This window comes from Polaromonas sp. YR568 (assembly GCF_900116715.1).
Classification (GTDB): Bacteria; Pseudomonadota; Gammaproteobacteria; order Burkholderiales; family Burkholderiaceae_C; genus Polaromonas.
Window position 1 is genome coordinate 739,242 of record NZ_FPBM01000001.1, and the last position, 54,335, is coordinate 793,576.

General features: G+C 63.2%; 58 protein-coding genes (1 of these 58 only partly in view). 34 read left to right on the forward strand and 24 right to left on the reverse strand.

The window, feature by feature from the left end; all coding sequences use genetic code 11:
* Positions 1-30: 30 nt before the first annotated feature.
* Positions 31-429 carry a hypothetical protein gene (locus tag BM408_RS03505; RefSeq protein ID WP_092126876.1) on the reverse strand — a complete coding sequence of 133 codons (399 nt, stop codon included), beginning with the start codon at positions 427-429 and terminating at the stop codon, positions 31-33.
* Positions 430-548: 119 nt separating this feature from the next.
* On the opposite strand from BM408_RS03505, the gene BM408_RS03510 reads away from it, so the two are divergent.
* From BM408_RS03510 to BM408_RS03530, 5 genes are all read left to right on the forward strand, one after another.
* Complete coding sequence (locus tag BM408_RS03510; protein ID WP_092126878.1) at positions 549-2,396, forward strand: glutamine--tRNA ligase/YqeY domain fusion protein; 1,848 nt, start codon at positions 549-551, stop codon at positions 2,394-2,396.
* 80 nt (positions 2,397-2,476) lie between these two features.
* Positions 2,477-3,073 (forward strand): hypothetical protein, encoded by a 597-nt coding sequence (locus BM408_RS03515; RefSeq protein ID WP_139237293.1) that lies wholly within the window; start codon positions 2,477-2,479, stop codon positions 3,071-3,073.
* 40 nt (positions 3,074-3,113) lie between these two features.
* The gene (locus BM408_RS03520; protein ID WP_092126882.1) at positions 3,114-4,100 is read left to right on the forward strand and encodes an alpha/beta hydrolase family protein; all 987 of its coding nucleotides are present in this window, start codon (positions 3,114-3,116) and stop codon (positions 4,098-4,100) included.
* Positions 4,097-4,618, forward strand: coding sequence for a DUF3592 domain-containing protein (locus tag BM408_RS03525; RefSeq protein WP_092126884.1), 522 nt, complete (start codon positions 4,097-4,099; stop codon positions 4,616-4,618). The genes BM408_RS03520 and BM408_RS03525 overlap by 4 nt, the downstream gene beginning before the upstream one ends.
* Before the next feature lie 18 nt (positions 4,619-4,636).
* A complete protein-coding gene (locus BM408_RS03530) occupies positions 4,637-5,242 on the forward strand; it encodes a DUF938 domain-containing protein (RefSeq protein WP_092126886.1) in 606 nt (201 codons plus the stop codon).
* Between the two features lie 12 nt (positions 5,243-5,254).
* On the opposite strand, the gene BM408_RS03535 is transcribed toward BM408_RS03530, so the two are convergent.
* The 3 genes from BM408_RS03535 to BM408_RS03545 are packed head-to-tail and all read right to left on the reverse strand — an operon-like array spanning position 5,255 to position 6,455.
* Complete coding sequence (locus tag BM408_RS03535) at positions 5,255-5,602, reverse strand: DUF2200 domain-containing protein (protein WP_092126888.1); 348 nt, start codon at positions 5,600-5,602, stop codon at positions 5,255-5,257.
* 30 nt (positions 5,603-5,632) lie between these two features.
* The gene (locus tag BM408_RS03540; protein ID WP_092126890.1) at positions 5,633-5,992 is read right to left on the reverse strand and encodes an ArsR/SmtB family transcription factor; all 360 of its coding nucleotides are present in this window, start codon (positions 5,990-5,992) and stop codon (positions 5,633-5,635) included.
* A complete protein-coding gene (locus BM408_RS03545) occupies positions 5,967-6,455 on the reverse strand; it encodes an SRPBCC family protein (protein ID WP_092126892.1) in 489 nt (162 codons plus the stop codon). The genes BM408_RS03540 and BM408_RS03545 overlap by 26 nt, the downstream gene beginning before the upstream one ends.
* Before the next feature lie 286 nt (positions 6,456-6,741).
* Between BM408_RS03545 and BM408_RS03550 the strand changes: the two genes are divergently transcribed.
* The 3 genes from BM408_RS03550 (at position 6,742) to BM408_RS03560 (ending at position 8,464) form a co-directional block, all read left to right on the forward strand.
* Complete coding sequence (locus tag BM408_RS03550; protein ID WP_092126894.1) at positions 6,742-6,963, forward strand: hypothetical protein; 222 nt, start codon at positions 6,742-6,744, stop codon at positions 6,961-6,963.
* A gap of 8 nt (positions 6,964-6,971) precedes the next feature.
* A complete protein-coding gene (locus BM408_RS03555) occupies positions 6,972-7,856 on the forward strand; it encodes a peptidoglycan DD-metalloendopeptidase family protein (RefSeq protein ID WP_092127355.1) in 885 nt (294 codons plus the stop codon).
* Between the two features lie 92 nt (positions 7,857-7,948).
* The gene (locus BM408_RS03560; RefSeq protein WP_092126896.1) at positions 7,949-8,464 is read left to right on the forward strand and encodes a hypothetical protein; all 516 of its coding nucleotides are present in this window, start codon (positions 7,949-7,951) and stop codon (positions 8,462-8,464) included.
* Between the two features lie 106 nt (positions 8,465-8,570).
* On the opposite strand, the gene BM408_RS03565 is transcribed toward BM408_RS03560, so the two are convergent.
* Together BM408_RS03565 and BM408_RS03570 are read right to left on the reverse strand one after the other, a co-directional pair.
* The gene (locus tag BM408_RS03565) at positions 8,571-9,197 is read right to left on the reverse strand and encodes a hypothetical protein (protein ID WP_092126898.1); all 627 of its coding nucleotides are present in this window, start codon (positions 9,195-9,197) and stop codon (positions 8,571-8,573) included.
* Between the two features lie 251 nt (positions 9,198-9,448).
* On the reverse strand, positions 9,449-9,967 hold the full coding sequence (locus tag BM408_RS03570; RefSeq protein WP_175541687.1) for a DUF2242 domain-containing protein: 519 nt from the start codon (positions 9,965-9,967) through the stop codon (positions 9,449-9,451).
* 241 nt (positions 9,968-10,208) lie between these two features.
* Between BM408_RS03570 and trxC the strand changes: the two genes are divergently transcribed.
* Entirely contained in the window at positions 10,209-10,646 is a 438-nt protein-coding gene (gene trxC / locus BM408_RS03575; RefSeq protein ID WP_092126902.1) for a thioredoxin TrxC, read from the forward strand.
* A 140-nt stretch (positions 10,647-10,786) separates the two neighbouring features.
* Here the strand turns inward: trxC and BM408_RS03580 are convergent, their stop codons facing one another.
* Positions 10,787-11,650, reverse strand: coding sequence for a hypothetical protein (locus BM408_RS03580; protein WP_139237294.1), 864 nt, complete (start codon positions 11,648-11,650; stop codon positions 10,787-10,789).
* Positions 11,651-11,693: 43 nt separating this feature from the next.
* Between BM408_RS03580 and BM408_RS03585 the strand changes: the two genes are divergently transcribed.
* Together BM408_RS03585 and BM408_RS03590 are read left to right on the forward strand one after the other, a co-directional pair.
* A complete protein-coding gene (locus BM408_RS03585; RefSeq protein ID WP_092126906.1) occupies positions 11,694-13,046 on the forward strand; it encodes a TAXI family TRAP transporter solute-binding subunit in 1,353 nt (450 codons plus the stop codon).
* Between the two features lie 58 nt (positions 13,047-13,104).
* Entirely contained in the window at positions 13,105-13,761 is a 657-nt protein-coding gene (locus BM408_RS03590) for a GDSL-type esterase/lipase family protein (RefSeq protein WP_092126908.1), read from the forward strand.
* 670 nt (positions 13,762-14,431) lie between these two features.
* Here the strand turns inward: BM408_RS03590 and ylqF are convergent.
* On the reverse strand, positions 14,432-15,400 hold the full coding sequence (gene ylqF / locus BM408_RS03600; RefSeq protein ID WP_092126910.1) for a ribosome biogenesis GTPase YlqF: 969 nt from the start codon (positions 15,398-15,400) through the stop codon (positions 14,432-14,434).
* 223 nt (positions 15,401-15,623) lie between these two features.
* Here ylqF and BM408_RS03605 point away from each other — a divergent pair, with 223 nt between their 5' ends.
* Entirely contained in the window at positions 15,624-16,289 is a 666-nt protein-coding gene (locus tag BM408_RS03605; protein ID WP_092126912.1) for a response regulator transcription factor, read from the forward strand.
* Positions 16,286-17,731 (forward strand): ATP-binding protein, encoded by a 1,446-nt coding sequence (locus tag BM408_RS03610; protein WP_092126914.1) that lies wholly within the window; start codon positions 16,286-16,288, stop codon positions 17,729-17,731. Before BM408_RS03605 ends, BM408_RS03610 begins: the two co-directional genes overlap by 4 nt.
* Before the next feature lie 169 nt (positions 17,732-17,900).
* On the opposite strand, the gene BM408_RS03615 is transcribed toward BM408_RS03610, so the two are convergent.
* Together BM408_RS03615 and BM408_RS03620 are read right to left on the reverse strand one after the other, a co-directional pair.
* Positions 17,901-18,773 carry a MipA/OmpV family protein gene (locus BM408_RS03615; protein WP_254774690.1) on the reverse strand — a complete coding sequence of 291 codons (873 nt, stop codon included), beginning with the start codon at positions 18,771-18,773 and terminating at the stop codon, positions 17,901-17,903.
* An 82-nt stretch (positions 18,774-18,855) separates the two neighbouring features.
* Positions 18,856-19,809: a CE1 family esterase gene (locus BM408_RS03620; RefSeq protein ID WP_175541666.1), complete on the reverse strand. Its 954-nt coding sequence runs from the start codon at positions 19,807-19,809 to the stop codon at positions 18,856-18,858.
* Between the two features lie 329 nt (positions 19,810-20,138).
* On the opposite strand from BM408_RS03620, the gene BM408_RS03625 reads away from it, so the two are divergent.
* Entirely contained in the window at positions 20,139-20,414 is a 276-nt protein-coding gene (locus BM408_RS03625) for a hypothetical protein (RefSeq protein WP_175541667.1), read from the forward strand.
* A 24-nt stretch (positions 20,415-20,438) separates the two neighbouring features.
* Positions 20,439-20,648 (forward strand): oxidoreductase-like domain-containing protein, encoded by a 210-nt coding sequence (locus BM408_RS03630; protein ID WP_092126918.1) that lies wholly within the window; start codon positions 20,439-20,441, stop codon positions 20,646-20,648.
* On the opposite strand, the gene BM408_RS03635 is transcribed toward BM408_RS03630, so the two are convergent.
* Positions 20,645-21,892, reverse strand: coding sequence for a diaminopropionate ammonia-lyase (locus tag BM408_RS03635; RefSeq protein ID WP_092126920.1), 1,248 nt, complete (start codon positions 21,890-21,892; stop codon positions 20,645-20,647). The two genes, BM408_RS03630 and BM408_RS03635, sit on opposite strands and share 4 nt — an antisense overlap.
* 22 nt (positions 21,893-21,914) lie before the next feature.
* Positions 21,915-23,078 carry a M20 aminoacylase family protein gene (locus BM408_RS03640; RefSeq protein WP_092126922.1) on the reverse strand — a complete coding sequence of 388 codons (1,164 nt, stop codon included), beginning with the start codon at positions 23,076-23,078 and terminating at the stop codon, positions 21,915-21,917.
* A 198-nt stretch (positions 23,079-23,276) separates the two neighbouring features.
* On the opposite strand from BM408_RS03640, the gene BM408_RS03645 reads away from it, so the two are divergent.
* Complete coding sequence (locus tag BM408_RS03645; protein ID WP_092126924.1) at positions 23,277-23,750, forward strand: Lrp/AsnC family transcriptional regulator; 474 nt, start codon at positions 23,277-23,279, stop codon at positions 23,748-23,750.
* 23 nt (positions 23,751-23,773) lie between these two features.
* Here BM408_RS03645 and BM408_RS03650 read toward each other — a convergent pair whose 3' ends face one another.
* Positions 23,774-24,373: a chalcone isomerase family protein gene (locus BM408_RS03650; protein ID WP_092126926.1), complete on the reverse strand. Its 600-nt coding sequence runs from the start codon at positions 24,371-24,373 to the stop codon at positions 23,774-23,776.
* A gap of 247 nt (positions 24,374-24,620) precedes the next feature.
* Positions 24,621-26,192: a glutamate--cysteine ligase gene (gshA, locus tag BM408_RS03655; RefSeq protein WP_092126928.1), complete on the reverse strand. Its 1,572-nt coding sequence runs from the start codon at positions 26,190-26,192 to the stop codon at positions 24,621-24,623.
* Positions 26,193-26,548: 356 nt separating this feature from the next.
* Between gshA and BM408_RS03660 the strand changes: the two genes are divergently transcribed.
* Positions 26,549-27,319, forward strand: coding sequence for a hypothetical protein (locus tag BM408_RS03660; protein WP_092126930.1), 771 nt, complete (start codon positions 26,549-26,551; stop codon positions 27,317-27,319).
* Positions 27,320-27,380: 61 nt separating this feature from the next.
* Positions 27,381-28,670: an MFS transporter gene (locus BM408_RS03665; protein WP_092126932.1), complete on the forward strand. Its 1,290-nt coding sequence runs from the start codon at positions 27,381-27,383 to the stop codon at positions 28,668-28,670.
* A 101-nt stretch (positions 28,671-28,771) separates the two neighbouring features.
* On the opposite strand, the gene BM408_RS03670 is transcribed toward BM408_RS03665, so the two are convergent.
* Complete coding sequence (locus BM408_RS03670; protein ID WP_092126934.1) at positions 28,772-29,434, reverse strand: alpha/beta hydrolase; 663 nt, start codon at positions 29,432-29,434, stop codon at positions 28,772-28,774.
* A gap of 168 nt (positions 29,435-29,602) precedes the next feature.
* Here BM408_RS03670 and BM408_RS03675 point away from each other — a divergent pair, with 168 nt between their 5' ends.
* A complete protein-coding gene (locus BM408_RS03675) occupies positions 29,603-29,839 on the forward strand; it encodes a hypothetical protein (protein WP_092126936.1) in 237 nt (78 codons plus the stop codon).
* Between the two features lie 23 nt (positions 29,840-29,862).
* Here the strand turns inward: BM408_RS03675 and BM408_RS03680 are convergent, their stop codons facing one another.
* Positions 29,863-30,636, reverse strand: a complete 774-nt coding sequence (locus tag BM408_RS03680; protein WP_254774691.1) for an SGNH/GDSL hydrolase family protein — start codon at positions 30,634-30,636, stop codon at positions 29,863-29,865.
* A gap of 27 nt (positions 30,637-30,663) precedes the next feature.
* Positions 30,664-31,119: a TspO/MBR family protein gene (locus BM408_RS03685; RefSeq protein WP_092126940.1), complete on the reverse strand. Its 456-nt coding sequence runs from the start codon at positions 31,117-31,119 to the stop codon at positions 30,664-30,666.
* A 79-nt stretch (positions 31,120-31,198) separates the two neighbouring features.
* Here BM408_RS03685 and BM408_RS03690 point away from each other — a divergent pair, with 79 nt between their 5' ends.
* The 3 genes from BM408_RS03690 to BM408_RS03700 all read left to right on the forward strand — a co-directional run bounded on the left by BM408_RS03690 (position 31,199) and on the right by BM408_RS03700 (position 33,523).
* Positions 31,199-32,080, forward strand: a complete 882-nt coding sequence (locus tag BM408_RS03690; RefSeq protein WP_092126942.1) for a PhzF family phenazine biosynthesis protein — start codon at positions 31,199-31,201, stop codon at positions 32,078-32,080.
* A gap of 72 nt (positions 32,081-32,152) precedes the next feature.
* Positions 32,153-32,620 carry a DUF4864 domain-containing protein gene (locus tag BM408_RS03695; protein WP_092126944.1) on the forward strand — a complete coding sequence of 156 codons (468 nt, stop codon included), beginning with the start codon at positions 32,153-32,155 and terminating at the stop codon, positions 32,618-32,620.
* 306 nt (positions 32,621-32,926) lie between these two features.
* Entirely contained in the window at positions 32,927-33,523 is a 597-nt protein-coding gene (locus BM408_RS03700) for a hypothetical protein (RefSeq protein WP_092126946.1), read from the forward strand.
* Between the two features lie 51 nt (positions 33,524-33,574).
* Here BM408_RS03700 and BM408_RS03705 read toward each other — a convergent pair whose 3' ends face one another.
* The gene (locus BM408_RS03705) at positions 33,575-34,084 is read right to left on the reverse strand and encodes a DUF1993 domain-containing protein (RefSeq protein ID WP_092126948.1); all 510 of its coding nucleotides are present in this window, start codon (positions 34,082-34,084) and stop codon (positions 33,575-33,577) included.
* Positions 34,085-34,259: 175 nt separating this feature from the next.
* Here BM408_RS03705 and argE point away from each other — a divergent pair, with 175 nt between their 5' ends.
* Entirely contained in the window at positions 34,260-35,480 is a 1,221-nt protein-coding gene (argE, locus tag BM408_RS03710) for an acetylornithine deacetylase (RefSeq protein WP_092126950.1), read from the forward strand.
* A 46-nt stretch (positions 35,481-35,526) separates the two neighbouring features.
* Positions 35,527-36,486, forward strand: a complete 960-nt coding sequence (locus BM408_RS03715) for a tripartite tricarboxylate transporter substrate binding protein (RefSeq protein WP_092126952.1) — start codon at positions 35,527-35,529, stop codon at positions 36,484-36,486.
* Between the two features lie 8 nt (positions 36,487-36,494).
* Here BM408_RS03715 and BM408_RS03720 read toward each other — a convergent pair whose 3' ends face one another.
* Entirely contained in the window at positions 36,495-37,415 is a 921-nt protein-coding gene (locus BM408_RS03720; protein WP_092126954.1) for a LysR family transcriptional regulator, read from the reverse strand.
* 193 nt (positions 37,416-37,608) lie between these two features.
* On the opposite strand from BM408_RS03720, the gene BM408_RS03725 reads away from it, so the two are divergent.
* The 9 genes from BM408_RS03725 to BM408_RS03765 all read left to right on the forward strand — a co-directional run bounded on the left by BM408_RS03725 (position 37,609) and on the right by BM408_RS03765 (position 46,715).
* A complete protein-coding gene (locus BM408_RS03725) occupies positions 37,609-38,352 on the forward strand; it encodes an SDR family NAD(P)-dependent oxidoreductase (protein ID WP_092126956.1) in 744 nt (247 codons plus the stop codon).
* A 53-nt stretch (positions 38,353-38,405) separates the two neighbouring features.
* A complete protein-coding gene (locus BM408_RS03730; protein WP_092126958.1) occupies positions 38,406-38,630 on the forward strand; it encodes a 2-hydroxymuconate tautomerase family protein in 225 nt (74 codons plus the stop codon).
* Positions 38,631-38,844: 214 nt separating this feature from the next.
* Complete coding sequence (locus BM408_RS03735) at positions 38,845-39,564, forward strand: DUF1028 domain-containing protein (protein WP_092126961.1); 720 nt, start codon at positions 38,845-38,847, stop codon at positions 39,562-39,564.
* The gene (locus BM408_RS03740) at positions 39,561-40,592 is read left to right on the forward strand and encodes an ABC transporter ATP-binding protein (protein ID WP_092126963.1); all 1,032 of its coding nucleotides are present in this window, start codon (positions 39,561-39,563) and stop codon (positions 40,590-40,592) included. Before BM408_RS03735 ends, BM408_RS03740 begins: the two co-directional genes overlap by 4 nt.
* A complete protein-coding gene (locus BM408_RS03745; protein WP_092126965.1) occupies positions 40,589-41,638 on the forward strand; it encodes an ABC transporter ATP-binding protein in 1,050 nt (349 codons plus the stop codon). The genes BM408_RS03740 and BM408_RS03745 overlap by 4 nt, the downstream gene beginning before the upstream one ends.
* 89 nt (positions 41,639-41,727) lie before the next feature.
* Entirely contained in the window at positions 41,728-43,227 is a 1,500-nt protein-coding gene (locus BM408_RS03750; protein WP_092127361.1) for an ABC transporter substrate-binding protein, read from the forward strand.
* A 29-nt stretch (positions 43,228-43,256) separates the two neighbouring features.
* A complete protein-coding gene (locus BM408_RS03755) occupies positions 43,257-44,198 on the forward strand; it encodes an ABC transporter permease (RefSeq protein WP_092126967.1) in 942 nt (313 codons plus the stop codon).
* 3 nt (positions 44,199-44,201) lie between these two features.
* The gene (locus tag BM408_RS03760) at positions 44,202-45,074 is read left to right on the forward strand and encodes an ABC transporter permease (RefSeq protein ID WP_092126969.1); all 873 of its coding nucleotides are present in this window, start codon (positions 44,202-44,204) and stop codon (positions 45,072-45,074) included.
* Positions 45,075-45,107: 33 nt separating this feature from the next.
* A complete protein-coding gene (locus BM408_RS03765; protein WP_092127363.1) occupies positions 45,108-46,715 on the forward strand; it encodes a gamma-glutamyltransferase family protein in 1,608 nt (535 codons plus the stop codon).
* 12 nt (positions 46,716-46,727) lie between these two features.
* Here BM408_RS03765 and BM408_RS03770 read toward each other — a convergent pair whose 3' ends face one another.
* On the reverse strand, positions 46,728-49,142 hold the full coding sequence (locus BM408_RS03770) for a glycoside hydrolase family 5 protein (RefSeq protein WP_092126971.1): 2,415 nt from the start codon (positions 49,140-49,142) through the stop codon (positions 46,728-46,730).
* Positions 49,143-49,460: 318 nt separating this feature from the next.
* Between BM408_RS03770 and BM408_RS03775 the strand changes: the two genes are divergently transcribed.
* The gene (locus BM408_RS03775; RefSeq protein ID WP_092126973.1) at positions 49,461-50,663 is read left to right on the forward strand and encodes a multidrug effflux MFS transporter; all 1,203 of its coding nucleotides are present in this window, start codon (positions 49,461-49,463) and stop codon (positions 50,661-50,663) included.
* Here the strand turns inward: BM408_RS03775 and BM408_RS03780 are convergent.
* The 4 genes from BM408_RS03780 to BM408_RS03795 form a co-directional block, all read right to left on the reverse strand.
* A complete protein-coding gene (locus tag BM408_RS03780) occupies positions 50,660-51,514 on the reverse strand; it encodes a PA4780 family RIO1-like protein kinase (RefSeq protein WP_092126975.1) in 855 nt (284 codons plus the stop codon). The genes BM408_RS03775 and BM408_RS03780 overlap by 4 nt on opposite strands.
* Positions 51,515-51,596: 82 nt before the next feature.
* The gene (locus BM408_RS03785) at positions 51,597-52,019 is read right to left on the reverse strand and encodes an RcnB family protein (protein WP_092126977.1); all 423 of its coding nucleotides are present in this window, start codon (positions 52,017-52,019) and stop codon (positions 51,597-51,599) included.
* A 114-nt stretch (positions 52,020-52,133) separates the two neighbouring features.
* Positions 52,134-53,144, reverse strand: a complete 1,011-nt coding sequence (locus tag BM408_RS03790; protein ID WP_092126979.1) for a tRNA dihydrouridine synthase — start codon at positions 53,142-53,144, stop codon at positions 52,134-52,136.
* A 20-nt stretch (positions 53,145-53,164) separates the two neighbouring features.
* Positions 53,165-54,335, reverse strand: partial view of a methyltransferase gene (locus BM408_RS03795; RefSeq protein WP_092127365.1) — the 3' portion only. 77 nt of this gene lie beyond the right edge of the window; only the last 1,171 of its 1,248 coding nucleotides appear in the window; the start codon falls outside the window, past its right edge; it ends in the stop codon at positions 53,165-53,167.

Consider the following 54,335-nt stretch of genomic DNA (forward strand, 5'->3'; position numbering starts at 1 on the left):
AGCGGGCTTTTTTGATGGGGGCGGAGCACCTTAACGGTGGCCGTGTGCATGGCCGCGGTGACCGCCGGGCCGCTGGTAATACACCGGTGCGTAGCCGTAGCGCGGGCCGTGGTAGTAGCCATGACGCGGGCCGTAATACACCGGTGGCGGTGCGTAGTACACGGGCGCGGGCCTCACATACACAGGGCGGGGGTAGTACACCGGCGCGGGCTGGTAGTACACAGGGGCGGGCTGCACATACACGGGTTGCTGGTACACCGGGTAGGCGTTGGTTACGCCCACCGCCACACCGGGAGCGGCCACGCCCACGGAAAAGGTCACGTTGTCGCGGGCCTGGGCAGCACCGGCAAAGCCAAAAGCGGCCAGTGCCAGCGCGGCTGCGGCGCCAAACGCGGCGACGGAGCGGTTTGCCTTGATTGCTGTCTTCATAGTGTTCTCCTTGGTAGGGCAGGAAATGCCCATGTGTTTATTAAACGCAGCACTCGGGTAACGGCATACCGTATGTACCGTGAAGAGCGTAGCCAAACGTAACCCCCTAAAATCCCCTGATGACCACCCCTGTTCCCTCCAAAGCTGCCCCCGCCGACAAAGAAACCCACAAGCCCAGCAACTTCCTGCGCCAGATCATCGAAAAAGACCTGGCAGAAGGCACTTATGCCAGCCGCCGCTGGGGCGGCAGCCCCGGGGACGCCGCCCACCACGCTGAAGGCCAGGCCGACCCGGCCAAGGTGCGCCTGCGCTTTCCGCCCGAACCCAACGGTTACTTACATGTGGGCCATGCCAAAAGCATTTGCCTGAACTTCGGCCTGGCGCGCGACTACGAAGGCGTGTGCCACCTGCGCTTTGACGACACCAACCCCGAAAAAGAAGACACCGAATACGTCGACTCCATCAAGGACGCCGTGCAATGGCTGGGCTTTGACTGGCACAACAAGGGCGCCGCCGGCCCGGAGAACAACCTCTACCAGGCTAGCGACTACTTCGACTTCATGTACCGCGCGGCTGAGTATTTGATTGAAAGCGGCAACGCCTACGTCGACGAGCAAAGCGCCGAAGAAATGCGTCAGAACCGCGGCGACTTCGGCCACCCCGGCACCGACAGCCCCTTCCGCGGCCGCACGCCCGCCGAAAACCTGGCGCGCTTTCGCGAAATGCGTGACGGCAAGCTGGCCGACGGCGCCGCCGTGCTGCGCGCCAAGATCGACATGGCCTCGCCCAACATCAATATGCGCGACCCGGCCATCTACCGCATACGCCGCGCCCACCACCACAACACCGGCGACAAATGGTGCATCTACCCGATGTACACCTTTGCCCATCCGGTGGAAGACGCGCTGGAACAAATCACCCACAGCATCTGCACGCTGGAGTTTGAAGACCAGCGCCCCTTCTACGACTGGCTGCTGGACCGCCTGGCCGAAGGCAAGCTGATTGCCACGCCGCACCCGCGCCAGTACGAATTTGCGCGCCTGAACCTCACCTACGTGCTCACCAGCAAACGCAAGCTCGCGCAGCTGGTGAATGAAAAGCGCGTCAGCGGCTGGGACGACCCACGCATGCCCACCATCGTCGGCCTGCGCCGCCGCGGCTACACACCCGAGGCGATTCAACTCTTTGCCGAACGCATCGGCGTGACCAAAAGCGACAGCTGGATCGACTACAGCACTCTCGAAGGCTCGCTGCGCGACACGCTGGACCCGATCGCCCCGCGCGCCATGGCCGTGCTGGACCCCGTCAAGCTGGTGCTCACCAACTGGGACGAAGTGATGGGCGCGGGCAAACTAGACGATTGCGGCGCACCCGTGCACCCGCACCATGAAGAAATGGGCAAACGCCAGTTCAAGATCGGCAAGGAAGTCTGGATTGAACGCACCGACTACGAAGAAGTGCCACCCAAAGGCTTCTTCCGCCTCTTCCCGCCCCACATCAACGCCAGCAAGCAAGCCATTGCCGGCAGCAAGGTGCGCCTCAAATACGGCCACGTCATCGAATGCACAGGCGCGGTGAAAGACGCCAACGGCAAAGTCACCGAAGTGCACGCCACCCTGATCCCCGACACCAAGAGCGGCACCCCCGGCTCCGACGCCATCAAGGTCAAGGGCGTGATCACCTGGGTAGGCGTGAACGACGCGCTGCAAGCCGAAGTGCGCCTTTATGACCGCCTGTTCAGCGTTGAGCACCCCGGCACCGGCGACAAGGACTTCCTCGATGAGCTGAATGCCGACAGCCTGAAGACGGTGACGGCATACGTCGAGCCGTCATTGACGAATGTGCCCGCCGGTACGCGCTTTCAGTTTGAGCGGCATGGGTACTTTGTGACGGACCTGATGGATCATTCTCCGGGTAAAGCCGTATTCAATCGGGTCACGGGGATGAAAGACAGTTGGGCCAAGTGAAGCCGGGTCATTCTTAAGAGCCCGAGGCAATAAAGCGCTACGGCATGCCAAGTAAAAACGATATCAAGGGAGGCAGAAGCATGAAAACCATCATCAAGACGCTGTTCATTGCGCTGGCAGTGGCCGGACTGAGTGCGTGTGCAACCATCAAGGATCCGACAGTATTCTCAGAAAAGAAAGAGGCTTTTTCTCCTGAGCGTGTGAAGAAGGTACTAGTCGTCATCGATATCGGCCTGGAGGCCGATAAATTGCCCAGCGGCTTTGCGGCCTCAAAAACAGAGAATGCAAAAAGGATGTATGACCCCCTGGGTCAGGCCATGACCGCCGAGGTCAAAAAAACGGGGGCCGACGCTGACTATCAGTTGCACATGACACAAGCGACGCTTGCCATCCCCGCAGGCTATTCGCACGTCTGGATTCAGAAGCTAGACAGATTTGTCCACACGACGGGTAGCGCCGGCTCCTACGTCTCGAACCGCATCTGGAAAGCCACCATCATCCAATGGCGGCCAGAAGCACCTACAGCGGAAAAATTCAAGGTGGTCTTCAGATCAGAATATGAAGCAGATGGGCCGCGGTGTTTCATGCCCAATACATTCCCCAACAAGGACGAATGCCAAAAGAATTACCTTGGCACTGTAGTGAGTCAGTGGCAAAAGACGGGCTTGAAGCCATAGGAAACAAGGTAGCAGTCAAGCCCAGCAACAGGCCCCAGACATGCATCAGATCCTTCACCCCAAGGGTTTCAACAAAATACTGGTGATGTGGGCCATGTGGGGTGTGGCGGGCGCATTACTCGCACCGACCGCCAGTCATGCGCAGTTTGGCCGCGCCGAATTCAGCGACGCCGGCGACTTTTCAGAATCAACCATCATGCGCGGCGTCAGGGCCACGCAGGCGCAATGCGAAGCAGCCGCCAACACCGTCTGGGCCGCCACCGCCAGCTCCGGCACCGAATGCATCAAATACTGGAAGGCCGGCTTTAGCGACCAGCCCGTCAAACGCGCCATCGTGTTCTTTCACGGCGACATCTTTGTAGGCGTGGGCAAGACCAGCCGGACCTACCTGGACTTAGACAATGCCCGGCTGCAAAAGAATGCCGAAGACTGGGCCCGATGGCTGGGCATGCCCTATATCTTCATCGGCCGCCCCGGCACGCACGGTTCATCAGGCGACCACATGCAGCGCAGGCGCATTGACGAGTCCGTCATCATCTCCGCCGCACTCGACGAAATCAAAAAACGCCACGGCATTGAAGAATGGGTCATCACCGGCCAAAGCGGCGGCGGCCACGTCACCTCATCATTGATCACCGAACGCGCAGACATCGTCTGCGCCATCCCCACTTCAGCGCCCTCCTCACCCCGCATCCGCTGGGAAATGATGGGCCGCAGCAAAGACACCACCAACTACGCCGACTCCTACGAGCCCTGGAAGTTTGTCGCCAAAGAAAAGGTCAACCCCAAGCTGCGCGTCTTTGTGCTGGGCAATCCCAATGACAAAAACGTTTTCTGGCCCTCCCAAACCGTGATGGCCGATGCACTGCAGAAAGCGCAGATTCCGGTTCAGGTGCTGCAAGGCGAAGGCGTTGGGCCGGACGCACATAGCCTGCAGAACTCGGCGCGCATTCTGGCGGGGTGGTGTGCGAAGGATGTGGGGACGGAGGAGATGGTGGCTCGGGCGGGGAAGGGGCTTAAGGGATGATCGATAAAAATGTCATTGCTGGACTCACGCCCTCAGCCCGCAGGGCATATGCCGCATTTATGGCGGCAGGAGGATGCGTAATCCTGTCCATTGCCTACATCTTCGCAAGCATCCTTTTTGAGGAGTACCAACTGGACAAGAGGTACGAACGTGAAGGTATCCATGTTGGAGGTGTGATCAGCAGTTTTCGGTACGTTGAGGTAACAGGGAAAGGCGCGGATCGATTTACCGGGTATTACCCCGACGTTTCATTCACGACACCTGACGGACCAGTGACGCTGAAGGCCAGTGCAGGTACGCCTTTTTCGGAGCATCAGCGGGAAGAGTTGGTCGGCAGTCAAGTTGGAGTGGTCTATTTGCCGGATCAGCCGCAAAGGGCTCGGGTAATCCAGTGGACCGAGCACTTTTCCACAAGCTCGTGGGTCGTGTTCTTGTTGTGTACCGCCGTTTCCTTGTTTTCGTTTTACTGTGCCAGCGTGATCTGGCCGCGTGCAGCCGCATCGCCTGTCAGCGATTGAATTTGTCTGCAAATCCCTATGCCGAAAACCAGCTTCAGCCCCGCAGCAGATCGCAACAAGCAGCCCATCCTCGATGTCCTGCGCGATGTCTTACCTGAACATGGCAATGCGCTAGAGATCGCCTCAGGCACAGGCCAGCACGTCGCCTGGTTTGCCGCAGCCCTTCCGCAATGGGCATGGCAGCCCACTGACGCGATGCCCGTTGCGATGGAGTCGATCTCTGAGCACGTAGCCGAGCGGGGCCTTGGCAATGTGCGCCCTCCCCTGGTACTCGATGTTATGGCGCCCGTGTGGCTGCCGGGTGATTCGAAGTTCGACCTGATCTACTGCGCCAACATGCTGCATATCTCGCCGTGGGCGACTTGCGCTGCGCTGATGCAGGGCGCCGCGCGCCATCTGGCGCCGGGCGGCGTGCTGGTGACTTATGGGCCTTACCTGGAAGACGGCGTACCTACGTCGGAAGGCAACCTCAGCTTTGACCAAAGCCTGCGCACGCAAGATCCGGCCTGGGGTATCCGGCGTAAGGAAGATGTGGCGCAAGAGGCGGCGCGGGCCGGCTTGCGGCTGCAGGCGCGGCATGCGATGCCGGCTAACAACTTGCTGCTGGTGTGGGGCAAGGCTTAGCGGCCGAGCGGACTACCGCAGAATCTTCTCCATCGCCTTTCCTTTGGCAAGCTCGTCAACCAGCTTGTCCAGGTAGCGGATTTTTTGCATCAGCGAGTCTTCGACTTCTTCTACGCGAATACCGCAGACAACGCCTTTGATCAGTGCGGCATTCGGGTGAATGCCGGGAGCTTTGGCAAAGAAAGTTTCGAAATCGTTTTGCTTTTCGATTTGCTGGCTCAGGCCCTTTTCGTCATACCCCGTTAGCCAGCAGATGACTTGGTCGACTTCTTCTTTGCTGCGGCCTTTTCGTTCGGCTTTTTGCACGTACATCGGGTACACCTTGGCAAATGCCGTCGTAAAAATCTTGTGCTTTTCCATCGTCACTCCTCGTCATCCGCTTTCAGCGCGCTAAACTGCCTCTGACTCCAGCGAAGCTTTCAGGCGGCCCAGGGCCTGGTCCCATTGCTGGGCGATCAAATCCAGTGAGCGGCGGGCTTCGTCTAGTTGCTGCGGGTCAAACTGCCACAGGCGCTCTCGTCCTACCTTCACGTGGTGCACCAGCCCCGCGTCGGCCAGCACATGCAGGTGTTTGGTTACGGCCTGACGGGTGATGTCGGTGGTGGCGGTGAGCTGGGCGATGGACACGGCGCCGCCCACGCACAGCACGGCCACCAGGCGCAGGCGCGTCTCGTCGCCCAGGGCGGCGAAGACGCCTGCGGGGCCGGGCTGGGGGTTTGTGGCTTCAGTGTTTTTGCTGCGAGGTGACATATGTCTGGATATTTTCCATCTGCCCTTCCCAGCCGCCGGTGTTCATCCGTATGGCTTCTGCGCGGCGGGCCACGGGAATCTTGTCAAAGCCTGATTCCACCACAGTGAGCAGCGTGCCTTTGCCAGTGTCTTTGAGGGTGAACTCGACCAGCGTGGTCGGCTCTTTGGAATAGTCGATGGCGGGGTCTACCGCATAGGGGTGCCAGCGGTATGAGAACAGTTTCTCGGGCTCCAGGCGCTCGACCAGCGCCTCAAACACCACATGTTCAAAACCCGGGATGGTGATTTGACCCTGCACCGAGTGGCCGGCGACAAAATTTTTGCCCTTGAGCGCCACGCCAAACCAGCCGCCGAACTCTTCGGCATTGGTCAGCGCGCGCCAGACCCGTGAGACGGGGGCGTTGATCAAGGTGCTGCGTTCAATGCGGTCTGTGGATGAAGTTGAAACCTTTGATGAAGTCATATGCAATCTCCTGGTTGCATGAATTATGCACAGCCCTGCCTCATCATGCAACAAAATGGTTGCATGAATTTGCATCTATTTGAAACTCAAAAAAATCAACGAGCGATAAGCGGCATTCCCCTGCCGGGCGTAGGCCCACTCCCCACGCGGGGGTAAAAGCCGCACGCCAAATACCCTGAAACACCCCCTCAAAGTGGAGTTCGCCTACACGGCTTGGCCTGCGCAGCGTGTTCAATAGGGTGTATGGGTTTACAGCCCACTTCGTCCAACCCAGCAGGAGACAGCCATGCCCCAGTTCGCCAAGATTACCGGTGACGTGACTTACACACCGGGTGACGGTGCCCCGATTGAAATCCCCCGCGGCGTGCGGGTGGAAGTGGCGCTGGAGCCCGATAGCGCCACGCTGAGCTGGGACGCCGGCGACGGCGTGGCCGCGGTGACGGCCATTCCGCGCATCCAGTTTGACGACTATGTGAATGACGGAAAGATCACGCTGACGCCGCAATAATGGGCGCCATGCGTTCTGATCATTTGTTTCTTTCTTCTTCCGCTTCTCCCCTCACCCGCCGCTCGACGCTGCTGGCCGCCTTAGCTGCACTGGCGCTGCCCGCCTCGCGCGTTGCGGCGGCTACCTCATCACCGGGTGTTTGGCCCAAGGCCTTGCAGGTTCCCGGCGGCGTGGCCCGGCTGTCATTGGGCCCGGCGGCTGTGCGGCCTGTGGCTTATGCAGGCGATGTGCCCTTGCTGGTGTTGGGCGATGCGGCTGAGTGGACGGCCATTGTCGGCATTCCGCTGTCTGCCGAGCCTGGTGAAGCCAGCATTGCCGTAGAAACACCCGGCGGCCGGCGCACCCTGCCCTACACCATCAGCCCCAAGCGCTACAGCGAGCAGCGCCTGAAGGTGGAGCCGCGCACCGTCGACCTTTCCCCCGAAGACCAGGCACGCTATGAACGTGAACGCACGCACCAGGCGCTGGTGATGGCGACGCTGACGGAGCCGCCCCACACCCAGGTGCTGCGCATGCGCGCACCCACGCCGGGCCGGCGCTCCAGCTCGTTTGGTCTGCGACGCGTGTTCAACGGCCAGCCGCGCAACCCGCACAGCGGCATGGACATCGCGGCGGCCACCGGCACGGCGGTGGTGTCGCCGCTGCCGGCACGGGTGATCGACACGGGTGACTATTTCTTTAACGGCAACACGGTGTGGCTGGACCACGGCGGCGGCCTGCTGAGTTTGATGTGCCACCTGAGCGCGACTGACGTGAAGCCCGGCGATATGCTGAAAACCGGCGAACGCCTGGGCGAGGTGGGCGCCACAGGCCGCGTGACGGGGCCGCACCTGCACTGGGGCGTGATGCTGAACCGCACCATGGTGGACCCGGCGCTGTTTCTGGATGCCTGAATTTGATACCCCTCTCTAACCCGTTAGGTCGCACTCACTAGCCAAAAACGGGATGATGAATCATTGTTCAAACCAACATTGAAGGAATCACCATGAGCGCCAAGAACCTCTCCACCGTTGCCAGCGACCTGATCGAGTCTTACGGCAAGACCGCCAAAAACGTGATTGATGCCTACCGCGCCGGTGGCGAGCGCGTTGTCAGCCTGCTGGAGCAGCGCTGGAACCAGGCCCTGAAGCAGTCGCGCACCGAGCTGACCGCCGAAACCGCCAAGAACGCGTCGGCCGCACAGGCCGCCTTCAGCGCTTACTACACCAAGGGCCTGATCTACACGACCAACGGCGCACAGCAAGTGGTGAGCCAGCTGGTGAAAGTGGCAGAAGCCGGCGTGGAACGCGCCGCCGCCAACGCCAGCCTCTTTGAAGAAAAAACCGGCGTGACCACGCTGAACACGATCGCCCAGGCCACCGCGCCCGGCGCCCTGGCCCTGAGCAAGCTGGCCGCCCAGATCGAACAAAAAACGGCCGAGCTGGCCAGCAAGATCGCCGGCGACGACAAGGCAGCCGCCAAGCGCAGCACCGCCTTCAGCCAGCGCCGCAAGGCAGCCTGATCGATTCGATCAAGCCCCGCGCTAAAAACAAAACCCCGGCCGGCGCCTTGCGCTGACCGGGGTTTTTTCATGAAGGCCGTGAGGCCTTCAACGGGTGCAGCCTGATTTATCCGCGCGGATTGATCAGGCGCTCAACCTCATCCCGCAGCGCAGTCAGCTCAGCACGCAACTGCCGGCGCTCCTGCGGCGTCACCACGCCGTCAGCGCGGTAGGCAGCCTCGCGGCGCTCAATCGCCTGCTCACGGGCTTGCAAACGCCCGGCTTCCTGCAGGCTCAGGCGGTGCGAGCGCACGCCTTCGTCAATGCGCTGGCTGATGGCGAACTGCTGGCTGTCAATCGCGCCCAGCCCGCCGCCTGGCTGCGCTACCGGCACCGTGCGGTTGTTGGCAATGGCACGCTCGACCTCGGCGCTCAGGTTGGCCATGTCGTTGCGCAATTGCTGGCGCTCCTGCGGCGTCACGCGGCCATCTGACTTGTAGGCGGCTTCGCGGTTCTGGATCTCGGTATCGCGGCGGTACAGCGCGCGGGCTTCAGACGGCGTGATGCGGCCCGACTGCAAACCCTGCTGGATGCGGTCGCTGACGGCCTGCTGCGCGTTGTCGATGCCCGGCGTTTGCACCCGGGGCGGCGCATACACCGTGTAGGGGCCGGGCTGCGCCATCGCGGGTGCGGCGGCAAAGCCTGCGGCCAGGGCGGCGGCCATCATCGATGCGGTCAAGAGTTTCGTTTTCATGGGGGCTCCTTTGCTCAATGTGAAAGGCGGCAACCCTGCTGACAATGCTTTGGGGCTGCTTTCCGAAACACCGGCCGGGATGGCCTGCGCTTCAGTGATTTCATCGTGAGCCGCCAAAGTAAAGGCTGCGTAATGCGGGCGTATCGGCGGAGCAATAACCGTGTAACACAGGCGCGGTTTTACGCCTGGTTTACCGCACGGTATCCCGGGGTATCAGGATGTGTTCGCTGTACCCGGCATCCAGCACCTGCTCACTTCGCGCTGAGCGGCAAATCGTCCACCGTCGCCAGATAGCGGCTGACCAGGTCAAAAAAGCTATCGTAAAACTCGTCGGACGAAATCGTGACGCTGCCCACCTTGATCATCGACTCATTGCTGGAGGTGAAGGGCAAAGACACCGAGCCGATCGCGCCCACGCCCAGGCTGGCGGAGTTGTTGCTCTTTTTCAGCTGGTAGCTGTCTTGCAGCGCGGTGACAAAGCCCAGGCTGATCTTGCCGTCGGCGCTTTCGGGCGCGCACACCACACGAATCACCATTTGCAGGTGCGACTCGGCTTCAGGTTGAAAACTCTTCTGACCTTCCACCAGGTCGGCGCGGGCCGTGTTGATGATGTAGCCCTGGCTGAGTAGCGCGCGGCGCGAGGCTTCGCAGGTCTGCTCGGCCGAAGCGTCAAACAGGCGTGAATAGGTGGCGGTGGAACCGAACTTTTCCTGCAGCGGAAATGTTTTGACGCCGCTGCCGCAAGCGGCCAGCAAACTGGCCACGCCCAGGGCGGCCAAGAGGCCCACGCGGCGGGCGATTCGGCGGTGTGTCGATGGCAAGCTCAAAATCCGGTACTCCTTTGCATGGCTGAAATTAGAACGCAGTCCAGCCTTCTGGAGTAGTTTCGGCCAAAACAGCGCGGTCATTGCCGTTTCATCAGGTTTGATTTTGTAAGCGAGCGCTAGTGGGCGGCTCACCTCAAGAGCGATTCGCTTGAAAACTCCACGCCCAGCCCCAAAATAGCGAGCTATGTCCGACCCACTCCACATCGTCTGCCCCCACTGCCACACCACCAACCGCGTACGCGCTGACCAGCTCGGCAGCGACCCGACCTGCGGCAGCTGCAAGAAGGCGCTCTTCGTCGCCCATTCCACCGCACTCAATGAAGCCGCATTCGACAAACACATAGGCCGCAACCAGATCCCTGTACTGGTCGACTTCTGGGCGCCCTGGTGCGGCCCCTGCCGGCAAATGGCCCCGGCGTATGAGCAAGCCGCCGCGCAGCTGGAGCCGCATGTGCGCGTGGCCAAGGTAGACACCGAAGCCGTGCCCAACCTGGGCGCGCGTTTCAACATCCGCAGCATTCCTACTTTGGCCTTGTTCAAGAACGGCCGCGAAGTGGCGCGCCAGGCGGGCGCGATGGGTGCGGCGGATATCGTGCGGTGGGTGCAAGCTAACCTGCGCTGATATCTTTCTGCGTAATGGCTCGCAATCGCAGAGTCGCCTATTTATTGGTAAAGGTCGCTGTATCGTTTTTTTTGGCTTTCGCCGGTTCTTTCCGCGACACGCACGCCAGATGCCTAACGGAACGGGTTGTCAGACCAATCCTATGTCGCGTAAATATCGGAGCGTTTAAGAACTTTCCTCAAAAATCCCAACACTCCTTGCAATGGATCCGGTCCGAGACAAAAACCGTGTTGAATTTGTACATCTGTTCTCTTTGCCAGCAAAGCGCCATCTCCAATCTTTCGAATCTCGACATTTATCCGCGTCGAGGCCCATCGATAGTCGGGCAAAGATCCTAAGACATCGGACCGGTCATACGTCACGTCAACCACAAGTGCGTCCGTCCCCATCTCAACTTCAGGTGTACCCGCAAGGAATGAGAGTTCTGGTGTAAAGCGCGATCTGTCCAAAACCAGGTGTTTCTGAACTTCCAGCAACGACAACTCACCGTGAATCCGGACAAAAACCTTCTCCCGGCCGCTTGCATATGAATGAATCGTCTCGCCCCCCTGTTTGAGGCACTCCGCTTGCATGTTTGCAAGGACAGTTTTGTAAGCCGCCTCCCTTTGCTCTTTTTCATATTGAGCTTTATTCGAGAAATAGCCGACTCCAGCCATAAAAAGAACCAGGAAGATGGCCATCACTTTGACACCAAATATCTTGTAGATGATGAACAACGCCAAGACTACGAGAATCTGGCCTATTACGAGAATCCATCTGACAAGATCGCCAAGATAGGCGTCGCCATAACTGCCTTGGCCTTGGGCTATTGCAAGCGGCGAAAAAGCCATAAGGAAGAGGCCAACAAGACACGTCAGACTCGCGGCAATGAAGGCCCTACGGCATTCAAATGTGCTCCCGGAAAAATTCTTGCCCACACAAACTCCCTGCTGAATTTCTTTGCCGGACTTTAACTCGACGTTTGGTTGTCCTTTTTCAGGTAAGCAATGACTGTGATTCAACAACGATGTACTTCCAGAGCGCTTCGCCTCTGGTTAGACTGCACGCATGCTGATCATCCCCTCCCTGAGCCGCAAGCAGACTTTCCTGCTCGCGGCGGCCATCATTGGTGGCCTGGCCCTGGTGCTCTCGATGTTCTCGCGCTCCATCCTTCCGGCGCCGCCGGGACAGGTCGAGATGACGACGGGGGCTGTCGATGGTGCGGCGCACCAGTTTGCGCTGAAGTACCAGCACTACCTCAAGGCCAACGGCGTGAAGCTGGACCTGAAGCCTTCGACCGGCGCAGTGCAAAACCTGGAGCGGCTGAACGCGGGCCTGCCGGTGGGTTTTGTGCAGGGCGGGCTGGGCCTGCTGCAGCTGGATTCGCAGGAGCCCGAGTCGAGCACACCGCTGCGCTCGTTGGGCGTAGTCGGTTATGAACCCATCTGGATGTTTGCCTCGCCAGCCCTGGCCAAAACGCTGAGCAAGGGCCTGGGCCCACTGGCCGGCAAGAAGCTTGCGATTGGCGCGGAGGGCAGCGGCACGCGCAAGGTGGCGCTGGAGTTGCTGCAGGCCTATGGCATAACGCCAGCCAATGCCACGCTGGCCGCCGACGGCGGGGTGGCGGCCGCTAACACCCTGCTGGCGGGCAAGCTAGACGCGCTCTTTATCATCGGCGCGCCGCAGACACCTGCGGTGCAAATGCTGCTGGGCAAACAGGATGCAGCGCATCTGGTCTCCATCGAGCATGCCGAGGGCCTGACGCGGCGCTTGCCTTACCTGTCACTGGTCACACTCAAGGCTGGCTCGGTAGACCCGGCGCAAGACCGCCCGCGCCAGGACATCACGCTGCTGGCCACTACGGCCAACCTGGTGATCCACAAAGACCTGCACCCTGCCCTGGCTTACCTGCTGCTGGAGGCCGCACGCGAGGTGCACCGCGGCGCCACGCTGCTGAACCGGCCGGGCGAATTCCCGAATGGCAACGCGACGGAGTTTCCGCTGGCCGACGAGGCGGCGCGCTATTACAAAGACGGCCGACCCTTCTTGCAGCGCTACCTGCCTTACTGGGCGGCCAATGCACTGCAACGCCTGCTGCTGGTGCTGGTGCCGCTGATTGCGATTGCGATCCCGGTGTTCCGCATCGTGCCCAAGCTGTTCGAGTTCAAGGAAAAGAACCGGCTCTATCGCCGCTATGGCGTGCTGCTGCAGATGGAGCGCGACATCACCTCGCGCAAGCTCAGCCCCGCCGAAGTGGCCGAGGCTGCGGCCAGACTGGACAAGATCGAGTACGAGGTGAGCCACATGAAGTTCTCACTGGATTTTTCCGACCGGGTGTACACGCTGCGCCAGCATGTGGACTATGTAAGGAAGCAGTTGCATGCCGAGGGGGAACCCCCTGCGGCGGCACCGCCGGCTTGAATCCCCATCGCGTTAAAGTCAAACGCCATCCACACACCGACACACCCACCAGCCCGCCATGCACACACCTGACAACACCTTTCGCCGCCACCTCTTGCTGGGTGGCCTCGCCTCTGTAGCGTTGGTAGCTGCGGGCTGCTCAAAGTCAGCCAAACCCAAAGGCAAGACGCTGCCCAAAGAGGCCACGCTGCTGTGCCTGGGCGATTCGCTGACATTTGGTTATGGCGCTTCGGCGGGTGCGGGCTACCCGCAGCAGTTGCAGCAGCTCACAGGCTATGTGACGCAAAACGCCGGGATCAACGGCGACACCTCGGAAGGGGCGCTGGCGCGGCTGCCAGCGCTGTTGCAGAACAACACGCCAGGCTTGGTGCTGGTGTCGATTGGCGGCAATGACTTCTTGCGAAGCTTGCCGCTGGACGGCACACGCGCCGCACTCAAAAACATTGTGCAAACCGCCGCTGCCGGCGCACAGGTGGTGCTGATCGCGCAGCCCAAACCCGTCTTTCTGGCCGCGGCCACCGGCTCATTGAACGACCACGAGGTGTATGCCGATGTGGCGAAGGAAACCGGCACGCCGCTGTTTGCCGGCGGCTGGTCGTATGTGCTGTCGCGGGCCGAGCTGCGGTCGGACCAGATTCATGCCAATGATGCGGGGTACAAGGTGTTTGCTGAACGGCTGGCGGAATGGTTACGGGATAACAAGTTTTTGGGCTGAGTGGGGGGTGGGCCGGGTCTTGCTCCGGCTTGGGCGCTCGTGCCTTTTGCTGAGGCTGCTGGCCGGGTCTCGCCCCGGCGGGCGAGGCACTTTTCTTTGCTTCGCCAAAGAAAAGTACCCAAAAGAAAGGCGACCCTACTGTCTGCGTCCCTCCGCTTCGCTACGGGCAACCTGCGGTGCTCGGTTCAGGCGGGGTCTCGCTCGAACTCGCTTCGCTCAGACAATCGCGATCCCTGATCCGCCTGAACCTGCGCTCCTCGGCGCAGACAGAAGGGGTGGAGACAGGAATACCAATACGAAATACCAAACAGCCGAAGACAGAAACCCGAATACAAGAAGAAACAAGGACTCGCCATGGCGAGTCCTTGTTGGTATTTGTCTTTGGTATTTAGTCCCCGCACCCGATTGCCCCTTCTGTCTGCGCCGAGGAGCGCAGGGCCAGACGGATCAGGGCAAAAACTTGTTTGAGCCGAAGGCGAGTTGTTTTTGACCCCGTCTGGACCGAGCACCGCAGGTTGCCCCGGAGCGAAGCGCAGGGGACGCAGACAGTAGGGTCGCCTTTTCTTTGCTTACTTTCTTTTGGCGAAGCAAAAGAAAGTGAGTTGCCGCCGGGCAACCCCCGGCCAGCAAGCTTCAGAGGAGGGCGCGCCGTCGGAGCAAGAACCGACGACTAGCCTTCGTCAGGCTCAGAACCCTTAGCCGGCCTAGGAATCTTCTTGAACTTGATCAACCGGTTAGTCTCAATCTTGTCCTTCTTCACCTGCCGCTCGGCATCCAGCAACCGGCCGGCAGCCAGCCATTCGGCGTACTCTTCAGGCGTTTCCAGCGTCACGCGGCCCAGCGTGGCGGAGCGGAATTCGTAGATCACGATCTCGGCGGCTTTTTGCAGGTTGACGCGGCCCTTGGTGAGCACCGCGCCGCGTTTGCGGCCTATCTCTTCGAGCATTTGTTCGTCGGTGATGCCGGGCGTGACCTCGACTTTGTAGCGGGCCTCCAGCAGGCCGGGGTAATTCTTGATGAGGTAGTCGAGCAGCTCGAGCGCCACTTCTTCTTCGTTAAAGGCATTGCGGCCTATGGCGCCGCTGGCGGCCAGGTTGTAGCCGCTTTTGGCGACGATGATGCGCGGCCACAGCATGCCGGGGGTGTCCCACAGATAAAAGCCGTCGGCCAGCACCAGGCGCTGCTCGACCTTGGTGATGCCGGCTTCGTCGCCTGTTTTGGTGGCGCGCTTGCCGGTCAAGGTGTTGATGAGGGTGGACTTGCCGACGTTGGGAATGCCGCAGATCAGCACGCGCATGGGTTTGACCATGGTGCCGCGTGTGGGCGCCAGCGCATGGCAGGCGTCGATGAGGCGGCGCGCGGGTGTGGTCTCGCTGGCGTCGAGCTCGATGGCGCGGGTGTTGGGCAGGCTGTTGTAGTGCTCCAGCCAGAGCGGCGTGCGGGTGGCGTCGGCCAGGTCGCGCTTGTTGAGCACCTTGAGGGCGGGCTTGCCGCTGGTGAGTTCGGCCAGCATGGGGTTGGCGCTGGAGCCGGGCAGGCGCGCGTCCAGCAGCTCAATGACGACATCAATTTCTTTGATGCGCTCGCTGATGGCTTTTTTGGTCAGGTGCATGTGACCGGGAAACCACTGGATGGCCATCGGGATCTTTTCTTTCTGGGGTTTGGGTGTTGGGGCAGGGCTCGGAGGCCCCTGCAATACCCCAATTGTCGCCGCTGTGGCCCCAGGGGCCCCCGTGCCGCAAAATACACGGCATCCCGCGCCCTTTTTTTGTTAATAAATGATTAATCGGCCCTGGGCACGATCAGTGCATGGGGCCTTGCCGCCCCACCCCCCCTCCAAGCGCCCCGAAAGAGACATCCCCGTGCACCTGCTCCTGGTAGAAGACGACGCCATGCTGGCCGAGGCCGTGTGCGATGCGGCGCGCCAGATCGCCTGGACGGTGGACCACGTCGGTGACGCCGGGGCGGCCAAGCTGGCGCTGGTCGACCATGTGTATGAAGCCGTGCTGCTGGACCTGGGCCTGCCGGGCGATTCGGGCCTGGCGGTGCTGCGATCACTGCGCGGGCGGTATGACGTGACGCCGGTGCTGATACTCACGGCGCGCGGGCAGTTGAGCGAACGCATCACCGGCCTGGATGCCGGGGCCGACGACTACCTGGTCAAACCTTTTCAGCTCGATGAGTTGTGGGCGCGGGTGCGCGCCGTGATACGCCGCAGCCAGGGCAAGGTGGTGCCGGTGCACACCTATGGCGATATCAGCCTGGACCGCAGCAAGCGCGCCGTGACGCGCGCGGGCGTGCGCGTGGCGCTGAGCGCGCACGAGTACCGCACGCTGCTGGCCCTGCTGGAGCGCCCGGGCCATGTGGTGACGCGCGACCACCTGGAAGATGTGGTCTACGGCAACACCTCGGCGATTGAAAGCAACACCATCGCGGTTTTTATTCACCAGCTGCGGCGCAAGCTGGGTGAGCACCTCATCACCACGGTGCACGGCCAGGGCTACATGATCGGCGAGGCCAAATCGTGAAGCTCTTTCCGGTCAACTTTCCCGGCAGCTTTCCGGCCAAGTCGCTCAAGGGGCGGGTGCTGTGTGTGCTGGGCGTGACCATCCTGCTGTGCTGGGCCGGCGCGCTCACCGTGCTGACGGTGTACACCCTGCGTGGCCAGAACAGCATCTGGGACAGCAAGCTGCAGGCCATAGGCACCAAGATCCTGATGTCCATCCCGAGCGGCAAGGTCATGCAGCCCTTCGGCCAGCGGCTGCGGCTGCAATTGCGCGACGAAGCCCTGCCGCGCGACATGAACCTCACCTTTCAGGTCTGGACTGAGCGCACCAAGCTCATCGTGGGCGCCCCGGACTCGCCGCCCTCCCCGCTGCAACCGGACTTTGCCGATGGATTTTCCAGTGTCACGATTGAAGGCATCCGCTGGCGGGTGTTCTCTGTGGCTGACAGCACGGGCCAGTTCAACGTGCAGGTCGGCATGCGGCATGAGGTGATCGACTGGGAAATCCAGCGCAAGACCTTTGGCGCCCTGGCGCTCACGACCATACTGCTGGCCGTGGCGGGCCTGCTGATGTGGTTTGCGGTGGGCAAGTCGCTGCGCCCGCTGACGGCGCTGGAGGCCGCCGTGCGCAGCCGCCGCAAGTTTGACCTGACGCCGCTGCCGGTGGCGCAACTGCCCAATGAGATCCGGCCGCTGGTCGACTCCTTTAACCACCTGCTGGACCAGCTGGACCAGGCGATGCAGGGCGAAAGGCGCTTTATCGGCGACGCCGCGCACGAGCTGCGCACGCCGCTGTCGGCCTTGCAGGCGCAGGCCCAGGTGGCCCTGCGCGCGACCACGCTGGCCGACAAAGACGCCGCGCTCGTCAAACTGCTGGCGGTGGCCGAGCGCAGCACGCGCCTCTCAGACCAGTTGCTGGACCTGGCACGCATGGACGCGGGCGTGAACGCGCCGCAAAAAACCCTGGCCGATCTGAGCGAGCTCATCCTGCATGTGAGCCAGGAGTTCGACATGCAGGCGCAGCAGCAGCGGCGCAGCATCATCCTGGCGCTCACGCCCTGCCCGATCGAATGTGATGTCGACGAGATCGGCATCCTCTTGCGCAACCTGCTGGACAACGCGCTGCGCTACACGCCTGAAGACGGGCGCGTGAAGATCAGCTGCGGCTACACAGAAGAAGACGGCAAGCGTCACGTCTGTCTGGAAGTGGCCGATGACGGCCCCGGCGTTCCCGAGGCCGAGCATGAAGCGATCTTCCGGCGCTTTCACCGTGTGGCCGGCAACAACGGGCGCGGCAGCGGCATAGGCCTGTCGCTGGTGGCCGGCATCGCGCAATTGCACGACGCCGCCATCAAGACCGGCCCGGGACTGGACGGCCGGGGCTTTAGTGTACGTATCCTGTTCCCGGTGCCGCCGGCATCCGCCTCAGTGGGGGCTGAGGTGGCGCCTGCGCAACCAGCTTAGGCTGTGTATCCAGCTGCGCCAGACGATTTTTTTCACCAGGTAGGCCGTATCGGTTTGCATGGTTCATGACTCCTTCTGGATTGCCGGATCACCATTTCGGTGCGGGGCCGCGATCCGGCAGCAACGGCCCCGCAAGATTCACACCTGTTTTGCTGCTGAAAACCGGTGATTAAAAACGGTAGAGGTAACCCAGGCGCACGCTGTTTTGCGACGAACGCTCAACCAGCGGGCTGTCTTTGATGCTGGAGCCCAGGGTGGTGGTGCTCAGGTCCAGGAAGATGGTTTGCTTGGGCGCAATCGCATAGCCCACGCGCAAACCGGCTTCCAGGTTCACCGCCGAGCCGCCCTGGTAGAAGGGCCGGCCGGCGCGCACTTCGGCGGCGTTCACGCCGTAGTAGTACGACACATATTTGTCGTCCAGCCGGGTGGCGGCCAGGCGGGGCGTGATGTCAAACGAGCCCGCCTGAAAACGCCGGTCCACCGTCAGCTTGAACTTGGTGCCCTTGCTGTTGCCCGAGGCGTCGCCCAGCAGCTCGGCCGACAGGTTGGCCACGCCGGTGCGCCAGATGGCGGCGCCGCCCAGCCAGATGCCGTCTTTGCGTTCGTCCATACCGGCCAGAAACGGCGAGTCGCCGGCTTCATAGCCGTCCATCGAATAACGTGCGCGCAGGCGGAAGGACACCGGGCCGGCGGACGGCAGCTTCACGTCGACGCTGGGGCCGAAGATGCTGACCCATTTGTTTTCATAGGTGACCAGCGGGAGCGCCTTGGTTTCGTTGTCGATGCCGCGGTAGGGCTGCTTCTCGACGCCGACGGCCAGGCCCAGCCCCCAGGAGGATTCTTCTTTGGCGGCGGGCGCCTGGTTCTGGGCCTGCGCACTTGCAGGCTGCGCAAATGCCGCCATCAGGAAGAGCGAGAACAGCGGGAGCGGCGCGCGGGCCAGCTTGCCTGCGCCTTGGGGCTGCTTGTCCGATTTCTTTGCCGCTCGGCTGGTGAGCGCGCCGGGTTTGGTGGTCTTGCGCGGTACTTGGGCTTGGGTCATCTTCAGGTTCTCCAGGTTAAAAAAAGTAAAAAGTAAAAAGGATTGAGCTTGGTGGTTGAGGGTGAGGGCGTGACGAGAAAAATCACAGCCCGAAAAATTCGCAGGCGGCCTTGGGTGCGTCCAGCGCGGTGGTCTTGCGCCCCAGCAGGCGCGCCGCCCGGGCGTGCGGGTGCGGAATCACATGGCCGCCGCCCTGCACCGAATACAGCACCACCTTGGCATCGCGGCCCGCTGTCCAGGTCTGCTTGACCACCCGCGTGGGGTCGGGAAAGTCGCCGGGCGCGAGCTCCTGCGTGCGGGCCAGGTGGGCGCCGTGGAGACGGGCAAAGTGGTTGGCCGAGGCACGTGCCGACAGCACCTCGCCGCGGTTGCCAAAACCAAACCGCGTGATGGGCCCGCCGTCATAGGGGTTGACGGGGTCGTCGGTACCGTTGACCAGCATGGCCGGCACCGCCTGGCCCTGGGGTGCGGCCACGCTGCCTTCAGGCGCAGGGATGTTGGCGGCGACCACCGCAATGGCGGCGATGCGTGCGGGTGCTTCCTGCGCCAGCCGGAACGCCATATGCCCGCCGCCCGAGTAACCGAACACGAAGACGCGCTTGGGGTCAATGGCGTGCATGGCCGCCATGCTGTCGATGACGGCGGCGATGAAAGCCGCATCGTCAACGCCCTGCATGTGGGCAGGATGGCGCGCGGCCTTGTGTCCGTCGTTCCAGTGTTTGCCACACGCATTGGGGTAGGCCACGGCAAAACGCCGCTGGCCCGCCAGGCGCTCAAAGGCATAACCGGTGGCCTTTTGCATGGCCTGCGCGTCCTGGCCAGAGCCATGAAGCACGATGACCAGCGGCGAGTGAGGTTGCAGGTATTGCGGCGCGTGGGCGATGTAGGTGCGCTCCCGCCCGCCCAGCGCCAGGGTGCGCGTGACGGCTTCGTACACCACATCCAGCGGTGCCCCTGCCGGCACATGCAGCCAGTAAAACGCCACGCTGCCCGCAAACACTGCGACTAGCGTCAATGCCAGGGCAGTCATCAACATGGGCGGCGCCGTCATCAGCTTGCCACTACCAGCGTCGGCGCCGGCAGGCCTTGCACAATTTTTCGACTCAGCATCTGGGCACCTTTCAACAACTGGGTGACCCTGGTGGCCACGTTGGAGCGAATGGTGCCGGTGCGAATTTAAGGAGTTTTTAGCGGTATTAAGAAATCGTTAAGTGCGGTGAAACGAGCGGGCCCGATAAGGTGACAAGGTGCAACCAAAGACGGGGTCACCCCAATGCACGACAATTGGGAAATCCCCGCGTCATCCCGTACGCGCCACACAGGCTGCACCGCTCACGCCAGCGCCCTCCCCCAACACGAGCCCCTATGCCACTGCCCTCAGCCCCCGACCGCAAACCCGTCATCCCCGCCAGCCGGCTCGCAGCCTCCGCCGTGAAGGCCAACAATGAACTGCTGGTCAAAGGCGTGCTGTGCCTGCTGATCGGCGCGGGTGTGCTGGTGTCGCCCTACTTCATCACCTCGCCGGGCATGCAGTCCATCGTGGCGCAATCTTCGCTGGTGGGCTGGTTTGCCGTGGTGCTGGGTGCGGCGTTTGTGGGCCTGTATGCCCGCCGGCGCATGGCGGCTTCCGCCAAACCCTGAAGCGCGCTTGTTTGCCCCAGGCCCATGCCAGAAAGCCTCAGCGACCGCGACGCCGCACTGGCAATGTTCAGTGCACTCCAGCAGCGCGCCGCTGCCGCCGGCATCACCCTGCGCGCACCGCCGCCCGAGCCCGACAGCTGCTGCGGCCGCGGCTGCAACGGCTGTGTGTGGGAAGGCTGGTGGGGCGCGGTGGATTACTGGCGCGAAGAAGCGCTGCTGAAACTGGAGAGTTAACCGGCCGGGCGGGCGTACTCAAGGCGCGCCAGCCACTCGGCCTGGGCCGCCAGCACGGCCTGAGGGGAACGGCCCGTCAGTTGTGCATACACGGCAGGCGCGGTGGCGCCCTCGGTGTTGATGAGCAGCACGTGTGAGGCGGGATTCAAGCCGGTCTGCCTGCGCAGCTCTGGCGAAGCGGCCAGAACGCTGAGCGCCGCCAGCCCCGCAGCGCCTGATTCACCGCTGAGCACCGGCGCATCGCCGCCCTGCCCCGAAGCCAGCGTGCGCATGGCATCCACCGCCTGCTCGTCGGAGACGGTGATGAAGAAGTCCACGGCCGGCTGAAGAAAGCGCCACGCCAATGGCGAGGTCTCACCGCAGGCCAGCCCCGCCATCACCGAGTCGACTGAGCCGGTGGCGGTGGCCGGGCGGCCCAGCCGCGCACTTTGATAGAGGCAGTCGGCCTGCTCCGGCTCGACCACGATGAAGTTCGGCCGGCGCTCGCCGTAGCGCTCCCAGAAATAGCTCACGACGCCTGCGGCAAGACCACCCACGCCGCCCTGCAGGATCACATGGGTGTAAGGGCAAGAGGGACTTGCGGCGGCAGGACCGGACTCCAGCAGCTCATCCACCATGGCGGCGTAACCCTGCATCACATCGCGCGGAATCTTTTCGTAGCCCTCATAAGAGGTGTCAGACACCACCTGCCAGCCATTGGCCGCCGCCAGGCGGGCGGCTTCCTGCACGGACGCATCGTAGTTGCCGCTGATGCGCACGATCTCGGCGTCCAGGGCGGCGATGGGCGCTTCGCGCTCAGGGCTGACATGCGCGTGCAGCACGATCACGCAGCGGCAGCCCACGCTCTGCGCGGCCGCCGCCAGCGCGCGGCCGTGGTTGCCGTCGGTAGCGCTGATGACCACAAAATCTTTCAAGTCTTGGGCATGGCGGCCGGCCAGCAGGTCTTGCGGCTGGAAGTGTTTGCCGGGCCAGCGGCGCATGATGAGGCGCAGCAGGGCGACCGGCGCGCCCAGCACCTTGAAGCTGCCCAGCGGCGAGCGCGCTGACTCATCCTTGATGCTGAGCTGCCCGATCTGCAGGCGCTGCGCCAGCTGCGGCAGTTGCCAGACCGGTGTGGCGCCGGGGTTGAGGACAGTCCAGTGTGAAAGCCAGTGCCGGCTTTCGCGGGCTTGGGCTATGTTCATGATGTGATGCAGGGCCGAGTTATAGGCACCGCGCCGGGCCAGCCGGTTGTGGGTCAGCATAAAAAAGTCTTTCGTGGCGGAATCAATTCGGCAAGCGGATGCGCGCGATCTCGGCAAAGTAGCGCGCACCTATGGGCAGCAGGCTGTCGTTGAAGTCGTAGCGCGCGTTATGCAGGGGCGTGCCGCCAGTCGCGCCGGTGTCGCCATTGCCGATGAACACAAAAGCGCCCGGCACGATGCGCAAAAATGCGCCGAAGTCTTCTGAAATCATCATGGGCTGCACATTGCCGTCCACCTTGCCGGCCCCGGCAACGGCGGTGGCCGCCGCCAGGGCGGTGGGCACACACTCGGCCCAGTTGACGGTCGGCGCGAATTCATGGGTGTACTCAAACGTGCATTCGGCGCCATGGGTGCTGCAGATGCCGGTGCTGACTTCACGCATGCGTTTTTCGAGCAGCGCCTGCACGTCGGGCGAGTAACTGCGCGTGTCGCCCTTGATGACCACGTTGGACGGTATGGCGTTGCGGATGCCGTCGGTGATGAACTCGGTGCAGGAAATGACGGCGGGCAAGCTCGGGTCCAGCGAGCGCGAAACAATGGTTTGCAGCGCCAGCACGATCTCGGCGCCAATCACGATGGGGTCCACGCCCATGTGCGGGCGGGCGGCATGGGTGCCGCGGCCTTTCACGTGGATGACAAAGTTGTCTTCACTGGCCATGATGCCGCCGGTGCGCGTCGCAAAGCAGCCGGCGGGCAGGCCCGGCATGTTGTGTGCACCATAGATCTCGTCGACCGGAAAGCGCTCGAACAGGCCGTCATCCATCATGGCCTTGGCGCCGCGCCCGTGCTCCTCTGCCGGCTGGAAGATAAAGCGCACCGTGCCGCTGAAATTGCGCCGCTCGCGCAACAGCCGGGCTGCGCCCAGCACCATGGTCATGTGGCCGTCGTGGCCGCAGGCGTGCATGCGGCCCGGCGTCTGCGAAGCGTAGGCCCGGCCCTCAGCCGCCTCGGTGATGGCCAGCGCGTCCATCTCGGCGCGCAGGCCGATCACGCCTTTGCCCTCACCCACCGTCAGGTTGGCCACGAGGCCGGTACCGCCTATGCCGCGGTGCACCTCCAGGCCCAGCGCGCTGAGCACGCTGGCCACATAGTCGGCGGTGTTCACTTCCTCAAAGCCGGTTTCGGGATGGCGGTGCAGGTGGTGGCGCCAGCGCAGCAGTTGCGGCTCGAAATCAGCGAGGGTCATGACGGGCTCCGGTGGGTGTGGAGGAGTGATGCATGGTTTGATCTTAGGGATCGTGATTGAGACAATTTATCGATTGGGCGCAGAATTTGGATGTTTTGATGCATCAGAATCATGTTTTCGGGATAATTTCCCACACCCTTTACGTTCCCCCTCCGCCCCTCCATCCCCTTCCCACTTCACCAGCTTGTGAGGCCCCGCATGACACTGGACCGGCTCGACACCCAGATCCTGAACCTGCTGCAGCAGGACGCAACCGTGCCGCTGCGCACGCTGGCCGAACAGGTGCACGCCTCGCCCGCCACCTGCCAGCGGCGCATCTCCCTGCTCAAGGCCAGCGGGGTGCTGCTCAAAGAGGTGGCCATCGTCGACCGGCTTCGCGTCGGCCGGCCTTTGACGGTATTTGTCTCCGTGGAGCTGGACAAGCAGAACGACGCGCTGCTGCGCAACTTCGAGAAGAAGATGGCGGACGAGGGCGACGTCATGGCCTGCTATGAAGTCTCCGGCGAGTTCGACTTCCTGCTGATCGTCAACTCGGCGTCGATGGAGCGCTACCACGCGTTCACGCGCGAGGTGTTTTCGTCCAACAACAACGTGCGTAATTTCAAAAGCACCTTCGCGATGAACTGCTCCAAATTCGAGACCAAGATACCGCTGGCAGAACCGCAGGCGTGAATCGCTCCTGATCTAATAGAACGCTATGTCTGTTGGCCCAGCAAGGCATTTTTCAGTGCACCGTCCGCCGGCTGCGGGCCCAGCCACAGGCGCAGCATCACGCCAAAGGCTTCGGGCTCGCTGAAAGGCTCGCCACGCAGCTGGCCGTTGATGCGGATGGCCGTGCCGGCCCCCGGCTGCCAGTCGATCTGGAAACTGTCCCCGGCTGCCAGTTGTTTCTGCCCGCCCAGGATTTCGCCCAGGCGAAACAAGAGGGGCGCCAGCCGCAAAAGCTCTTCGTCGCTTGCATTGGCCAGCATGCCGCGCGCCAGCAGATCACCCATCTGGTCGGCGCTGACATCGCGCAGCATGACCACACGCAACTGCTTGGCGCCGGCGTTGGCCAGCACTGCGTCAGGTGTGGCGAGTTTCTGATCGAGGTAGAGGCCCGCGGTGTAAAGCCCGCTTGCGCCCTGGCGGCGAACGCCTGCGCCGTTGAGCTGCAGCGTGGCCGCGCCGGACTGCAGTGTGGGCTGCCAGGCGGCTCCGGGCCGTTCAGCGTCGGCTGCGTGAAGAGGCGCCGCGGCGAAGAGGAAAGGCAGCGCACATGACAGGGCCAGTGTGGTGAAGGAAAGATGTTTCATACATGCCTTTGACGTGCAGAGCAGAAGCGCTCTGAAGAAAGGCTAACAGTGGGCCCACCCTGAAATTAGGGTGTGCACTCTGTCATCGGGGTTTCATCTTTTGCTGCGCAGTGTGACGCGCACAGTGGGTGTCAGTCCGGCGTCAGGCCTTGCACCAAACGTGTACGGTGAACACGAATGACGCGAAAAAAATCACCACTCGCGCACCAGCAACGCGCCGCTTGCGCGCGTGGCGCACCGAAGTGACTCAGATCGCAACAGCCTCTCGGCCCGGCATGCCCAGGCGTTCGGCCGACACATACTGTTGCCGGTACACCTCAAACGGCATGGTGTCCGAGGCTTCGATCTTTTTCTGCTCCTGGATGGAGGATTCCGTCAGGGCGGCAAAGCGGGCGAGCTGCTCTGAAGTAAGCGGCTGCGCCTGCAGGATGGCCTGCGTCTTTTGCGATTGCGCGCGCACAAAGCTGATGAAGGAGTTGTCATGCCCGGCCGCCATGGCCGCCAGCACGCGGGCCGAAGGCAGGGTGGAAGGATCCAGCAGCGCGGCGCTGGCCGACGTCAGCGTGTCGCTGTAAAGCGTGCCGCCGTGGGCGGCATCGAGTGCCGCCGCAATCGGTGCGCACTGGGCCACGACTTCGGCGCCCCAGCTTGTCAACGTGACTTCCTGCCCGCCGCGCTTGAGCTTGAGCCCCGGCTCGCGGCCGCGTGCCGCTGTCTGGTGCTGGTTGTGCTTGAGTTCGGCGATCTCCTGCGGCGTGTCGCGGGGGCTGTCGCTGAGCAGGCAGTGCAGCAAAAACACATCGAGAAAACGCATGGTCTGCGCGTTGATGCCGACGGTCTCGAACGGGTCCAGGTCCATCAGGCGCACTTCGATGTATTCGACGCCGCGCTCGCGCAGCGCATGCAGCGGGCGCTCACCCGGGAAGATCACGCGCTTGGGGCGGATGGTGCCGTAGAACTCGTTTTCGATCTGCAGCAATGTGGTGGCCAGCTGGTTGTAGTCGCCGCCCGGGTTGCGGATGCCGACGGCTTCGTAAGCCGGGTAGGGGCGCGTCAACGCGTCTTCCAGCGAGGCGCCGTAGCCGTCCAGGCTGTTGTAGCTGACGGCGAGCGAGGCCTGCGCGTCGCTCTGGTAGCCCAGGCGCCCCATGCGCAGCGAGGTGCCATAAGGCATATACATGGTGCCGTTGTTCAGGGTTTGCAGCTCGTGCTGGCGGCCGGCGACAAAGCTTGAACACACGGCGGGCGACGCGCCGAAAAGATACAGCAGCAAAAAGGCGTGGCGGCGGAAGTTGCGGATCAGCGAGAAGTACTGCTCGCTGCTGACCCCCGGCAGCGACCAGTTGTAGTGGATACCCGAGATAGTCTGCATGCGCCGGCCGTAGCGGTGCGACAGACCCATGCGGTAGACGCTCTTGGCGCGCCCGACATTGGACGAGCCGAAGCGGGCAATCGGAATGGTTTCGTCGGTCGGCAGGCCGCAGGGCATGCTGGAGACCCAGAGCATCTCGTCACCCAGCGCCTTCATGGTGCTGTAGGTGAACTGGTGCAGCTCGGTGAGCTCCTGCAGGGTGTCTTCGGGCCTGGCGTGCGCGCCGGTGACGAGCTCGACCTGCGATTCGCTGAAGTCGGTGGTGATGCTGGGGTGCGTCAGGGCCGAGCCCATGGCGGCCGGGTGCGGCGTAAGGGCCAGGCCGCCGCCGGGCTGGGCGCGCAGGCTTTCTTTCTCGACACCGCGGCGCATGCCCTGAAGGCGCGCCGGGGTGAGCGCGTTCAGGCGGTCCTGTAGCGGGCCCGCAGGCACCTGCAACTTGGTCATATCGTCATTCCCCCAGAGTCTTGAATTGGCGTGGAAGTTATCACAGCGCGGCGCTTTGCGCTGGCGCCCTGGGGCTTGCCAGCACAGTCCGGGTGGGGTCTGGCGGCAAGCGCGTGCACGTTGGCCGGATTTCGGCCATACGCCTCTTTTTTATGCACAAATCCACACTTTAGTCTTTTGATTGTGGAAAGCGAGCGACGCCAGGCCGCGAACGTGAAGAAACGTCCTTGACTTGTCAGATGACCTGAACGACGATAAAAAACATTCAGTAACATGTTGTCTGTTACACAATCTTCACACTTTTAATCTGTGTGCCAGATATGCGGTAAGAGGCAAGGTATCAGCCCGCACCCAAAATGAAAAAATTGATAGCCAGCCTGTTTGGTGTCCGTGCCACGGCCGCAGTCGCCCAGCGCGCGCCCGCATCCAGCCGCGACAACCCGCTCACCATTGAAGACGGCTCGGACAACGCCACGCGGCGCCAGCTGGTGCAGGTGCTGCTGCGCGATGCGGTGCGCAAATACGGCATCCCCCCGCGCTGGATCGACTGCCAGATGATGGTGGTGTCCAGCCGCAGCCGCGGCCCCGGCATGTATGTGCGGCTGGTGGTGCGCCAGTGGGACGACCGCCTACTGAACTACGCCCACGCCTTCCAGACCGCACTGATGGTGGAAATCACCCGCTTTGAGCCCCAGGCCTCGCAGTGGCTGCACGGTATTTCGTGGCAGCTGGAGGTGGCCGACAGCTGCCCCTACCGCACCATGCCCGACAAGTCTTTCTGGGCCGATCCGGCCAGGCCCGCGCCCGAGGCGCCCCAGAGATCGCACATGGCAGCTCCGGCGGCCACGGCTTCCGCATCGGCCGCACGCCAGGCGGCGCTTGCACCGGCGCCCATGAGTGCAGCCACCGCAGCCGCTGCTGCGGCGCCCATCATTGCGGCCCTGAGCCAAAGCCAGGCCCAGCAGCCGGCACCCGCCCCATCCGCGTCCCGCGCCGCAGCAACCGCCGACAGCGACGCCATGAAAGACCTGGAAAGCCTCTTCAAGATCCGCGACCAGGAGCTCAGCAAAGGCGGCGACGGCGGCCCGGCGGTCGGCTACGAGTCGACCCAGCCCTCGCCTCTGTAGTTTTCTGCGCCTTGCGGGTCTGGCCTGCGGGGCGTGAGGCGCTGGTGTACGCTTGGCGTCCATGAGCCCCCCATCCGCCCCTTCACCGGCCTCCTCCGCGCCCCCACAAGACCCCTCCTCCCTTGCCGATTCACGCTATGCCGTGATGCGGCTCATCATCACGCTGGCCCTGATGACCGTGGGCTCCAGCGGCATGTACGTGATCGCGGTGGTGCTGTCCGCGGTGCAGGCCGAATTCGGCGTCTCGCGCGCCGACGCTTCGCTGCCCTACACCTTCCTGATGATCGGCTTTGGCATTGGCGGCGTGATGATGGGCCGGCTGGCCGACCGCTTCGGCGTGATGGTGCCGCTGCTCATAGGCGGCGCCGGCCTCGGCCTGGGTTTCGCCGGGGCGGCGATGTCCAGCAATGTGTGGATGTTCTCTCTGGCGCACGGCCTCCTCATCGGTTTTCTCGGCTCGGCCGCGACCTTTGCACCGCTGCTGGCCGACACCTCCTTGTGGTTTGTGCGCCGCCGCGGTTTTGCGGTGGCGGTGTGCGCCAGCGGCAATTACCTGGGCGGCGCGATCTGGCCGCCCATCGTGCAGCACTTTGTGGAAACCGTGGGCTGGCGGCAAACCTACCTGGGCCTGGGTCTGTTCAGTTTTGTGACCATGACGGCGCTGGCGCTCCTGATGCGCAAACGCCCGCCGGTGGCCGTGGCTGCGGCCGTGGGCAGCAGCGGCATCGCGGCAACCGTCAGCAGCATGCCCTTTGGCCTCTCCGTAGGGAAGGCGCAGCTGCTGCTGTGCGTGGCCGGCGTGGCCTGCTGCGTGGCCATGGCTATGCCGCAGGTGCACATCGTTTCGTACTGCACCGACCTGGGCTACGGCGCGGCGCGCGGCGCCGAGATGCTGTCGCTGATGCTGGCCTGCGGCGTGGTGAGCCGGCTGGTGTCGGGCGCGATCTGCGACCGCATAGGCGGGCTGCGCACGCTGCTGCTGGGCTCCGTCTTGCAGGGCGTTGCGCTGCTGCTGTTTTTGCCTTTTGACGGGTTGGTGTCGCTGTACCTGATTGCCGCGCTGTTCGGGCTGTTCCAGGGCGGCCTGGTGCCAGCCTACGCCATCATCGTGCGTGAATACTTTGAGCCTGCCGAGGCCGGCGCGCGCGTGGGCACGGTCATCATGGCCACGCTGCTGGGCATGGCGCTGGGCGGCTGGATGTCGGGCAAAGTGTTTGACCTGACGGGCTCTTACCACGCAGCCTTTCTGAACGGCATCGCCTGGAACCTGCTGAACTTCAGCATCGCGTTTTTTCTGCTGTGGCGTGTGCGGAAGATGGCGCGGGGAACGGTGGCGGGGCAAGCGGCCTGAAGGGCCTGAAAAGGCCTGAAATAGGCCGCTATCTTTTCAGGAGCTGGCTACGCTAGTGCCGTGCGGGTTTCAGCTACTTTTCATTGGAAGAATCAGGAAACTCAGGCCAAGACCCGCTGCAGCCACTCTTCCAGATCTATCACCTCTTCGGGGCACACCGAGTGCTCCATCCGGTATTCATGCCAGTCGACCTGGTAGCCCATGTCAGTAAGCGCATCACGCGTAGCGGTGGCGCGCGGAAGGATCACCACGCCGTCGTGCGTGCCGTGGGCCAGGAAGATGGGCGTGTCCTGGCTGGCGGCGCTGCGCTCGGCGGCGGTCTTGTCGGCCAGCGGCAAATAGCCCGACAGCCCCGCGATACCGGCCAGGCGTTCTTTATGCCGCAGGCCCGTCATCAGCGCCATGGCGCAGCCCTGCGAAAAGCCCGCCACCACGATCTTGTTGGCCGGAATGCCGCGCGACTTTTCATGCTCGATCAGCGCGTCGATTTCAAGCTGCGACTTGCGCAGCCCGGGCTCGTCCTGGCGGCTCACCAGGTCGGCGCCCAGCAAGTCGTACCAGGCGGGCATCACGTAGCCGCCGTTGATGGTCACGGGGATTTGCGGCGCATTGGGAAAGAGGTAACGCACCGGGCCCACGTCCCGCAGATCAATCTGCTCGGCAATCGGCAGGAAGTCGCGCCCGTCCGCCCCCAGGCCGTGCATGATGATGATGGTGGCTACAGGGTTGTCGCCCGTCTGGGCTTCAATGACTTGGAGGGACATGCGTGGATCCGTTGAGGTTGGTCAGGAAGGAATGAAAAGCGGGAAGGCCGAGGCCATGCGGGATTCTAGGCGGGCAGCCCCGCAGGGCGGGCAAGCGCTCTTGCCGCACCGTAGCGAGTGGGCTACTATTTTTCAGTCAGCATTTTCTGACGCGTGCCGGAGATTCGCATGAAACTCATCATCGCCGCCGTGGCGCTTGCCACATCCTCACTGGCCTTTGCCCACAACTGCCCCAACGAGATGAAGGCCATCGACGCCAAACTCGCCACCAACCCGAAACTCTCGCCCGCCGACATGACCAAGGTCAAAGACCTTCGCGCCGAGGGCGAGAAGTTTCATAAGGAAGGCAAGCACGACGACTCGATGAAAGCGCTGGGCGGCGCCAAGAAGCTGCTCGGGATCTGAAGCCGGCGTACCTGGAGCCGCTCTCAACCGCGGCGCAAGGCTGCCAGCCTGTTTGAAAAATCCGCCTGCTGGTTGAGTTCGTTCCACCACAGGCGGTAGCCCGCATCGCTGGGGTGCAGCCCGTCCCTGGCATTGAGTTCATCGGGCCGCTGGGCAAACGGATCCTCGGCTTTGTCCTTGTACAGGTTCACATACAGCGCGCCATTGTCTTTGGCGGCCTCGCGCACGAAGCCGTGCAGCACCTGCGAGCGTTTTGTCATCAGCCACGACCACGGTGCAAAAAAGAAGGGTGCGCTGCCCACATTGCCGCTGGGCATCATCACCACCAGATTGGCATGGGTGCGCGCCAGCTCGGCGCTGCGCGCGATGTCCTGCTCGAGCTTTTCATAGCGCGTCAGGCGAATCACGTCGTTGCCGCCACCCAGCACCAGGATGGCATCAAACCGCTCCCCGCCCAGGGCCTCAAGCTGCCCGGCGATGTCGGCAAACTTCGCGCCGTCTTTTGCGCGGTTGGTGATCTTCAGGCGCGGGTGTGCCTGCCCGATCAACCCGGCTACGCTGTTTGCCCCCGACGACGCGCCGGTGCCCACGGCGGTGCTGTCGCCCACCACCAGCAGGCTGGCCATGGCCCCGGCGGGTGAGGCTTCGAAGGGCTCGCTCTGGCGCGCAAGCTCGGCCGACTGGCGGATGCGCCAGACGGCGCACCCCGATGTGGTCAGCACAGCGAGCGCGGCGATCAACGCGATGACGGGCAGCATGCGGGGGCGCCGGTGCAAGATGGTGTGGGTGTGTGGCATGGCAGGTGTGTTGGGGGTGTATGGCGGTTAGCGGTTCATCCAGGTGATGCTGAGCTGCAGCACGGTGGCAAACGCCACCCAGAGCAGATAGGGAATGTTGACCAGCGCCACCCAGCGCACGCGCCGCCAGACCGCGACCATCGCCCATACCAGCGTACCCAGCACCAGCAGAATGTCCACGCTGGCCAGCGCGTTGTTCTTCAGGCCGAACTGGATGGGCGTGTAAGCCAGGTTGAACACCAGGTTCAGGATGAAGGGCAGCAGCACGCTGAACGGCAGGCGGCGCTTGAGCGTTTGCAGCAACACATAGCCAAAGCTGACGGCGATGACAAGGTAAAGCACCGTCCACACCGGGCCGAAAACGGAAGCCGGGGGCGCAAAAAAAGGTTTGGCGAGTTGCGCGTACCACGCGGCGCTGCTGGTGCTGTCCATAAAGAAGCCGGCGGATTGCCCGGAAAAAGTGGGGATGGTTTTTTTTACCATCGGCGTTGCGCCGCCTCTGGCCGCAAGCGCTGATACCCGGGTAGGACGCCACCGCCATAATCCCGAGAGGAGCCCCGCAATGACCACCACCCCTTCCTTGCACGGCCTCGGCTACTACCAGGTCGACGTCTTCACCCATGAAGCGCTGGCCGGCAACGGCCTGACCGTGTTCTTGCCCGAGAGCCCCCTGCCTGCCCGCGTGATGCAGCGCCTGACCACCGAGATGCGGCAGTTCGAAAGCATTTTTTTGTCGCCCGACGGCCCCGGCAGCCGGTTTGAGGCGCGCATTTTCACGATGGAAGAAGAGCTGGATTTCGCCGGCCATCCCCTGCTGGGTGCGGCGGGCCTGTTGCATCACCTGCACGCGCCGCGGCAAGCCGATGCCGAATGGACACTGATGCTGGGCACGCGGGCCGTCAAGCTCAACACCACGCGGCACGAGGGCAAACCGGCCACCTACGACGCCAGCATGAACCAGGGCGCGGCCAGCTTTCAGCCGCCGCTCAGCCGCGCCGACAGCCGGCCTTTTCTCGCTGCGCTCAATCTTGAGGAATCACAACTCGACGTGCGCTTTCCGCTGCAGGTGGTGTCGACCGGCCTGCCCTACCTGCTGGTGCCCGCGGCAGGCGGGCTGGAGCGCGCGAAGATCGTGCACCCGGAATTCGAATCGCTGCTGGCCACCGCAGGCGCCAAGTTCGCCTACGTGCTCGATGTGACGGCGCGCGAGGGCCGCACCTGGGACAACGCCGGGCTGGTAGAAGACATCGCCACCGGCAGCGCTGCGGGGCCGGTGGGCGCCTACCTCCGGCACCACCGCGCCGCAACGGCCAGCGAGACCATCACCCTCAAGCAAGGCCGCTTTGTGGGCCGCCCCAGCCGCATCACGGTGGCGGCCAATGCAGTCGGCGAAATGCTGGTGAGCAGCGGTGTGGTGGTGCTGGCGCGCGGCGAGTTTCTGTAGGCCGTACATCCAGCCGGCGCCATACCGCGTATCTTCAGCATCCACGCTAATCCATCCGCAAAGATTGACCTCATGACCGCCAGCCCTTCCCGCCACTTCATTCGCCACTTCTTTCACGACGTCACCCGCCTCCTTGCCGCGCTGTGGCTGCTGTGCATGGCGATGACGGCGAGCGCGGCGCCGCTGACGGCGGCGGACGAAAAGAGCGTGCGCGACGTGGTGCAGGCCCAGCTGGCGGCGTTTGCGAAGGACGACGCGGCCACGGCGTTTTCTTTTGCCGCGCCCAATGTACGCAAGGCCGTGGGCACGGCCGAAGCCTTCATCGCGATGGTGCGACGCGACTACCCCGTTGTGTACCGGCCCTCGTCAGTCGCCTTCCTGAAGCCGGAGGGCAAAGACGACCAGGTGATCCAGCGCGTGCAGATGGCCGATGCGCAGGGCACGTCATGGCTGGCGGTTTACAGCCTGCAGCGGCAGGGCAACAAGGCCTGGCGCATCACGGGCTGCGTGGTGGTGGAAAACAAAGGCCGCATGGCCTGACGTGCTGCTGCGAAAACCCGGTACGGGTTTTTCGGGCCCACTTCGGCGCCGGAATAAGCAAGCGCGTGCATCCGGCCGCCGGGGCGGTTTTTGCGCTTTGTGTACTTTTTGGCACTTGTAGCCAATTGTTACAAGACTAAGCAAAAACGCCCGCGTGTTTCATGAAAAAGTGCCGCTTTCACAAGGAGGGCAGCCTTGACCGGGTGACCTGCATCGCCGACATTGATAACACTTTGTAACATTTATCAATCTCACGCGTGCCGGCCGGAATTTGTCGAAAGCATGCGCGGGGCGAGGGGAAATACCATGAATCTCAGCCTGCAGCACCTGTTCGGCATCAAAAGCCGTGCCAAGCACAAAAGCCATGCAGCGCCCGCTCCCGCTGTCAGCGAGCCGCCGCGCGAAGGCCCCGCCACCATCGAGGACGGGTCCGCCAACGCCTTGCGCCGCCAGCTGATCCAGGTCTTGCTGAAGGATTCGATGCGCCGCCACGGCATCCCGGTGCACTGGCTGGACTGCCAGATGCTGCTGGTCTCCAGCGCCAGCCGCGGCGAAGGCATGTACCTGCGCATCATCATGAAGCAGTGGGACCTGCGCATGCTGACCTACGCGCTGGCGTTTGAAAAATCGCTGATGGTGGACATTACCCGTTTTGAGCCGCATGCCAGCACCTGGCTCTACGGCATCTCCTGGCAGTTTGAAGTCGGCGACAGCTGCCCTTACCAGGAACTGCCCGACCACAAAGTGTGGGAGAACCGGCCCGTCCAGTCCGGCGCGCAGGCCGATCTCAAGCAGGATCTTGCCCGCATGTTTGCCATACGGGATGCCGACATGCTGGTGCGCGGAGCCGACGCCGCCGGCAACTACGAAAAAACGCAGCCGCAGATATTGCCGCCGCGCTGAGCCGGCGAGGCGGCATCCGCCGTACTCACGGCACTTTCGGCACTCAGCGCATCAATAGGTGCCGATGTAATCCTTCTTGCCGATCTCCACGCCGTTGTGGCGCAGGATGGCGTACGCCGTCGTCGTGTGAAAGAAAAAATGCGGCAAGCCGTAGTTCAGCAAATACGACTGGCCGGTAAAACGCTTTTCTTTCGGTGTGCCGGCTTGCGTGATGATTTCGCGCACGGCGGCGTCATCAAACTTCTTCACATCCAGCCCTTCGACAAAGGCAAGAATCGTGTCGATGCGCGCCTGCAACTCGGCAAACGTCGTTTCCTTGTCTTCGACCTTGGGCACTTCCACACCGGCCAGCCGGGCCGACACGCTCTTGGCGAAGTCAGTGGCCACCTGCACCTGGCGCAGCAAGGGAAACATGTCGGGGAAAAGACGTGCCTGCAGCAGCGCGTTCGGATCGATCTTTTTGGCGGAAGCATGGGCTTCCGCCTTGGCCAGGACGTCCTTCAGGCCGCCCAGCATCTGCTTGAAGACGGGGATGGACGTGGTGTAGATGCTGCTGGTCATGGGATGCTTTCGGTAGGGTTCAGTGGGGTGATCGGGTTGCACGCGCGCTGGGCGCGGCGCCCTGCATTCTCGCCGCATTGGCATGAATGGCCCGGCCGGCCGCAAAATAGTATGCTGTCATACCAATTTTCGCCCCCTACCTGCCGCCCATCCGCCGTCCTGAAAAGGCCCCACCATGAACGCCCCTCTCCCCACCGCCACCCGCCAATCCGTGCAGGCCGCTGACCTCGCCGCCCTGCCGCTGATTGAAAAATGGGTGTCCTTTGCCTCCGTCTCGCGCGACTCCAACCTGCCCCTGCTCGACTGGACCCAGGCGCGGCTCGAAGCGCTGGGCATCGAATGCCGCCGCACCTACGACGACAGCGGCAAAAAAGCCAACCTGTGGGCCACCCTGCCCGCGGAAAACGGCGAAACCAAATTGGGCGGACTGGTGCTGTCGGGTCACACCGACGTGGTGCCGGTCGACGGCCAACCCTGGAACACCGACCCCTTTGCCGCGCAAATCATCGGCGACAAGCTCTACGGCCGCGGCGTGACCGACATGAAGAGCTACGGCGCGACTGCATTGATGATGGTGCCCGAGCTGCTCAAGCGCAAACTCAAACGCCCGGTGCACCTGGCCTTCAGCTACGACGAAGAAGTTGGCTGCATAGGCGTGCGCCGGCTGATCGCCGACATGGTGGACCAAGGCTACAAACCCGCCGGCTGCATTGTGGGTGAACCCACCGGCATGCAGGTGGTGATTGCGCACAAGGGCAAGCATGCCTACAAGACTTCCGTGCGCGGCTTTGAAGCGCACTCTTCGCTCACACCGCTGGGCGTCAATGCGGTAGAGATTGCCTGCGAGTTTGTTGCCAACCTCAAATCCATGCACAAGCGCCTGGTCAAGGAAGGCCCGTTCGACCCGATCTACGACGTGCCGCACACCACCATCCACACCGGCGTGATCGCAGGCGGCACCGCGCTCAACATCATCCCGCGCGACTGCGATGTGACCTGGGAGATCCGCCACCACCACATGAATTCGCCGGTGGAGTTGTTCAATGAAGCCAAGGCCTTTGCCGACAGCCTTATCCCGGCCATGCAGGCGGTGGCGGCCGATACCGGCATCACCCACAAACTCAACTCGGTGCTGCCCGGCTTTGCAACGGATGCCGACAGCGAGATCGCGCAGCTGTGCTTCAAGTGCGCGGATGTCGATGCGAGCTCGGGCGCAGGCAAGGTCTCTTTTGGCACGGAAGCTGCATTGTTCCATCAGGCCGGTGTGCCGACCATCGTGTGCGGCCCCGGCCATATCGCTCAGGCACATCAGCCCAATGAATGGGTCACGCTGGATCAACTCGCCTGGTGCGAACGCTTTATGCGCCGCCTGGCCGACGAGATCTGCGTGAACTGAACACCGAACCGATATCGCAACCCTCACCTCAACCGAAAGAACATTCATGATGCAACGCGGAGATTTCCTGGGCACCGGCCTGGCACTTGCCGCAGGCGGCGCACTGGCGCAGGCCAACCCCAAGATCGCACGCATCGTGGTGCCCTTCGCGGCGGGCGGTGTGCAGGACTTGCTGGCGCGCGCCATGTCTACCGAACTCGGCGTGGCGCTGGGCCAGACCGTCATCATCGAAAACCGGCCCGGCGCCGGCGGCACCGTGGGCACGGGTTATGTCGCCAAGTCGCCGCCCGACAGCGGCGCCATGGTGCTGGGCGCGGCCAGCCACAACATTGCCGGCACGCTTTACACCAAGCTCAGCTACGACCCGCAAAAAGACTTCGCCCCCATGGCGCACATCGGCACGGCCGACTACGTGCTGATGATTCACCCCGACGTGCCGGCCAAAACCGCAGCCGAATACATCCGCTATGCCAAGGCCAACCCCGGCAAGCTCAACTACGCGACCGCCGGTGTCGGCAGCGCCACGCACCTGTCCATGGCCTACTTCAACGGCCTCGCCGGCATCGACGTGGTGCATGTGCCGCTCAAGGCCACGGGCGAAGCAATCAACGAAGTGATCTCGGGCCGCGCGCAAGCCGTGATCGCAGCCAGCATTGGTGCGCTGGCCTTTGCCAAAGACAGCCGCATCCGCCTGATCGGCGTGACCTCGCCCAAGCGTTCCAAATATTTGCCCGATGTGCCGACCATTGCCGAAAGCGGCCTGCCCGGCTACCAGTTCGATTCATGGTTCGGCCTGCTGGGCCCCGCAGCCACACCGGCAGCGGAAATCAACCGCGTCAACGCGGCTGTGGCCAAGGTCCTCAAAGACCCGGTGGTGCTGGAGCGCCTCGACAAGCAAGGCATTGAACCGCTGGCCATGAACAATGCCGACTTTGCCAAGCTGCTGGCCGTGGATTACAAACGCATGGCGGAAGTGGTGAAAGCTTCGGGCGCCAAGGTCGAATAGTTTTCCGGTCAACGCCTGGCCGGCGTCAGGTTCTCGACCAGAAACTCCACAAAAGTCCGCACGCGCAATGACAGATGCCGCGCATGCGGATACAGCAGGATGAAGGGCCGCGAGCTGCCGCCGAACTGCGGTAGCAACTCGACCAGCTCGCCGCTCTTCAAATCTTTCTCAAGGATGTAGCGGTAGGTCTGCACCAGGCCCGCGCCGCTGCGCGCCAGGGTGGCAACGCCCAGCACATCTTCGGAGCAGCAATAGCTGCCCGGGGTCGCAACATCAACGTCCTTACCCTCCACCTGAAACGTCCATGGAATCCGGCGGCCTGTGCTGGGCAGTTCAAACTGGATGCATTCGTGCTTTTGCAGGTCTTCCAGCGTCTTGGGTTTGCCCGCGCGCTTGAGGTATGAAGGCGTAGCCGCCAGCACCAGCTCCGCGTCTTCGAGCTTGCGCGCAATCAAGCTGGAATCGTCGGGCGCCCGCCCGCGTATCGCCAGGTCATAGCCCTCATCTGCAAAATCGATGTTGCGGTTGCTCAGGTGCACATCAAGCTGCACTTGCGGATACAGCTTGCGAAATTTCGGCAACAGCGGCAGCACGCGGTAATGCGCAAAAGGCGTCGGCATGCTGATGCGCAACAGGCCGGCCGGTGCGGCCTGCTCGCCCGTCACCAGGCGCTCAGCATCCACCAGTTGCGACAAGGCTTGGTGGCACTGCTCAAAGTACACACGGCCGGCATCGGTCAGCCTGATCTGCCGCGTTGTGCGCACAAAGAGGCGCACGCCCAGCCTTTCTTCCAGCCGCGACACGGATCGGCTCACCGCCGCGGGCGTCACGCTCGCTGCCGCTGCGGCGGCGGTAAAGCTGCTGAGTTCAGCCGCCAGGCAAAAGAGTTCAATGCTGCCGAGCAGCAGGTCGTCGAAGTTGCGTTTCATGGTGGTCCTTGGCCAGTTTTTCGCCAATTCATTACACCATGTATCAGGTAATTTGAAAAAACCTGTATTTATCTTCTTCTACCGCATCAATACAGTTCATCTCACCGAGACGAACAACACATTCACCCCGGTTCGGCGCAGGAATTCATCGTGAACTCCACACCGTTTCGTCAACCAGTAAAGGACTTTTGAAATGAGCAACAGCAACAAAACCGTCGTCATCACCGGCGCATCCAGCGGCATCGGCTTCTCTCTGGCAGAGGCTTACCTCAAGCGCGGCTACAACGTGGTCGGCAATGCCCGCACCGCCGCACGCCTGCAAGCCGCTGCGGCCAAACTCGGCAACCCGGCCAACTTCGTCGGTGTCGAGGGTGACATCGCCCAACCGTCTACCGCCAAAGCCCTCTTTGCCAAAGCGATTGCCGCCTTTGGCAAGGTCGACATCCTCATCAACAACGCCGGCATCTTTACCGCCAAGCCGCTGGTGGACTACACCGAGGACGACCTGGAAACCATAGTCGGCACCAACCTCAAGGGCTTCTTCTACCCCTCGCAGCAGGCCGCCAAACACATGGCCCAGAACAAGCAGGGCCACATCGTGACCATCACCGCGAGCATTGCCATGCAACCCACCATGAAAGTGCCTGCGCTGCTGCCGGTGCTGATCAAGGGCGGCCTGAACAACGCAACCCGTGCACTGGCGCTGGAGCTGGCTTCGTCGAACGTGAAGGTCTCCGCCGTCGCGCCCGGCATCATCGCCACCCCCATGCACAGCGACGATGAAGGCACGCGGGCCTTCTTCAAGACACTGGCACCAACGGCCAGCACCGGTGTCACGCAGGACATCGTTGACGCTGTGCTCTACCTGACCGACGCACAGTTCACCACCGGTGTTGTGCTGGCGGTGGACGGCGGCGCTTCGGCCGGAACCTGGTAAACCATCCCTGTTCATCCATCGGCGACCACGCCACAACTTGAGGAGTTTCTGCCATGCCTTATGTCAATATCCGCATCACCCGCGAAGGCGCCACACCGGCGCAAAAACTGCAACTGATCGAAGGTGTCACCGACCTGCTGGTCAAGGTGCTCAACAAAAACCCGGCTACCACGTTTGTGATCATCGATGAGGTCGAGACCGACAACTGGGGTGTCGCCCGCGAGAACGTGACAACGGTGCGCAAGCGCGAAGCCGCGGCAAAAAAAGCAGCGGGTTAACCCCCGTGGATCGCCGACCACGGCGTGAAGCAAATAGCTTCAAGATGGAATAGACTCCCGCTTGGCCGGCAGGTCCGCGAGACACGGATCTGCCGGTCCATGGCACGATTCATGCGTTATCCGTTGCAAGATGGAAATCGCGAATCGCGGTTTTTGTTTCCGGGGAGCACGCCAGACGCCTCACCAAGGGCGCAGCTGCTGACGAAAGCTTGACATGACCTGGTCCCTCATCGCGCGCGATTCATCGGGCGCGTTTGGCGTGGCAGTTGCCAGCAAATTTTTTGCCGTGGGCGCTTTGTGCCCGCACGCCCGCAGTGGCGTGGGTGCGCTCGCCACACAGGCGCTGGTCAACCCCCTCTATGCCGCACCGGCCCTGGACGCACTGGCCCAAGGCCTCGCGCCCGCCGCCATCATTGAACGCCTGACATCAGCCGACGAAGGCCGTGACCACAGGCAACTTCATTTAATCGGCATGAACGGCCAGGCTGCGGCCCACACGGGCAGCGCCTGCATCGACTGGTGCGGCCACACGGCCGGCGAGGGTTACTCCGTCGCGGGCAATATGCTGGCCGGCCCGCAGGTGATCGAAGCCACGGCCCGGGCTTATGAAGCCAATGCCAGCCTGCCCTTTGCCGAACGCCTGATCGTCGCGCTGGCAGCCGGCGAGGCCGCGGGCGGCGACAAGCGCGGCAAGCAGGCCGCAGCACTTTTGACTTACACCACCGAAGACTATTGCGCGCTGGACATCCGCGTGGACGACCACGCCGAACCCATCCAGGAGCTGCGCCGGCTCTACGACAAAAGCCTGGAGCGCTACCAGCCCTTCAGCACCTGCCTGCCCTCGCGCCGCAGCCCCGCAGGCGTCACCGACCGCGCGGTGATCGAGGCCGAGATCACACGCTTTCACGCGCAGCGCAGCGGAGCGGCTCAATGACGGCATTGCTGGAGGTGAGCGGCCTGCGCACCAGTTTCAAGCTCGAAGGCGGCGGCGAATTTGCCGCGGTAGACGGCATCAGTTTTTCGGTGGCCTCAGGCCGCACGCTGGGCATCGTCGGTGAATCGGGCTGCGGAAAAAGTGTGACCTCGCTGTCCATCATGGGCCTGCTGCCCAAGGGCCAGGGGCGGGTCTCGGCCGGCTCCATCCGTTTTGAAGGCACCGACCTGGCCACGCTGGAGCCGGACGCGATGCGCACCTTGCGCGGCAACCGCATGGCCATGATTTTCCAGGAGCCCATGACCTCGCTGAACCCGGCCTTCACGATAGGCGACCAGCTGATCGAAGGCATACGCTGCCACCGCGACATCAGCGCGGCTGAGGCCAGGGAGCATGCCATCACTATGCTGCGCCGCGTGCGCATACCCTCGCCCGAGCAGCGCATCGACGAATATCCGCACAAGCTTTCGGGCGGCATGCGCCAGCGTGTGATGATCGCCATGGCGCTGGCCTGCGAGCCTCAGTTGCTGATTGCCGACGAACCAACCACCGCGCTGGACGTCACCATCCAGGCCCAGGTGCTGGACCTGATGCGCACCCTGCGCGAGGAAACCGGCACAGCCATCATCCTGATCACACACGACCTGGGCGTGATTGCCGAGCTGGCCGACGACGTTGCCGTGATGTATTCCGGCAAGATCGTGGAGCGCGCGCCCGTGGCCCGGCTCTTCGACCAGCCGCAGCACCCTTACACCATAGGCCTGCTCGGCTCCATCCCCAAGCTGCACCTGGCGCAGGACCGACTCAACGCGATTGAAGGCCAGGTGCCCACACCCATGACGCGCATGGATGGCTGCCGCTTTGCGCCGCGCTGCCCGTTTGCCATAGACAAATGCAAGCAGGAAGTGCCGCCGCTGATGGACATGGGCGGCGGCCATGAAGCGGCCTGCTGGCGCGCGCCACTGGAAGCCGACATGGCAACCAGGCACAACACAATGGCCGCCGTGCCGAACGAGGTGGCGCTGTGACGGCACTGCTTCGCGTCGAAAACCTGGTCAAACACTTCCCGGTGCGCTCGCACCTGTTCAGCCGTTCCAAAGCGGTTGTGCATGCGGTTGATGGGCTGAACTTTGAACTCAATGCCGGCGAGACCATGGCGCTGGTCGGTGAATCGGGCTGCGGCAAGTCCACCGTGGGCCGCCTGGTGCTGCGGCTGCTGGATGCGACCTCCGGCCAGGTCTGGTTTGACGGCGAGGACCTGATGACGCTGCCCGCCGGCCGCCTGCGCGCCAAGCGCCGCGAGTTGCAGATGATTTTCCAGGACCCGTATTCCTCGCTCAACCCGCGCATGACGGTGGAGCAGGCGCTGACCGAACCGCTGGCCCTGCATGGCCTGGCGCGCGGCCGGCACCGCGAGCGCGCCGCCGAGCTGCTGGACCTGGTGGGCCTGGCGCCGCAATACCTGCAGCGCTACCCGCACGAATTTTCAGGCGGCCAGCGCCAGCGCATCGGCATTGCACGTGCGCTGGCAGTGGAGCCGCGGCTCATCGTCTGCGACGAAGCCGTGTCCGCGCTGGACGTGTCCATCCAGGCGCAGGTCGTCAACCTGCTGCAGGATTTGCAGCGGCGACTGGGCCTGGCGTATGTCTTTATTGCGCATGACCTTGCCGTGGTCAAACACATCGCCTCGCACGTGGCGGTGATGTACCTCGGGCAGATCGTCGAATACGCCGACAAACACAGCCTGTTCGCGCAGCCGCGCCACCCGTACACGCAAGCCCTGCTGTCGGCCATTCCGGTGCCGGAGCCCGGCCTCAAGCGCGAACGCACGCTGCTGCAAGGCGATGTGCCCAACCCCATCACACCGCCCTCGGGCTGCCGCTTCAGGACGCGCTGCCCGCATGCGCGCGACCGCTGTGCGGAAGAAGTTCCCGTATTGCGTTCGCAAGGCGGCCACGCCGTGGCCTGCCATTTCTGGGAAGAGATCAAGACGCCCGCCAGCATCACAAGCGGCGCCGTTGTAAACGAGAGGCTGCTCCGGCTCCAGGCGGCTTTTCATGCGCAAGCAGCCTGATGGAGACCACGATGTTCACCAGGATTCCGGGCGCAAGGCAGCCAATCAAGCAACCCATCATCGCAATCGACAACCGTGAAGGAAAAACCATGAGCAAGAATATTCTGCTGGCCCTGACACTGGCCGCCACCGCCTGCGCGACGCAGGCCCAAACCCTGCGCATAGGCCTGGCCGAAGACCCGGACGTGCTGGACCCGACGCTGGCGCGCAGCTTCGTGAGCCGCATTGTGTTTTCCTCGCTGTGCGACAAACTGGTCGACATCGATGAAAAACTCAACATCGTGCCGCAGCTGGCCACGTCCTACCAATGGTCGGCCGACAACAAGGCCTTGACGATGAAGCTGCGCAGCGGCGTGACCTTCCATGACGGCGAAAAGTTTGACGCGGCTGCGGTGAAGTTCAACATCGACCGCCATAAAAACCTCGCAGGCTCCAATCGCCGAGGCGAGCTGGCACCCGTGACCACGGTGGACGTGATCGACGACCTCACCGTGAAGATCAACCTCAGCGCGCCTTTCTCGCCGCTGCTCAGCGTGCTGGCCGACCGCGCCGGCATGATGGTTTCGCCCAAGGCCGCGCAGGCTGCACCCACCAACTTCGGCACCAAGCCGGTGTGCTCCGGCCCCTTCAAGTTCACCGAACGCGTGGCGCAGGACCGCATCGTGCTGGAACGCTACGCCGGTTACTGGGACAAGGCCAACATCCATTTCGACAAGGTCGTTTTCCAGCCCATCGTGGACGCCACCGTGCGCCTGGCCAACCTGCGCTCGGGCCAGCTTGATTTCATCGAGCGCGTCGCGCCGTCGGACATCGCCTCTATCAAGGCCGACAAAAAACTCGCCTTCTCGCGCATCACCGAGCTGGGCTACCAGGGCATCACCATCAACACCGGCAAGAGCGACCAGGCGCAGAAGAACCCGCTGGGCCGCGACCCGCGCGTGCGCGAAGCCTTTGAGCTGTCGCTGGACCGCGCCGGCATCGTGCAGGTCGCGATGGACGGCGAAGCCACGCCGGGCAACCAGTGGGTGCCGCCCAGCAACAGCTTTTACGCCAAGAACGTTCCCATTCCCAAGCGCGATGTCGCGCGTGCCAAACAGCTGCTGAAAGAAGCCGGTGTGCCCAACCCGAGCTTCACGCTGATGACGCCCACCACGTCTGATGCCCAGCGCGTGGCCCAGGTGGTGCAGGCCATGGCCAAGGAGGCCGGCTTTGACGTGAAGATCCAGTCCACCGAATTCGCCACTTCGCTGAACCTGGCGGACAAGGGCCAGTTCGACGCCTACGTGCTGGCCTGGAGCGGCCGCGCCGACCCGGACGGCAACCTGTTCAGCTTTTACGGCTGCAAGCAGCCGCTGAACTACAGCGGCGAATGCCGGCCTCAGTGGGACGAGCTGCTCAACCGCTCACGCAACACGCTGGACACTGCCGGCCGCATCAAGGTCTTTGCGACGCTGGCCGCCGAAGCGGAAAAGGTCAAACCCGTGGTCTACCTGTTCCACCGCAACTGGCTGTGGGCCTACAACAAGAAGATCACCGGCATGCGCGCCGTGCCTGACGGCCTGGTGCGACCCCAGGGCCTGAAGATGTAATGACGTAAAACAGGCAGCCACCACTTTTCATGCTCCAGTACCTGCTCAAGCGGCTTGCCGCGATCATCCCGACGGTGTTTTTTGTCACCGTCATCATCTTCGGGCTGCAGCAACTGCTGCCCGGTGATGCCGCGTCCGTCCTGGCCGGCGAAGACCAGGACCCGCAGGTGATCGCCTACCTGCAAAAGAAGATGCACCTCGACGAGCCGCTACCGGTGCGCTACGGCTACTGGATTTCCGGCGTGTTTCATGGGGACCTGGGCGAGTCCATGCGCATCCAGCAACCGGTGCTGGACCTGATCAAGGAAAAGCTGCCGGTCACGCTGCAGCTGGCAGCCATGGCCATGGTCATCGCGCTGCTGATCGGCATCCCGGCCGGCATTGTTTCGGCCGTGGGCAAGGACTCGGCCTGGGACTACCTGGCCAATGTGATTGCGCTGTGGGGCTTGTCCACGCCCAACTTCTGGCTGGGCATTTTGATGATCCTGGTGTTCTCGGTGCAGCTGGGCTGGCTGCCGGCTTCGGGTTATGTCAGCCCGTTTGAAGACCTCGGGGCCAACCTGGCGGCCATGATCATGCCGGCTTTTGTGCTGGGCAATGCGATTGCCGCCGTGCTGATGCGCCACACGCGCAGCGCCATGCTGCAGGTGCTCAATGCCGACTATGTCCGCACCGCACGCGCCAAGGGCCTGACCGAGCGGCGTGTGGTGCTCAAGCATGCACTGCGTAATGCGCTCACGCCCATCATCACGCTGGGCGCGCTGGAGTTCGGCACGTTGCTGTCGGGCGCGGTGCTGACCGAGCAGGTGTTTTCGATTCCCGGTTTCGGCAAACTGATTGTGGACGCGGTGTTCAACCGCGACTATGCGGTGGTGCAGGGCGTGGTGCTGTTTACTTCCAGCGTCTACATCCTGCTCAACCTGTTGGCCGACCTGGCGTATTTTGTCGTCAACCCGCGGCTGAGGGGTTAAGGCATGAGCGCTGTTCTTCCCACCATCGCACCGCGTGAGGCCACCCCGGCGCAGCGCGCACTGCGCCGCCTGATGCGCCGCCGCGGCGCCATGCTGGGCCTGGCCATCGTGGTGATGTTTGTGGTGCTGGCGCTGTTCGCTCCGTGGATCGCACCCTACGACCCCGTCGCCACCAGCTGGAGCGCGGTACGCAAGGCGCCCAGCATGCAATACCTGTTTGGCACCGACGAGATTGGCCGTGACGTGCTGTCGCGTGTGGTGTGGGGCGCGCGCGCCTCGCTGCTGGCGGGCCTGGTGTCGGTCAGTATTTCCATGGCGCTGGGTGTGCCGGTCGGCCTGCTGGCGGCTTATGTAGGCGGCTGGACGGACAGCCTGATTTCGCGCTTTACCGACGCCATGCTGGCCGTGCCCTTTTTGATCCTGGCCATCGCGCTGGCCGCCTTTCTGGGCCCCAGCCTCAGCAACGCCATGATCGCCATTGGCGTGTCGGCCACGCCCATCTTCATACGCCTGACGCGGGCCCAGGTGCTGGCCATGAAGGTGGAGGATTTTGTCGAGGCGGCGCGTGCCGTGGGCAACCCGCACTGGCGCATCGCGCTGCGCCACATCCTGCCCAATGTGCTGCCGCCGCTGATCGTGCAGGCCTCGCTGGCGATTGCCTCGGCCATCATCGCCGAGGCCAGCCTGTCTTTCCTGGGCCTGGGCCAGCAGCCGCCCGCGCCCAGCTGGGGCAGCATGCTGAACACCGCCAAAAATTACGTCGACAATGCCCCCTGGATGGCGATCTGGCCCGGCCTGTCCATCTTTTTGCTGGTGCTGTCTTTCAACCTGCTGGGTGACGGCCTGCGCGACGCGCTGGACCCCAAGCACAAATAATTCATGCCGCAAGGCATTCACTCCTTTTTAACCATGCCCACCTTCGACGCCCTTCACTATCCCTATGCCTCCCGCCGCAACGTGGTCTATGCCAACAAGGGCATGGTGGCGACATCACAGCCACTGGCCGCGCAGGCGGGCTTGCAGGTGCTGCAGGCCGGCGGCAATGCGATTGACGCGGCGATTGCGACGGCGGCCGCGCTCACGGTGGTCGAGCCCAATGCCAATGGCATAGGCGGCGATGCCTTCGCGCTGGTCTGGCACGGCGGCAAGCTGCACGGGCTAAACGCCAGCGGCCCCGCGCCACAAAGCATCACGCTCGACAAACTGACCAGCCAGGGTTTGAGCGAAGTGCCCAAGTACGGCCCGCTGCCCGTCACGGTGCCGGGCACACCCGCCGCCTGGGCCGCGCTGGCGCAGCGCTTTGGCCGCCTGCCACTCAAAACCTCGATGGCCCCCGCGGTGGAACTGGCGCGCGAAGGTTTTCCGGTATCACCCACGGTGGCCGGCGCCTGGCAGACGGCCACGGCGCTGTTTCGCGACGCGTTCAAGGAGCCGTATTTCAAACACTGGTTCGACACCTTTTCGCCGGAGCGCGCACCGCAGCCGGGCGAAATCTGGCGCTCCGCCGCGCATGCCGACACCTTGCAATCGATTGCCGACACCAACGCCGAAAGTTTTTACCGCGGCCCGCTGGCCGAACGCATCGCGGCTTTTGTGCAGTCGGCCGGCGGTTACCTGACGCAGGAGGACCTCGCGGCCTTCCAGGTCGACTGGTGCGACCCGATCAGCGTGAACTACCGCGGTTATGACGTCTGGGAGATTCCGCCCAATGGCCACGGCCTGGTGGCCTTGATAGCGCTCAACATCCTCAAGGGTTTTGATTTCACCGAACGCGACACCCTGCGCACCCACCACCTGCAGATCGAAGCCATGAAACTGGCTTTTGCCGATGGCCTGGCGCACATCGCCGACCCGGCCCACATGCGGGTGTCGGTGGCCGACCTGCTGTCGGACGCCTATTCGGCTGAGCGCCGCGCGCTGATAGGTGCACGTGCCCTGCAGCCTATGCCGGGCGAGCCCTCGCGCGGCGGCACGGTCTACCTGAGCACGGCCGACGGCGAAGGCAATATGGTCTCGCTGATCCAGAGCAACTACATGGGCTTCGGCTCGGGCATGGTGGTGCCGGGCACCGGCATCGCGCTGCACAACCGCGGCAACAATTTTTCGCTCGATGCCAAACACCCCAACAGCCTGGCGCCGGGCAAGCGGCCTTATCACACCATCATCCCGGGCTTTCTGACCAAAGACGGCAAAGCGGTAGGCCCCTTCGGCGTGATGGGCGGCTTCATGCAGCCGCAGGGCCATGTGCAGATGGTGATGAACACCGTGGACTTCGGCCTGAACCCGCAAGCCTCGCTGGACGCGCCGCGCTGGGAATGGGAAAGCGGCAAACGCGTAAGCATCGAGCGCTCCACACCCGAGCACCTGTTCCACGGCCTTGCCGGCCTGGGCCATGAAGTGACGTGGTCCGCCAACCGCGTCGGCTTTGGCCGCGGGCAGATCATCTGGCGCAATGCCGATGGCGTGCTCTGCGGTGGCACTGAGCCGCGCGCAGACGGTTCCATCGCAGCCTGGTAAGAGCCCCGACCCTCACCTGAGCGCCAGGCCCGCCGTGCCGGCCAGGTACTGCTCCAGCACGGCCAGTTCGGTCAGCGTGGGCGCGCCCTTGCCCGCGATGACGGCATACAGGTTGCCGCGGAAGCCTTCTCGCGGGTAGTAGCTGACATAACCGCAGCCCATCAGCATCTGCGTAAAGGCGCTGGGCGCGAAGGTCGCGGCGCTGCTGCCGACTTCGGCGGAGTTGAGGCGCAGCTTTTGGGCGCCCGCCACCGATACCAGTGCCAGCACCGCCGGCGTGTTGGCCGCGAGCCTGGCAGGGGCCAGCAGTTGCACGGTCTGGCCTTTTGAATCCACCCATTTGGCGCGCGGCTGGCCGTTGGTCAAACCCAGCTCCGAGGTCTGCAGGTCTTCCGTCTTGGAGGCCTGGAACACCACGCCCGTGTTGTTAGTCGCAGGCACGCTGAGGGCTGCAATGGCAAAGTGCGCGTCTTCGATGTTGTAGGGAACACGGTTGCGCGGATTGGGCTGCACGCCCGCCATGCGGGAGGATTTTTTGCACCAGAAGCCGAAGGACTCCGGCACCGCATGGTCGGAGTTCTTCTTGCCGTTGGTCACCCGCATCACCGGCGGCGACATGGGGCCTGCCGCGCCGTTGTCCTTGTTGATCCAGTTGATCATCTCCATCGCATTGCCCGGGCTGGAGCCGTAACCGGAATCCGATACCGCACGCACCACCTGCCCTGCCGCAGCCGGCGTGCCCAGCAGGTAGTCGGTGTAGCCGTCGGCCAGTTCCCATTTGCAGGCGCCGTATTTGGCGATGATGGCCAGTGCTGCATCAGGCAGGCTTGTAGCCGCATAGGCCGCCGGGTCGGTCAATGAAAACACCTTGCGCGGCGGTGGCACCTGGCCATCACCCGTGTAGGTCAGCGTGGCCACCTGGTTGACGGCGGGTGTGTAGGTAAAGCTGTCTTGCCCGTTGGCGCCCGCAGGAATGGTGAGCCGCGACTTGCTGAACGTACCGCCCTTGTTCGACGCCACCGTCAGCGCCACCGGCTGTGCCAGGTTGCCGCGCGCATAGACGGTGATAGTCAACGGTGTGCCCGCCAGGGCGTAGCCGGGGCCGTCGTCAAACACAGTGGCCTGTGCGATGCCGATTGAGGCTTTCAGCACACCCGACACGGCGGGCTCCAGCGTCTTGTTCTGGTGCCAGCCAGGCACGTGGTTGATAGCGTAGTTACGTATGGGCCAGTGGTTGCCGCCCATCCAGGTGTAAAGCTCACAACCCGACTGCGCGGCGTAAGCCGCCACTTGCGTGAACATCGCCTCCCAACGCGGGTCATCAATCGGCATGCCGACTTCAGTGAGCGCCAGCTTCACGCCCTTGGCAGCAGCCCAGTCAACGGCGATCTTCAACCGGTCCACGCCGGTTGAGGCCTTGATGGCACCGGAGCCGAAACCGGCGCTGTAGTTCTTGGCCACCTCGGTGTCGTAGTCAAAGAAGGCGCCGTTGCTGAAGGCGTCCAGGTACATATGCACCTCATAAATCAGGTTGGCGCCCGCCAGCGGAAAGCCGGGGTTTTTAGTGCCTATCACCATGGCCGAGTCGTACTGGTTGCCCGCCACGTAGATCGGGTTGACCGCATCGACCGCCCGTATGGCCTGGATAGCGGCCTGCGCGAAGGTAGGCCAGATCGTCAGGTCTTCGCCGCCCTTCACCGCCTCCTCGTTTGACGCGATGACGCCGCCCGGCTTGGGCATGTCGTGCGGCTCGTTCATCAGGCCGTAGCCGCCAAAGCCCGGGTGGTTCTTCCACTTGGTGGCCGCACGCGTCCAGAAGTCGGCGAAGTGCGCGGGTTTGAGCGTCGCACCCGGTGCGAGCGAAAAAATCCGCGACTGGATCTGCACCGCATCGGTGGTGTGGGGCCTGAGCACGCCCCCGGGCGGCACCGTCAGGCCGATCACCGAGCCGTCGGGCTGAAAGCGGAAGTCCTGGTAGCGGCCGTAGTTATGGTTGTCGATGATGCAGCGCGTGCCTGCCGCCGCATGGGCATCCAGCACGCCAGTGATGAAAGCTTCATATCCCGCATGAAAGACGCCCGGGTTGCCGATGGCGGCCTTCGCGGCGGCATTGGCAACCGTGTCGTGCAGCATGGGCTGCAGCAGCTCCCACTGGATGGGCAACCGGTTTTTGCTAAAGCCGCAGGCGGCCAGATAAGCCACGTCGGCCTTGCGCGGGACGGTGAAGTGCAGGTTGGGAGCCGAGCTGGTGTTGGCGCGCAGGCCGGGCTTGGCCCATTCCATGCCCGAAAGATTCGTGCCCATGGCGGGCATGCCCGCCGCAGCGCGTGCGGCAGCGGCCTGCGCCAGCCGGCTCACGGTAAAAGGGCCCAGCGCGGCCAATGCGCCGGCCGCCAGCGCAGCTTGGGAAAATTCACGTCTTTGCATCGGAAGGCTTCTCCTTTTTTCTTCACATCTTTGTTTGTAAAGACTCAGGTTAAGCCCGGTATTTCCGCTTCATTACAGTTTGAAGCAAGGCAGTGACCCGCTTACATTTCAGGTTCTTTCGGCCCTGTCAGTCCTGACAGGTTTTTGCGCGGCGCCAGCGCAAAACCGCGAGGTCGGCGACAATGGCGGCAGGTTTTCTTCGTCGGACCTGCAAGATGCATGCATTTGCAACGCCGGCTTTCATCATGCCGTTTCGTGCAGGGCCAGGCCCACTGTCAACAGCGCACGAGTGGCCTGATCCACTTCCCTCTTTCATTCATGACAAAAAGTTTCTTCCGGGCAGCCCTGGTATTGGGTTTGCTGTCCGCCATCGGCCCCTTCGCCATCGACATGTACCTGCCCGCCCTGCCCTCCATCGGGCAATCACTGGGTGCCTCCATGGGCGCGGTGCAGGCCAGCCTGATGGCCTTCTTTATCTCGCTGGGCATAGGCCAAATCATTTACGGCCCGGTGTCCGACATGATCGGCCGCAAGGCGCCGCTCTACTTCGGTCTGCTGCTGTTTGCCGCCGGCAGCATTGGCTGCGCGCTGGCGCCCGACATCCACACGCTGGTGGTGCTGCGTTTTATCCAGGGCCTGGGTGCCTGCGCCGGCATGGTGGTGCCGCGCGCCATCGTGCGTGACCTGCACACCGGCCACGACGCCGCGCGCCTGATGTCCTTGCTGATGCTGGTTTTCAGCGTGTCGCCCATCCTTGCGCCGCTGGCCGGCAGCATTTTGATTGAGTCCTTCGGCTGGCGCAGTGTGTTCTGGGCAGTCACCGTAGCCGCTGCCGCCGGCTTGCTGCTGGTGGGCTTCACCTTGCCTGAAACGCGTCCGCCCGAGCAGCGCGTGGACAGCAGCTTCGGCAGCGCGCTCACCGCCTACGGCGTGCTGCTGCGCGACCGCCATTTCATGGGCCTGGTGTTCATAGGCGCTTTCGGCATTTCGAGCTTCTTTGCCTACCTCGCCAATTCATCCTTCGTGCTGATTGACCACTACGGCCTCACGCCGCGCCAATACAGCATCGCCTTTGCCGTCAATGCGGCCTCGTTTATCGGCGTCTCGCAATTCACCGGCAAGCTGGCTGCGCGCTTCGGCCTGGTGCCTATTGTGAAGGTGGCTGTCACAGGCTATGCGGCCGTGATGGCGTTGCTGCTGGTGGTGAACCTCGTGGGTATTGAGCGGCTGGACGTGATGATCGCGCTGCTGCTGGTGGGCTACGGTTTTCTGGGACTGGTGGTTCCGACCACTGCAGTACTTGCACTCGAAGAACATGGCGCGATTGCCGGCACCGCATCGGCGCTGATGGGTACCTTGCAATTTGTCACCGGCGCGGTAGTCATGGCGACCGTCGGCGTGTTTGCCGACGGCACGGCCCTGCCCATGGTGGCCGGCATTGCCGGCTGTGCGCTGCTGGCCTATGCGATGACACGCGTCACGTTGGGCGGCGTCCGCACCACATCCGTCTCAGCTCCCTAAACCTGCATGCGGAGGCGGCGCGCTGCTTCTTCGGCACGCGCGTCGTCAATCTCGCCCATCACCGCGCCCAGGTTGACCGGACCGGTCTTGTGCGCGAAGTGGCCGGTCAGCACCGTCTCCGGTTGCAGCACGCCGCGCTGGTACAAGTCCCAGATCTCACTACCGTAGTCGGTGTGCAAGAGCTCGGGGGCAAAGCGGCCGAAAAAACTGCGCAAATTGGCCACGTCGCGCAACAGCATGCGGCCCGCGTGATTGTTGCCTGCAGCGTCCACCGCCTGCGGCAAATCGATGATGACCGGGCCGGGCTGGCCGTCAGTCACGCCCAGCAGGATATTGAACTCCGACAAATCGCCGTGCACGACACCCGCGCACAGCATGCGCACCACTTCCGTGAGCAGCGTTGCGTGGTGCAGGCGCGCATCTTCAGGGGTGAATTCGACGTCGTTCAAGCGCGGTGCAGCATCGCCATGCTCGTCCGTCACCAGTTCCATCAGCAGCACGCCGTCGCAAAAGTTGTGGGGTTTGGGTACACGCACACCGGCCGCGGCCAACCGGTAGAGCGCGTCAACCTCGGCGCTTTGCCAGGCAGCTTCGGTAGCTTGGCGGCCAAAGCGCGTGCCCTTGGCCATGGCGCGCGCCTGGCGCGTGTTTTTTACCTTGCGGTTTTCGGTGTAGTCCACCGCCTGGCGGAAGCTGCGCTCGGTCGCGTCTTTGTAGACCTTGGCGCAGCGGGTTTCGTCTCCGCAGCGCACCACATAGACCATCGCCTCCTTGCCGCTCATGAGCTGGCGCACGACGGTGTCGATCAGGCCTTCTTCGAGCAAGGACTGCAATCTCGGGGGTGTTTTCATCAAGCCATTTTGCGCTTACAGGCGAAGGTCAAAAAAAAGCCCGCCCGTTTAACCGGACAGGCTCTTGTGCGGAGCAGGATGATCAGTTGCTGAGCACCAGCTGCGCGATCACGCCCGTGGCAATGGCGATCAGCGCGTAGTCAGCGCCAACCTGCACCCATTGCTGGCCGCGTGGCGGCGCATGCAGGTGACGACCGCGCCAGTCGCTCACCACATATTGCCGGCCACGGTATTCATTCGGGATAAGACCGCCGCGGTAAAACTGCCGGCCATGGCCGTTAAAGTGACGGTCGTTGCGGTTATCACGGACATGGCGATGCTCAACCACGACGCGGCGGTCAACCGGACGGTAAACCGGGCCATGGCCGGGGCCGCCAGGTCCGCGATATTCCACACGCGGTGGCTCGCCCCGTGGGCCGCGTCCGTCATAGCCTTGCGCAAACGAGAGCGAGGCAAAGCCCAGCGACGCTGCGGCGATGGCACACACAATGGCTGTTGATTTCATGTCGACTCCTTTGGGGTTGGTGAGTCTTCATGGTGTTCCCCTGCTGTATAGGGGTTGCAAAGTCACCGGGGTCTTTGTGTAAAGCCTGGTTGCAATGTGTGCGGGGTTTCCGGCTCAGGCCGCTTCAGGTAAGGGTACGGCAACTTGTTCAGGCACATAGCCCCGTAGCGCCTGTACCAGCCACGCCTCTACCAGCACCGGGTCGTTCACCGTCTTGATCGCCTGGTAAGCCGTTTCCGCTTCCGGGAAACGCCGGCGCAAAAAGTTGAGCCACTGCTTGAGCCGCCCGGCGCGCGCACGCGGCTCAATCCGCGAACAGACGATGCGCCAGAAATCGTTGATCAGCGGCAGCAAGGTGGGCCAGCTCACTGCTGCCTGCGCACCCAGTCTGTCGGCCTTGATCGCCAGGCCCAGACCCGGGTCACGCACCGCGCCGCGGCCAATCATCAAGGTGTCACAGCCAGAAACCTCACGGCAGCGCCGCGCATCTTCGATGGTCCAGATTTCACCGTTGGCCACGACCGGAATTTTGACGGCGGCGCGGATGTCGGCAATCCGCTCCCAGTACGCCGGTGGCCTGTAGGCCTGGGCCTTGGTGCGGCCGTGCACGACCAGCTCGCCCGCGCCGCCTGCTTCGATGGCGAGCGCGCATTCAACAGCGCGTGCGTCGTCGTCGTAACCCAGCCGCATCTTGGCCGACACCGGCATGTGTGCGGGTACGGCCCGGCGCACCGCCCCCACAACCGCCGTCAGGGTTTCGGGCTCTCTCAGCAGCGATGCCCCGCCGCCGTGGCGATTGACCACCGCCGCCGGGCAGCCGAAGTTGAGGTCGATGCCGGCCGGCCCCAGGCTTGCCAGCCGCGCGGCGTTCTCCGCCATGCAGCCCGGGTCTGAACCCAGCAGTTGTGCGCGCACCGGCACGCCGGCCAGCGTGCGGCCGCCGTTGTGCAGCTCCGGCACGATGCGGTAAAAAACCCGCTCGGGCAGCAACTGGTCAGTGATGCGGATGAACTCGGAGACGCAGCGGTCTATGCCGCCCACCCGGGTGAGGATGTCGCGCAGCACAAAGTCCAGCAGGCCTTCCATGGGGGCCAGCAAGACGGTGTCGCGTGATTGAGCTTCCATCGAACTCGCAAGTCTCAGATTTATTTGGCGGCCAGGCGCCACAGCGACGTGACTTCAGCCGCGCGCGCCGCGTGCAGCGCATCGCTGGCGTCAGCCGCCTTGGGGTGATGCGGTTGTGCATCGAGCCTGTCCACCACCTTAAGCCCGGCCGCATCTATCGCAGCAAGCAGCCATGCGCGCGTGCGCAGGCCCAGGTGCTCGGCGATGTCCGAGAGGATCAGCCAGCCTTCACCCTTGGGCTCCAGATGCGCGGCCAGGCCGTTGAGAAAGCCCAGCAGCATGCGGCTGTCTTCGTCATACACCGCATGCTCAATCGGCGAGCCGGGGCGCGCAGGCAGCCAGGGCGGGTTGCACACAATGATGTGCGCCTTGCCTTCAGGAAACAGGTTGGCCTCGCGCACTTCAATCTGCGGAAAACCCAGCCGTTTGAGGTTGTCGCGCGCGCAGGCCAGCGCACGCGGGTCCTGGTCGGTTGCAACCACACGCTGCACACCGCTGCGCAAGGCCAGCACCGCAGCCAACACGCCGGTGCCGGTGCCGATGTCAAAGCCCAGCAGGTCGTCGGTGCCCTCAGGCACAGGCGCCTGGGCCACCAAGTCGATGTACTCACCGCGCACGGGGGAAAAGACGCCGTAGTGCGGGTGGATGCGGTTGTGCGGCCCCTCTTCGCCGAGGGCAGGAATGGGCACACCCTTGCGGCGCCACTCGTGCGAGCTGATAAAACCCATCAACTCACGCAGCGATGCCACGGAGGAACCTGCGGCTTCCTTGGCGGGGCCCCAGGCTTCCGAGCAGGCCTTCTTGGCATCCGGCGCGCGGCGCAAAGGAATGCTGTAGTCCGCATCAAACGGGATCAGCACCATGCTGAGCACGCGGGCGCGCTGCGCCTGCGCCTGGCGGTGCAGGTGAAAAGCTTCGGGGAAAACAGGCGCCGGTGCGGCCGTTGCAACGGCGGCTTCGCCAGGTTTCGTATCTTTAACGCGCTTTTCGCGCTTCGGTTTTGCCGGCTTGTCGATGCGGCGCGCCAGCGCTTGCAGCAGCAAACGCGCATTCTGGAAGTCACCGCGCCAGAGCAGACCCGTGCCTTCACAAGCCAGGCGGTAAGCCGTATCAGCCGCCATGGTGTCGTCGGCGATCACCACGCGTTTGGGCGGCGCAGCACCGCGCTCGGAACGCCAGCGCGCTGAACGC

What these genes read in the sequence shown, in the direction of transcription:
- BM408_RS03505 (WP_092126876.1), bottom strand. Translation starts at nt 429, where the DNA reads ATGAAGACAGCAATCAAGGCAAACCGCTCCGTCGCCGCGTTTGGCGCC.
- BM408_RS03510 (WP_092126878.1), top strand. Translation starts at nt 549, where the DNA reads ATGACCACCCCTGTTCCCTCCAAAGCTGCCCCCGCCGACAAAGAAACC.
- BM408_RS03515 (WP_139237293.1), top strand. Translation starts at nt 2,477, where the DNA reads ATGAAAACCATCATCAAGACGCTGTTCATTGCGCTGGCAGTGGCCGGA.
- BM408_RS03520 (WP_092126882.1), top strand. Translation starts at nt 3,114, where the DNA reads ATGCATCAGATCCTTCACCCCAAGGGTTTCAACAAAATACTGGTGATG.
- BM408_RS03525 (WP_092126884.1), top strand. Translation starts at nt 4,097, where the DNA reads ATGATCGATAAAAATGTCATTGCTGGACTCACGCCCTCAGCCCGCAGG.
- BM408_RS03530 (WP_092126886.1), top strand. Translation starts at nt 4,637, where the DNA reads ATGCCGAAAACCAGCTTCAGCCCCGCAGCAGATCGCAACAAGCAGCCC.
- BM408_RS03535 (WP_092126888.1), bottom strand. Translation starts at nt 5,602, where the DNA reads ATGGAAAAGCACAAGATTTTTACGACGGCATTTGCCAAGGTGTACCCG.
- BM408_RS03540 (WP_092126890.1), bottom strand. Translation starts at nt 5,992, where the DNA reads ATGTCACCTCGCAGCAAAAACACTGAAGCCACAAACCCCCAGCCCGGC.
- BM408_RS03545 (WP_092126892.1), bottom strand. Translation starts at nt 6,455, where the DNA reads ATGACTTCATCAAAGGTTTCAACTTCATCCACAGACCGCATTGAACGC.
- BM408_RS03550 (WP_092126894.1), top strand. Translation starts at nt 6,742, where the DNA reads ATGCCCCAGTTCGCCAAGATTACCGGTGACGTGACTTACACACCGGGT.
- BM408_RS03555 (WP_092127355.1), top strand. Translation starts at nt 6,972, where the DNA reads ATGCGTTCTGATCATTTGTTTCTTTCTTCTTCCGCTTCTCCCCTCACC.
- BM408_RS03560 (WP_092126896.1), top strand. Translation starts at nt 7,949, where the DNA reads ATGAGCGCCAAGAACCTCTCCACCGTTGCCAGCGACCTGATCGAGTCT.
- BM408_RS03565 (WP_092126898.1), bottom strand. Translation starts at nt 9,197, where the DNA reads ATGAAAACGAAACTCTTGACCGCATCGATGATGGCCGCCGCCCTGGCC.
- trxC (WP_092126902.1), top strand. Translation starts at nt 10,209, where the DNA reads ATGTCCGACCCACTCCACATCGTCTGCCCCCACTGCCACACCACCAAC.
- BM408_RS03585 (WP_092126906.1), top strand. Translation starts at nt 11,694, where the DNA reads ATGCTGATCATCCCCTCCCTGAGCCGCAAGCAGACTTTCCTGCTCGCG.
- BM408_RS03590 (WP_092126908.1), top strand. Translation starts at nt 13,105, where the DNA reads ATGCACACACCTGACAACACCTTTCGCCGCCACCTCTTGCTGGGTGGC.
- ylqF (WP_092126910.1), bottom strand. Translation starts at nt 15,400, where the DNA reads ATGGCCATCCAGTGGTTTCCCGGTCACATGCACCTGACCAAAAAAGCC.
- BM408_RS03615 (WP_254774690.1), bottom strand. Translation starts at nt 18,773, where the DNA reads ATGACCCAAGCCCAAGTACCGCGCAAGACCACCAAACCCGGCGCGCTC.
- BM408_RS03620 (WP_175541666.1), bottom strand. Translation starts at nt 19,809, where the DNA reads ATGTTGATGACTGCCCTGGCATTGACGCTAGTCGCAGTGTTTGCGGGC.
- BM408_RS03625 (WP_175541667.1), top strand. Translation starts at nt 20,139, where the DNA reads ATGCCACTGCCCTCAGCCCCCGACCGCAAACCCGTCATCCCCGCCAGC.
- BM408_RS03630 (WP_092126918.1), top strand. Translation starts at nt 20,439, where the DNA reads ATGCCAGAAAGCCTCAGCGACCGCGACGCCGCACTGGCAATGTTCAGT.
- BM408_RS03635 (WP_092126920.1), bottom strand. Translation starts at nt 21,892, where the DNA reads ATGCTGACCCACAACCGGCTGGCCCGGCGCGGTGCCTATAACTCGGCC.
- BM408_RS03640 (WP_092126922.1), bottom strand. Translation starts at nt 23,078, where the DNA reads ATGACCCTCGCTGATTTCGAGCCGCAACTGCTGCGCTGGCGCCACCAC.
- BM408_RS03645 (WP_092126924.1), top strand. Translation starts at nt 23,277, where the DNA reads ATGACACTGGACCGGCTCGACACCCAGATCCTGAACCTGCTGCAGCAG.
- BM408_RS03650 (WP_092126926.1), bottom strand. Translation starts at nt 24,373, where the DNA reads ATGAAACATCTTTCCTTCACCACACTGGCCCTGTCATGTGCGCTGCCT.
- gshA (WP_092126928.1), bottom strand. Translation starts at nt 26,192, where the DNA reads ATGACCAAGTTGCAGGTGCCTGCGGGCCCGCTACAGGACCGCCTGAAC.
- BM408_RS03660 (WP_092126930.1), top strand. Translation starts at nt 26,549, where the DNA reads ATGAAAAAATTGATAGCCAGCCTGTTTGGTGTCCGTGCCACGGCCGCA.
- BM408_RS03665 (WP_092126932.1), top strand. Translation starts at nt 27,381, where the DNA reads ATGAGCCCCCCATCCGCCCCTTCACCGGCCTCCTCCGCGCCCCCACAA.
- BM408_RS03670 (WP_092126934.1), bottom strand. Translation starts at nt 29,434, where the DNA reads ATGTCCCTCCAAGTCATTGAAGCCCAGACGGGCGACAACCCTGTAGCC.
- BM408_RS03675 (WP_092126936.1), top strand. Translation starts at nt 29,603, where the DNA reads ATGAAACTCATCATCGCCGCCGTGGCGCTTGCCACATCCTCACTGGCC.
- BM408_RS03680 (WP_254774691.1), bottom strand. Translation starts at nt 30,636, where the DNA reads ATGCCACACACCCACACCATCTTGCACCGGCGCCCCCGCATGCTGCCC.
- BM408_RS03685 (WP_092126940.1), bottom strand. Translation starts at nt 31,119, where the DNA reads ATGGTAAAAAAAACCATCCCCACTTTTTCCGGGCAATCCGCCGGCTTC.
- BM408_RS03690 (WP_092126942.1), top strand. Translation starts at nt 31,199, where the DNA reads ATGACCACCACCCCTTCCTTGCACGGCCTCGGCTACTACCAGGTCGAC.
- BM408_RS03695 (WP_092126944.1), top strand. Translation starts at nt 32,153, where the DNA reads ATGACCGCCAGCCCTTCCCGCCACTTCATTCGCCACTTCTTTCACGAC.
- BM408_RS03700 (WP_092126946.1), top strand. Translation starts at nt 32,927, where the DNA reads ATGAATCTCAGCCTGCAGCACCTGTTCGGCATCAAAAGCCGTGCCAAG.
- BM408_RS03705 (WP_092126948.1), bottom strand. Translation starts at nt 34,084, where the DNA reads ATGACCAGCAGCATCTACACCACGTCCATCCCCGTCTTCAAGCAGATG.
- argE (WP_092126950.1), top strand. Translation starts at nt 34,260, where the DNA reads ATGAACGCCCCTCTCCCCACCGCCACCCGCCAATCCGTGCAGGCCGCT.
- BM408_RS03715 (WP_092126952.1), top strand. Translation starts at nt 35,527, where the DNA reads ATGATGCAACGCGGAGATTTCCTGGGCACCGGCCTGGCACTTGCCGCA.
- BM408_RS03720 (WP_092126954.1), bottom strand. Translation starts at nt 37,415, where the DNA reads ATGAAACGCAACTTCGACGACCTGCTGCTCGGCAGCATTGAACTCTTT.
- BM408_RS03725 (WP_092126956.1), top strand. Translation starts at nt 37,609, where the DNA reads ATGAGCAACAGCAACAAAACCGTCGTCATCACCGGCGCATCCAGCGGC.
- BM408_RS03730 (WP_092126958.1), top strand. Translation starts at nt 38,406, where the DNA reads ATGCCTTATGTCAATATCCGCATCACCCGCGAAGGCGCCACACCGGCG.
- BM408_RS03735 (WP_092126961.1), top strand. Translation starts at nt 38,845, where the DNA reads ATGACCTGGTCCCTCATCGCGCGCGATTCATCGGGCGCGTTTGGCGTG.
- BM408_RS03740 (WP_092126963.1), top strand. Translation starts at nt 39,561, where the DNA reads ATGACGGCATTGCTGGAGGTGAGCGGCCTGCGCACCAGTTTCAAGCTC.
- BM408_RS03750 (WP_092127361.1), top strand. Translation starts at nt 41,728, where the DNA reads ATGAGCAAGAATATTCTGCTGGCCCTGACACTGGCCGCCACCGCCTGC.
- BM408_RS03755 (WP_092126967.1), top strand. Translation starts at nt 43,257, where the DNA reads ATGCTCCAGTACCTGCTCAAGCGGCTTGCCGCGATCATCCCGACGGTG.
- BM408_RS03760 (WP_092126969.1), top strand. Translation starts at nt 44,202, where the DNA reads ATGAGCGCTGTTCTTCCCACCATCGCACCGCGTGAGGCCACCCCGGCG.
- BM408_RS03765 (WP_092127363.1), top strand. Translation starts at nt 45,108, where the DNA reads ATGCCCACCTTCGACGCCCTTCACTATCCCTATGCCTCCCGCCGCAAC.
- BM408_RS03770 (WP_092126971.1), bottom strand. Translation starts at nt 49,142, where the DNA reads ATGCAAAGACGTGAATTTTCCCAAGCTGCGCTGGCGGCCGGCGCATTG.
- BM408_RS03775 (WP_092126973.1), top strand. Translation starts at nt 49,461, where the DNA reads ATGACAAAAAGTTTCTTCCGGGCAGCCCTGGTATTGGGTTTGCTGTCC.
- BM408_RS03780 (WP_092126975.1), bottom strand. Translation starts at nt 51,514, where the DNA reads ATGAAAACACCCCCGAGATTGCAGTCCTTGCTCGAAGAAGGCCTGATC.
- BM408_RS03785 (WP_092126977.1), bottom strand. Translation starts at nt 52,019, where the DNA reads ATGAAATCAACAGCCATTGTGTGTGCCATCGCCGCAGCGTCGCTGGGC.
- BM408_RS03790 (WP_092126979.1), bottom strand. Translation starts at nt 53,144, where the DNA reads ATGGAAGCTCAATCACGCGACACCGTCTTGCTGGCCCCCATGGAAGGC.